This window comes from Paenibacillus liaoningensis (assembly GCF_059609455.1).
Window position 1 is genome coordinate 1 of sequence record NZ_JCAALU010000029.1, and the last position, 52,694, is coordinate 52,694.

At 47.6% G+C, this 52,694-nt stretch carries 76 protein-coding genes and 2 pseudogenes (1 of these 78 running past the window's edge); 64 read left to right on the forward strand and 14 right to left on the reverse strand.

Going from position 1 to position 52,694, the window contains the following annotated elements:
- Positions 1-116 precede the first annotated feature (116 nt).
- The 35 genes from AC6B99_RS31280 (at position 117) to AC6B99_RS31450 (ending at position 24,822) form a co-directional block, all read left to right on the forward strand.
- Positions 117-548 carry a MarR family transcriptional regulator gene (locus tag AC6B99_RS31280; RefSeq protein ID WP_496664981.1) on the forward strand — a complete coding sequence of 144 codons (432 nt, stop codon included), beginning with the start codon at positions 117-119 and terminating at the stop codon, positions 546-548.
- Between the two features lie 5 nt (positions 549-553).
- Positions 554-934, forward strand: coding sequence for a hypothetical protein (locus AC6B99_RS31285; RefSeq protein WP_496664982.1), 381 nt, complete (start codon positions 554-556; stop codon positions 932-934).
- A gap of 758 nt (positions 935-1,692) precedes the next feature.
- On the forward strand, positions 1,693-2,034 hold the full coding sequence (locus AC6B99_RS31290; RefSeq protein ID WP_496664983.1) for a YolD-like family protein: 342 nt from the start codon (positions 1,693-1,695) through the stop codon (positions 2,032-2,034).
- A gap of 68 nt (positions 2,035-2,102) precedes the next feature.
- On the forward strand, positions 2,103-2,357 hold the full coding sequence (locus AC6B99_RS31295; protein WP_496664984.1) for a hypothetical protein: 255 nt from the start codon (positions 2,103-2,105) through the stop codon (positions 2,355-2,357).
- A gap of 69 nt (positions 2,358-2,426) precedes the next feature.
- Positions 2,427-3,152, forward strand: coding sequence for a phage terminase small subunit (terS, locus tag AC6B99_RS31300; protein ID WP_496665046.1), 726 nt, complete (start codon positions 2,427-2,429; stop codon positions 3,150-3,152).
- Entirely contained in the window at positions 3,139-4,398 is a 1,260-nt protein-coding gene (locus tag AC6B99_RS31305) for a PBSX family phage terminase large subunit (RefSeq protein WP_496664985.1), read from the forward strand. The genes terS and AC6B99_RS31305 overlap by 14 nt, the downstream gene beginning before the upstream one ends.
- A gap of 15 nt (positions 4,399-4,413) precedes the next feature.
- Positions 4,414-5,898, forward strand: coding sequence for a phage portal protein (locus AC6B99_RS31310; RefSeq protein ID WP_496664986.1), 1,485 nt, complete (start codon positions 4,414-4,416; stop codon positions 5,896-5,898).
- Positions 5,895-7,709, forward strand: coding sequence for a minor capsid protein (locus AC6B99_RS31315; protein ID WP_496664987.1), 1,815 nt, complete (start codon positions 5,895-5,897; stop codon positions 7,707-7,709). The genes AC6B99_RS31310 and AC6B99_RS31315 overlap by 4 nt, the downstream gene beginning before the upstream one ends.
- Positions 7,706-7,873 carry a hypothetical protein gene (locus tag AC6B99_RS31320; protein ID WP_496664988.1) on the forward strand — a complete coding sequence of 56 codons (168 nt, stop codon included), beginning with the start codon at positions 7,706-7,708 and terminating at the stop codon, positions 7,871-7,873. Before AC6B99_RS31315 ends, AC6B99_RS31320 begins: the two co-directional genes overlap by 4 nt.
- 57 nt (positions 7,874-7,930) lie before the next feature.
- Positions 7,931-8,206, forward strand: a complete 276-nt coding sequence (locus AC6B99_RS31325; RefSeq protein WP_496664989.1) for a hypothetical protein — start codon at positions 7,931-7,933, stop codon at positions 8,204-8,206.
- 88 nt (positions 8,207-8,294) lie between these two features.
- Complete coding sequence (locus tag AC6B99_RS31330) at positions 8,295-8,936, forward strand: phage scaffolding protein (RefSeq protein ID WP_496664990.1); 642 nt, start codon at positions 8,295-8,297, stop codon at positions 8,934-8,936.
- A 16-nt stretch (positions 8,937-8,952) separates the two neighbouring features.
- Positions 8,953-9,318, forward strand: a complete 366-nt coding sequence (locus AC6B99_RS31335; protein ID WP_496664991.1) for a hypothetical protein — start codon at positions 8,953-8,955, stop codon at positions 9,316-9,318.
- Positions 9,319-9,342: 24 nt separating this feature from the next.
- On the forward strand, positions 9,343-10,395 hold the full coding sequence (locus tag AC6B99_RS31340; RefSeq protein ID WP_496664992.1) for a major capsid protein: 1,053 nt from the start codon (positions 9,343-9,345) through the stop codon (positions 10,393-10,395).
- A gap of 52 nt (positions 10,396-10,447) precedes the next feature.
- Positions 10,448-10,618: a hypothetical protein gene (locus tag AC6B99_RS31345; RefSeq protein WP_496664993.1), complete on the forward strand. Its 171-nt coding sequence runs from the start codon at positions 10,448-10,450 to the stop codon at positions 10,616-10,618.
- Between the two features lie 3 nt (positions 10,619-10,621).
- A complete protein-coding gene (locus AC6B99_RS31350) occupies positions 10,622-10,999 on the forward strand; it encodes a DNA-packaging protein (protein WP_496664994.1) in 378 nt (125 codons plus the stop codon).
- A gap of 1 nt (position 11,000) precedes the next feature.
- Complete coding sequence (locus AC6B99_RS31355; protein ID WP_496664995.1) at positions 11,001-11,378, forward strand: DUF6093 family protein; 378 nt, start codon at positions 11,001-11,003, stop codon at positions 11,376-11,378.
- Positions 11,378-11,716 carry a hypothetical protein gene (locus AC6B99_RS31360; protein WP_496664996.1) on the forward strand — a complete coding sequence of 113 codons (339 nt, stop codon included), beginning with the start codon at positions 11,378-11,380 and terminating at the stop codon, positions 11,714-11,716. Before AC6B99_RS31355 ends, AC6B99_RS31360 begins: the two co-directional genes overlap by 1 nt.
- Positions 11,703-12,251, forward strand: coding sequence for an HK97 gp10 family phage protein (locus AC6B99_RS31365; RefSeq protein WP_496665047.1), 549 nt, complete (start codon positions 11,703-11,705; stop codon positions 12,249-12,251). The genes AC6B99_RS31360 and AC6B99_RS31365 overlap by 14 nt, the downstream gene beginning before the upstream one ends.
- A 2-nt stretch (positions 12,252-12,253) precedes the next feature.
- Positions 12,254-12,682: a phage tail terminator family protein gene (locus tag AC6B99_RS31370; protein ID WP_496664997.1), complete on the forward strand. Its 429-nt coding sequence runs from the start codon at positions 12,254-12,256 to the stop codon at positions 12,680-12,682.
- Positions 12,679-12,891: a hypothetical protein gene (locus tag AC6B99_RS31375; protein WP_496664998.1), complete on the forward strand. Its 213-nt coding sequence runs from the start codon at positions 12,679-12,681 to the stop codon at positions 12,889-12,891. The genes AC6B99_RS31370 and AC6B99_RS31375 overlap by 4 nt, the downstream gene beginning before the upstream one ends.
- Positions 12,892-14,223: a phage tail sheath C-terminal domain-containing protein gene (locus AC6B99_RS31380; RefSeq protein WP_496664999.1), complete on the forward strand. Its 1,332-nt coding sequence runs from the start codon at positions 12,892-12,894 to the stop codon at positions 14,221-14,223.
- Position 14,224: 1 nt separating this feature from the next.
- On the forward strand, positions 14,225-14,689 hold the full coding sequence (locus AC6B99_RS31385; protein WP_496665000.1) for a phage tail tube protein: 465 nt from the start codon (positions 14,225-14,227) through the stop codon (positions 14,687-14,689).
- Between the two features lie 26 nt (positions 14,690-14,715).
- Positions 14,716-15,135, forward strand: coding sequence for a phage tail assembly chaperone (locus AC6B99_RS31390; protein ID WP_496665001.1), 420 nt, complete (start codon positions 14,716-14,718; stop codon positions 15,133-15,135).
- 256 nt (positions 15,136-15,391) lie between these two features.
- Positions 15,392-15,913, forward strand: coding sequence for a hypothetical protein (locus AC6B99_RS31395; protein ID WP_496665002.1), 522 nt, complete (start codon positions 15,392-15,394; stop codon positions 15,911-15,913).
- Positions 15,914-15,962: 49 nt separating this feature from the next.
- Entirely contained in the window at positions 15,963-18,728 is a 2,766-nt protein-coding gene (locus tag AC6B99_RS31400; protein ID WP_496665003.1) for a hypothetical protein, read from the forward strand.
- Positions 18,728-19,414: a LysM peptidoglycan-binding domain-containing protein gene (locus AC6B99_RS31405; protein WP_496665004.1), complete on the forward strand. Its 687-nt coding sequence runs from the start codon at positions 18,728-18,730 to the stop codon at positions 19,412-19,414. The genes AC6B99_RS31400 and AC6B99_RS31405 overlap by 1 nt, the downstream gene beginning before the upstream one ends.
- On the forward strand, positions 19,411-20,376 hold the full coding sequence (locus AC6B99_RS31410; RefSeq protein ID WP_496665005.1) for an XkdQ/YqbQ family protein: 966 nt from the start codon (positions 19,411-19,413) through the stop codon (positions 20,374-20,376). The genes AC6B99_RS31405 and AC6B99_RS31410 overlap by 4 nt, the downstream gene beginning before the upstream one ends.
- Positions 20,373-20,639 (forward strand): DUF2577 domain-containing protein, encoded by a 267-nt coding sequence (locus AC6B99_RS31415; protein ID WP_496665006.1) that lies wholly within the window; start codon positions 20,373-20,375, stop codon positions 20,637-20,639. Before AC6B99_RS31410 ends, AC6B99_RS31415 begins: the two co-directional genes overlap by 4 nt.
- Positions 20,636-21,037 carry a DUF2634 domain-containing protein gene (locus AC6B99_RS31420; RefSeq protein ID WP_496665007.1) on the forward strand — a complete coding sequence of 134 codons (402 nt, stop codon included), beginning with the start codon at positions 20,636-20,638 and terminating at the stop codon, positions 21,035-21,037. The genes AC6B99_RS31415 and AC6B99_RS31420 overlap by 4 nt, the downstream gene beginning before the upstream one ends.
- Positions 21,030-22,109: a baseplate J/gp47 family protein gene (locus AC6B99_RS31425; protein ID WP_496665008.1), complete on the forward strand. Its 1,080-nt coding sequence runs from the start codon at positions 21,030-21,032 to the stop codon at positions 22,107-22,109. Before AC6B99_RS31420 ends, AC6B99_RS31425 begins: the two co-directional genes overlap by 8 nt.
- On the forward strand, positions 22,102-22,689 hold the full coding sequence (locus AC6B99_RS31430) for a putative phage tail protein (protein ID WP_496665009.1): 588 nt from the start codon (positions 22,102-22,104) through the stop codon (positions 22,687-22,689). Before AC6B99_RS31425 ends, AC6B99_RS31430 begins: the two co-directional genes overlap by 8 nt.
- Positions 22,686-22,967, forward strand: coding sequence for a ketopantoate hydroxymethyltransferase (locus AC6B99_RS31435; RefSeq protein WP_496665010.1), 282 nt, complete (start codon positions 22,686-22,688; stop codon positions 22,965-22,967). Before AC6B99_RS31430 ends, AC6B99_RS31435 begins: the two co-directional genes overlap by 4 nt.
- A 3-nt stretch (positions 22,968-22,970) precedes the next feature.
- Positions 22,971-24,224 carry a pyocin knob domain-containing protein gene (locus AC6B99_RS31440; protein WP_496665011.1) on the forward strand — a complete coding sequence of 418 codons (1,254 nt, stop codon included), beginning with the start codon at positions 22,971-22,973 and terminating at the stop codon, positions 24,222-24,224.
- A 74-nt stretch (positions 24,225-24,298) separates the two neighbouring features.
- On the forward strand, positions 24,299-24,631 hold the full coding sequence (locus AC6B99_RS31445) for a hypothetical protein (RefSeq protein ID WP_496665012.1): 333 nt from the start codon (positions 24,299-24,301) through the stop codon (positions 24,629-24,631).
- Positions 24,632-24,684: 53 nt separating this feature from the next.
- Positions 24,685-24,822: a CD1375 family protein gene (locus AC6B99_RS31450; RefSeq protein WP_496665013.1), complete on the forward strand. Its 138-nt coding sequence runs from the start codon at positions 24,685-24,687 to the stop codon at positions 24,820-24,822.
- Positions 24,823-25,018: 196 nt separating this feature from the next.
- Here AC6B99_RS31450 and AC6B99_RS31455 read toward each other — a convergent pair whose 3' ends face one another.
- Positions 25,019-25,099, reverse strand: a complete 81-nt coding sequence (locus AC6B99_RS31455; protein ID WP_442952516.1) for a putative holin-like toxin — start codon at positions 25,097-25,099, stop codon at positions 25,019-25,021.
- Positions 25,100-25,249: 150 nt separating this feature from the next.
- On the opposite strand from AC6B99_RS31455, the gene AC6B99_RS31460 reads away from it, so the two are divergent.
- Genes AC6B99_RS31460 through AC6B99_RS31470 form a run of 3 tightly spaced genes read left to right on the forward strand, consistent with a single transcriptional unit; the run spans position 25,250 to position 26,641 of the window.
- Positions 25,250-25,477, forward strand: a complete 228-nt coding sequence (locus AC6B99_RS31460) for a hemolysin XhlA family protein (RefSeq protein ID WP_496665014.1) — start codon at positions 25,250-25,252, stop codon at positions 25,475-25,477.
- Positions 25,477-25,797, forward strand: a complete 321-nt coding sequence (locus tag AC6B99_RS31465; protein WP_496665015.1) for a hypothetical protein — start codon at positions 25,477-25,479, stop codon at positions 25,795-25,797. Before AC6B99_RS31460 ends, AC6B99_RS31465 begins: the two co-directional genes overlap by 1 nt.
- Positions 25,790-26,641: a C39 family peptidase gene (locus AC6B99_RS31470; protein ID WP_496665016.1), complete on the forward strand. Its 852-nt coding sequence runs from the start codon at positions 25,790-25,792 to the stop codon at positions 26,639-26,641. The genes AC6B99_RS31465 and AC6B99_RS31470 overlap by 8 nt, the downstream gene beginning before the upstream one ends.
- A 45-nt stretch (positions 26,642-26,686) precedes the next feature.
- Here AC6B99_RS31470 and AC6B99_RS31475 read toward each other — a convergent pair whose 3' ends face one another.
- From AC6B99_RS31475 to AC6B99_RS31490, 4 genes are all read right to left on the reverse strand, one after another.
- Complete coding sequence (locus AC6B99_RS31475) at positions 26,687-27,856, reverse strand: helix-turn-helix domain-containing protein (RefSeq protein ID WP_496665017.1); 1,170 nt, start codon at positions 27,854-27,856, stop codon at positions 26,687-26,689.
- The gene (locus AC6B99_RS31480; RefSeq protein ID WP_496665018.1) at positions 27,825-28,511 is read right to left on the reverse strand and encodes a hypothetical protein; all 687 of its coding nucleotides are present in this window, start codon (positions 28,509-28,511) and stop codon (positions 27,825-27,827) included. The genes AC6B99_RS31475 and AC6B99_RS31480 overlap by 32 nt, the downstream gene beginning before the upstream one ends.
- 286 nt (positions 28,512-28,797) lie before the next feature.
- Positions 28,798-29,088, reverse strand: coding sequence for a hypothetical protein (locus AC6B99_RS31485; RefSeq protein WP_496665019.1), 291 nt, complete (start codon positions 29,086-29,088; stop codon positions 28,798-28,800).
- Between the two features lie 78 nt (positions 29,089-29,166).
- Positions 29,167-29,460 (reverse strand): hypothetical protein, encoded by a 294-nt coding sequence (locus tag AC6B99_RS31490; RefSeq protein WP_496665020.1) that lies wholly within the window; start codon positions 29,458-29,460, stop codon positions 29,167-29,169.
- Positions 29,461-29,573: 113 nt separating this feature from the next.
- On the opposite strand from AC6B99_RS31490, the gene AC6B99_RS31495 reads away from it, so the two are divergent.
- A complete protein-coding gene (locus AC6B99_RS31495) occupies positions 29,574-29,783 on the forward strand; it encodes a helix-turn-helix domain-containing protein (RefSeq protein ID WP_496665021.1) in 210 nt (69 codons plus the stop codon).
- Positions 29,780-30,724 (forward strand): hypothetical protein, encoded by a 945-nt coding sequence (locus tag AC6B99_RS31500; RefSeq protein WP_496665022.1) that lies wholly within the window; start codon positions 29,780-29,782, stop codon positions 30,722-30,724. The genes AC6B99_RS31495 and AC6B99_RS31500 overlap by 4 nt, the downstream gene beginning before the upstream one ends.
- 35 nt (positions 30,725-30,759) lie before the next feature.
- On the opposite strand, the gene AC6B99_RS31505 is transcribed toward AC6B99_RS31500, so the two are convergent.
- The 6 genes and pseudogenes from AC6B99_RS31505 to AC6B99_RS31530 form a co-directional block, all read right to left on the reverse strand.
- Positions 30,760-30,957 carry an excalibur calcium-binding domain-containing protein gene (locus AC6B99_RS31505; RefSeq protein ID WP_496665048.1) on the reverse strand — a complete coding sequence of 66 codons (198 nt, stop codon included), beginning with the start codon at positions 30,955-30,957 and terminating at the stop codon, positions 30,760-30,762.
- A pseudogene (locus AC6B99_RS31510) lies at positions 30,946-31,440 on the reverse strand (hypothetical protein); the annotation flags it as partial. The gene AC6B99_RS31505 and the pseudogene AC6B99_RS31510, both read right to left, overlap by 12 nt.
- Before the next feature lie 106 nt (positions 31,441-31,546).
- On the reverse strand, positions 31,547-32,065 hold the full coding sequence (locus AC6B99_RS31515) for an SLOG family protein (protein ID WP_496665023.1): 519 nt from the start codon (positions 32,063-32,065) through the stop codon (positions 31,547-31,549).
- A gap of 112 nt (positions 32,066-32,177) precedes the next feature.
- Positions 32,178-32,363 carry a hypothetical protein gene (locus AC6B99_RS31520; RefSeq protein WP_496665024.1) on the reverse strand — a complete coding sequence of 62 codons (186 nt, stop codon included), beginning with the start codon at positions 32,361-32,363 and terminating at the stop codon, positions 32,178-32,180.
- A gap of 38 nt (positions 32,364-32,401) precedes the next feature.
- On the reverse strand, positions 32,402-32,710 hold the full coding sequence (locus AC6B99_RS31525; RefSeq protein WP_496665025.1) for a hypothetical protein: 309 nt from the start codon (positions 32,708-32,710) through the stop codon (positions 32,402-32,404).
- Positions 32,685-32,846: a hypothetical protein gene (locus AC6B99_RS31530; protein ID WP_496665026.1), complete on the reverse strand. Its 162-nt coding sequence runs from the start codon at positions 32,844-32,846 to the stop codon at positions 32,685-32,687. Before AC6B99_RS31530 ends, AC6B99_RS31525 begins: the two co-directional genes overlap by 26 nt.
- Positions 32,847-33,202: 356 nt before the next feature.
- Between AC6B99_RS31530 and AC6B99_RS31535 the strand changes: the two genes are divergently transcribed.
- Complete coding sequence (locus AC6B99_RS31535; protein WP_496665027.1) at positions 33,203-33,418, forward strand: helix-turn-helix domain-containing protein; 216 nt, start codon at positions 33,203-33,205, stop codon at positions 33,416-33,418.
- A gap of 16 nt (positions 33,419-33,434) precedes the next feature.
- Here the strand turns inward: AC6B99_RS31535 and AC6B99_RS31540 are convergent, their stop codons facing one another.
- The gene (locus AC6B99_RS31540) at positions 33,435-34,307 is read right to left on the reverse strand and encodes an ATP-dependent DNA ligase (RefSeq protein ID WP_496665028.1); all 873 of its coding nucleotides are present in this window, start codon (positions 34,305-34,307) and stop codon (positions 33,435-33,437) included.
- Between the two features lie 42 nt (positions 34,308-34,349).
- Between AC6B99_RS31540 and AC6B99_RS31545 the strand changes: the two genes are divergently transcribed.
- The 16 genes from AC6B99_RS31545 (at position 34,350) to AC6B99_RS31620 (ending at position 44,508) form a co-directional block, all read left to right on the forward strand.
- Positions 34,350-35,135 (forward strand): hypothetical protein, encoded by a 786-nt coding sequence (locus tag AC6B99_RS31545; protein WP_496665029.1) that lies wholly within the window; start codon positions 34,350-34,352, stop codon positions 35,133-35,135.
- Positions 35,128-35,631, forward strand: a complete 504-nt coding sequence (locus AC6B99_RS31550) for an accessory gene regulator B family protein (protein ID WP_496665030.1) — start codon at positions 35,128-35,130, stop codon at positions 35,629-35,631. The genes AC6B99_RS31545 and AC6B99_RS31550 overlap by 8 nt, the downstream gene beginning before the upstream one ends.
- Positions 35,609-35,734, forward strand: a complete 126-nt coding sequence (locus AC6B99_RS31555) for a hypothetical protein (RefSeq protein WP_496665031.1) — start codon at positions 35,609-35,611, stop codon at positions 35,732-35,734. The genes AC6B99_RS31550 and AC6B99_RS31555 overlap by 23 nt, the downstream gene beginning before the upstream one ends.
- Before the next feature lie 25 nt (positions 35,735-35,759).
- Positions 35,760-36,131 (forward strand): dipeptidyl aminopeptidase, encoded by a 372-nt coding sequence (locus tag AC6B99_RS31560; RefSeq protein ID WP_496665032.1) that lies wholly within the window; start codon positions 35,760-35,762, stop codon positions 36,129-36,131.
- A gap of 222 nt (positions 36,132-36,353) precedes the next feature.
- Positions 36,354-36,743: a hypothetical protein gene (locus tag AC6B99_RS31565; protein WP_496665033.1), complete on the forward strand. Its 390-nt coding sequence runs from the start codon at positions 36,354-36,356 to the stop codon at positions 36,741-36,743.
- A 459-nt stretch (positions 36,744-37,202) separates the two neighbouring features.
- Positions 37,203-37,349: a hypothetical protein gene (locus AC6B99_RS31570; protein ID WP_496665034.1), complete on the forward strand. Its 147-nt coding sequence runs from the start codon at positions 37,203-37,205 to the stop codon at positions 37,347-37,349.
- Positions 37,350-37,548: 199 nt separating this feature from the next.
- Positions 37,549-37,791: a hypothetical protein gene (locus tag AC6B99_RS31575; RefSeq protein ID WP_496665035.1), complete on the forward strand. Its 243-nt coding sequence runs from the start codon at positions 37,549-37,551 to the stop codon at positions 37,789-37,791.
- Positions 37,784-38,719 (forward strand): type II secretion system F family protein, encoded by a 936-nt coding sequence (locus tag AC6B99_RS31580; RefSeq protein WP_496665036.1) that lies wholly within the window; start codon positions 37,784-37,786, stop codon positions 38,717-38,719. The genes AC6B99_RS31575 and AC6B99_RS31580 overlap by 8 nt, the downstream gene beginning before the upstream one ends.
- Positions 38,720-38,767: 48 nt before the next feature.
- A complete protein-coding gene (locus AC6B99_RS31585) occupies positions 38,768-39,658 on the forward strand; it encodes a hypothetical protein (RefSeq protein ID WP_496665037.1) in 891 nt (296 codons plus the stop codon).
- A 40-nt stretch (positions 39,659-39,698) separates the two neighbouring features.
- Positions 39,699-39,848 (forward strand): hypothetical protein, encoded by a 150-nt coding sequence (locus AC6B99_RS31590; protein WP_200931697.1) that lies wholly within the window; start codon positions 39,699-39,701, stop codon positions 39,846-39,848.
- 41 nt (positions 39,849-39,889) lie between these two features.
- Positions 39,890-40,036 (forward strand): hypothetical protein, encoded by a 147-nt coding sequence (locus AC6B99_RS31595; protein WP_155973668.1) that lies wholly within the window; start codon positions 39,890-39,892, stop codon positions 40,034-40,036.
- A complete protein-coding gene (locus AC6B99_RS31600) occupies positions 40,033-40,458 on the forward strand; it encodes a hypothetical protein (RefSeq protein ID WP_496665038.1) in 426 nt (141 codons plus the stop codon). The genes AC6B99_RS31595 and AC6B99_RS31600 overlap by 4 nt, the downstream gene beginning before the upstream one ends.
- Positions 40,459-40,538: 80 nt before the next feature.
- A complete protein-coding gene (locus tag AC6B99_RS31605) occupies positions 40,539-41,027 on the forward strand; it encodes a hypothetical protein (RefSeq protein WP_496665039.1) in 489 nt (162 codons plus the stop codon).
- A 121-nt stretch (positions 41,028-41,148) separates the two neighbouring features.
- A complete protein-coding gene (locus AC6B99_RS31610; RefSeq protein ID WP_496665040.1) occupies positions 41,149-42,378 on the forward strand; it encodes a M24 family metallopeptidase in 1,230 nt (409 codons plus the stop codon).
- A gap of 11 nt (positions 42,379-42,389) precedes the next feature.
- Positions 42,390-42,869, forward strand: a complete 480-nt coding sequence (locus AC6B99_RS31615) for a PH domain-containing protein (RefSeq protein ID WP_494864283.1) — start codon at positions 42,390-42,392, stop codon at positions 42,867-42,869.
- Positions 42,862-44,508, forward strand: a complete 1,647-nt coding sequence (locus AC6B99_RS31620; RefSeq protein WP_496665041.1) for a PH domain-containing protein — start codon at positions 42,862-42,864, stop codon at positions 44,506-44,508. The genes AC6B99_RS31615 and AC6B99_RS31620 overlap by 8 nt, the downstream gene beginning before the upstream one ends.
- 52 nt (positions 44,509-44,560) lie before the next feature.
- On the opposite strand, the gene AC6B99_RS31625 is transcribed toward AC6B99_RS31620, so the two are convergent.
- Both AC6B99_RS31625 and AC6B99_RS31630 read right to left on the reverse strand, forming a co-directional pair.
- A complete protein-coding gene (locus tag AC6B99_RS31625) occupies positions 44,561-45,205 on the reverse strand; it encodes a GNAT family N-acetyltransferase (protein WP_496665042.1) in 645 nt (214 codons plus the stop codon).
- A 2-nt stretch (positions 45,206-45,207) separates the two neighbouring features.
- Positions 45,208-45,633 (reverse strand): annotated as a pseudogene (locus AC6B99_RS31630) (hypothetical protein); the annotation flags it as partial.
- Between the two features lie 15 nt (positions 45,634-45,648).
- Here AC6B99_RS31630 and AC6B99_RS31635 point away from each other — a divergent pair.
- From AC6B99_RS31635 to perR, 7 genes are all read left to right on the forward strand, one after another.
- Complete coding sequence (locus AC6B99_RS31635; RefSeq protein ID WP_496665043.1) at positions 45,649-45,894, forward strand: hypothetical protein; 246 nt, start codon at positions 45,649-45,651, stop codon at positions 45,892-45,894.
- Between the two features lie 168 nt (positions 45,895-46,062).
- The gene (locus AC6B99_RS31640; RefSeq protein ID WP_496665044.1) at positions 46,063-46,443 is read left to right on the forward strand and encodes an ATPase; all 381 of its coding nucleotides are present in this window, start codon (positions 46,063-46,065) and stop codon (positions 46,441-46,443) included.
- Positions 46,444-46,611: 168 nt separating this feature from the next.
- A complete protein-coding gene (gatC, locus tag AC6B99_RS31645) occupies positions 46,612-46,899 on the forward strand; it encodes an Asp-tRNA(Asn)/Glu-tRNA(Gln) amidotransferase subunit GatC (RefSeq protein ID WP_056043972.1) in 288 nt (95 codons plus the stop codon).
- Between the two features lie 67 nt (positions 46,900-46,966).
- On the forward strand, positions 46,967-48,424 hold the full coding sequence (gene gatA / locus AC6B99_RS31650; protein WP_496665045.1) for an Asp-tRNA(Asn)/Glu-tRNA(Gln) amidotransferase subunit GatA: 1,458 nt from the start codon (positions 46,967-46,969) through the stop codon (positions 48,422-48,424).
- Between the two features lie 362 nt (positions 48,425-48,786).
- The gene (gene gatB, locus AC6B99_RS31655; RefSeq protein ID WP_056043977.1) at positions 48,787-50,232 is read left to right on the forward strand and encodes an Asp-tRNA(Asn)/Glu-tRNA(Gln) amidotransferase subunit GatB; all 1,446 of its coding nucleotides are present in this window, start codon (positions 48,787-48,789) and stop codon (positions 50,230-50,232) included.
- A 173-nt stretch (positions 50,233-50,405) separates the two neighbouring features.
- Positions 50,406-52,325: a DUF6677 family protein gene (locus AC6B99_RS31660; RefSeq protein WP_494881326.1), complete on the forward strand. Its 1,920-nt coding sequence runs from the start codon at positions 50,406-50,408 to the stop codon at positions 52,323-52,325.
- Positions 52,326-52,396: 71 nt separating this feature from the next.
- On the forward strand, positions 52,397-52,694 hold the 5' portion of the coding sequence (perR, locus tag AC6B99_RS31665; RefSeq protein WP_056043983.1) for a peroxide-responsive transcriptional repressor PerR. The gene runs 131 nt beyond the window's last position; 298 of the gene's 429 nt are visible here — the first part of the coding sequence; its start codon is at positions 52,397-52,399; its stop codon lies off the right edge, out of view.

Here is a 52,694-nt window from a genome sequence, read left to right on the forward strand (position 1 = left end):
GCAGACGGATCGGCACGTGACGAATGGGACGGCACTACTGGTGGAAGCGGGCATGCATCATGTCGCAAGGTTGCTGCTAGTTTGTTAGCCCTATACGGGGGTAAGGGGGATGTGACATGAGCAGGCCAAAGTCAATAAAGATAACAACGCTGCAGGCCATTGTGGCGGAGTATATCCGAGATAATCCTGGATGCACTCGCAATAAGATTTTGGTAGCTACCGAATTGCAAGGTCCAACAGTCAATAGAGCTGTCAAAAAGATGGTTGACGATGGCCTAATACGACGTGAGAAGGCGCCAAACGGATTTTATCTGTATTTGACCGAAAAGCCGTATAAAGTCATCAAAAATAAGAAGTATGCCACAGGATTCAAGGTGCACGAGCCTGATCAGTTACTAGAGATGGCGCCCAAGATAAAACTTACGCCAGATCAGCAGCTATATGCTGACAATCATCGCCATATACCGCGCACAAGGCTGGCAAGGATATTAGGCATACCTAAAGTGTATTTGGTATTTGCACTTGATAAAGAGCTAAAAAGGAGCTGATAGATATGCTGACGGTAGTCGATGGACAGGCGGAGTGGCCGCCGCTAGCAACAAATCAAGAGGTTCGGAAGGCAAAGAGGCTGCTATCAGATTACAAGTTCAATAAACGACTGATAGCAGAGTATGAGCGCATGGGAGTGGAAACACTTGATGATAAAAAGCTAGAAGAATACAATAAAGCTATAAAGGATACTGATAACGCTGAGAGAGCCGTCCGCATGATATTGGAGGATGAGGTGCGCGAAACGATACACATGCGGTATATAGAGGGCAAGCGTAACAAACTGGTGTTAATCTACTATAGGCCGCTGGATGAGACGACAGTAAACGGTAGATTAAGGCGCGGCATTGATTGCGTAGCCAATACGCTGAAATATTTCCAGTAAAACGCAAGTAAAACACCAGTATGACGCAAGTCAATGTCCAGTAAATAAGGGATACAGTTAGATCACAATAGAGCTTCTGGCTCGGGTGACTCCTGCTGTATCCCTTATTATTTGCAGGACTCGGCTACGCGGTGGGTCATATGACCTTAGACATTAGTGTCGAGCGTGTGGTGTGAGGTGGGGTTTGATGCCCCATAACAAGGTTGACTTGTCCCTTGTTCAGTATGTCAGATAACCGTTTACCCCTTTACGGATCTGGCATACTGACGAGGGGACAACCCTCTATAAAACATGGTATCATCAATCCTTGGTTCCTAAGCTACGAGCCGTCCTTGGCTAGGACGGCTCGTTACGTCTACTTTTTGAAAATAGCAAAAACTGTAAGTATGATTATGGTAGCTGCTGTGGCTCCTTTCCAGATGCCGTTGTAATGACCTTTTCCATAAACTTTTTGTACCTTTGTCATTTTGATGTCCTCCTTTCAATGGAATAGGAAAATTATAACACGATTCGACTTAATTCGACAATATTCGACAAAATAAATTTTGAACGCCGTTTCTGGAGCTGCTGGCCTGACTAACCGCAGCTTTACCGCCCCCTCCGGCGCCGCGATCCCAGCGGCTAAGATACGGCTCGGGAGCGCATCCGACGAGCGTCAATAATCGTCGGACTTACATCAATGGTGCTGATTGTTCGGCGGCGCTGATGTGTGTTGATAAGAACAATTGTTCGTGTTATTATCTCTCTGAGGTGATAACGTGAAAGAAACCAAAATAACGCCAGGCGGCAATAAGATGTGGGAGGCCAGTCGCTTTATCATTCCTGAGCATGCCGCAGCTTACAGAGCATACCGAATTAAAGCTTCCCAAAAAGAACGGCCGGAGCTGGACGAACAAGAAAAGGACCGCATTCAGGTGGCGCTAAATGCCTCGTATAAGCATCGCTTCCCGATAAGCATCCAAATGTTCGATCCATATGAGGAAACACTTGTGGAAGGCGTGGTAAGCTTCATATCGACCCAACGTGGGGAGTTTTGCGTTGAGGATGATTGGTACCGTATTGAGGACATAATCGGAGTTGCTGATTTTGATGATTGGTAACCGCGAATTGTTTCTATAATTGCGGGATGAAGCTAATCGCTGTAAGCTTGTGCTCAGGAGGGGTTGCGATGGATTGGTTTAAATGGGGGATAGGTACAATTGGGTTGCTTGTGTCTCTTCGTGGTACATGGTTACTATATAAGGGTACTCCGCTAGATAGCACGGGACATACATCTAACATTGAGACCCGACATTATAAAGGGGAAACACCGGAAGATGTGGAGTATAACAAGAGGAAATCTTCCACGAGTAAAGGAATTGCGCTGATCTTAGTAGGCTTCGTAATTCAATTGGTATCACAAATTATGAATATCCCAATTTGAGCCGCTCACATGAGCGGTTTTTTGTTGTTTTCACAAAACCAACACAATGACGGGGGTGGTGATGATGTAGTGGCCGAAACGCGAGAGCTTGCCGAGCAGGATTACATGTCCGGCATGAAATATAAGGAGTTGGCCGAGAAATACGGGGTATCCCTCAATACCATAAAAAGTTGGAAGCAACGGTATGATTGGGAGCGCGAAAAGGGTGCACCCATTGAAAAAAGTGTGCACACAAAAAAAGTGGGTGCGCCCAAGGGTAATAAGAATGCAGTCGGGAACAGCGGAGGACCAGGCGGGCCGCCAAAGAACGACAAGGCCGTAACGCATGGATTCTTCCGAAAATACTTCCCTGCAGACACACTGGAGATTATGGAGCACCTTGAAACGCAGAGTCCTCTTGATATGTTATGGGAGAATATCCTTATACAGCGAGCTGCTATTATAAGGGCGCAGCAGATTATGCATGTCAAAGACAAAGACGACATCACGAAGGAAGTTAAGAAAACGGAGACGGTCGAGACAGATGCATATTCGAGCGAAAAGGAAGAATGGGAGATTCAATTTGCCTGGGACAAGCAGGCTGCCTTCCTTTCTGCTCAATCAAGAGCAATGGCCGAATTGCGCAGTTCCATTCGCCAGTATGAGGAAATGCTGCGCTCCGAGGAAGAAGACGAAGCGCGTAATCTGCGTTTGGAGTTATTAAAAGCAGAAGTGAAGCAGGTAACCGACGGGGCTGGCGCCGCTCCTGTACAGATCATAGACGATATCGGAAGTGGTCCATATGGAGCCGGTTAGGCTTTCGGATCTTGTTGTTCCGGCTTTCGTAGACTTCTGGCAGGCGTCAAACTCCCACCGCTTCTTGCGTCACGTCCTGTATGGCGGCAGGGGCTCAGGTAAGTCATCCCATGTAGCTATAAAGATCATAAAGGATATGATGCGTTACAAGGTGACTGCGCTAGTTATGCGGCGCGTTGCCAACACATTGAGTGAATCGGTATTTGAGCAGCTTAAAGAGGCAATCGAATTGCTTGGTGTTAATGATAAGTGGAAGGTGAAGCTTAGCCCGCTCCAGCTTATCTACAAGCCATGGGGCAATAAGATCATTTTCAGGGGTGCCGATGACCCGAACAAGGTCAAATCTATTAAAATCAGCAAATTCCCGATCGCTATCTTATGGATTGAGGAATTGGCCGAATTCAAGCTTGAAGACGATGTAACAAAAATTGAGAATTCCGTTTTGCGCGCTGAGCTGCAGGACGGTCTTTTTTATGCATTCTATTACACTTATAACCCGCCGAAGCGAAAGCAGGCATGGGTTAACAAGAAATACGATACTAAGATTGCTTTGAATCCTAACACCTACGTTCATCATTCAACTTATTTGGACAATCCCTTCATTTCCAAGGCGTTTAAGGAAGAAGCTGAGGAAGTCAAAAGGAAAAACCCGCTTAAGTACGATTGGGAGTACGGAGGTAAGGCGATCGGCAGCGGGGTGGTTCCTTTCGATAACTTGAAGTTCAGGGAGATAACGGAGGAAGAGATATATCATTTCGACAACATCCGGCAGGGCATTGACTGGGGCTACGGAACAGACCCGTTCTGTTTCCTGCGCATGCATTACGATAAGACACGTCGAAAGCTTTATATATTCGATGAGATTTACGGGGTAAAGATTTCGAATCGTAAAGCTGCCGAGTTAATTAAAGATAAAGGGTACCATGCGTGTTTAATCAGTGCGGACAGTGCCGAGCCGAAGTCCGTTGATGAAATGAAAACGCATGGGTTACGCATTAAGGGCGCCAAGAAGGGCCCGGGCTCCGTTGAGTACGGGGAAAAGTGGCTTGATGACTTGGAGGAAATAGTAATTGATCCCCAGCGCTGCCCGCATACAGCCAAAGAGTATGAAGATATCGATTACAAGGTTGATAAAGATGGAGATCCGCTGCCGGAGTTGGACGACAAAAACAATCACAGCATTGATGCAACACGCTATGCCTGTGAGGATGACATGAAGCGTCCAGGTGTTCAATTTACTGAGTAGAAAGGAGGGAACCACTTGTCATTATGGGACAATGGGGAACAGAAGAAGATTGAAAACATTATTATTCGCGGAGCGCGAACGGCGGCTACGATAGATCAGATCATCCAGCTTGAAATAGGAGACTGGAATAAGTCCGAAAAGCTTAAATGGATGGGTATTGGCGAGGATTATTACCGTAACAAGACAGCAATACTTAAACGGCAGCGAACGGCCATCGGCTCCAGCGGTGCTAAGGAGCCCGTGAATAATCTAGCTGATAATAAGCTGAATAACGCCTTTGTGCGCAAATTGGTTGATCAAAAGGTAGGGTATCTTCTCGGTAAACCAATGACCATTCAAACAGAGAAGGACGATTACCAGCAGTTATTGAGCGATGTTTTCGATAAGTCGATGCTGCGCCGCCTGCAGAATACTGGAAAGCGAGCTATCAATAATGGCGTTGCCTGGTGGCATCCCTATTATGATGAGGAAGGGACATTCTCGTTTAAACTCATGAATAGCTTGGAAATCATCCCGTTATGGCGTGATGAAGCTCATAGTGTTCTGGATGCGGTCATCCGGGTATATGAGGTTGAGGTCTACGAAGGCCTGCAACGTAAAACTGTCAAAAAGATAGAGTGGTGGGATACCAATGGTGTACGCCGCTATACGACAGGTGGTTCTGGACTTGTTCCGGACGTTGAAGCGGGAGCTGTAGGGACGCATTTCGTTGTAAGTGCAGAAGGCGAAGAGGATAAGGGGTACAATTGGGATCGCGTTCCCTTCATTTGTTGGAAGTATAACGAAGAGGAGCAGCCGCTTGTTGAGATCATAAAGTCGTTGGTTGACGATTACGACCGGAATAAGTCTGACAACAGCAACAATCTTGAGGATCTTCCGAACAGTATTTACGTGGTAGAGAACTACGGCGGCACCAATGCGGGCGAATTCCGGAAAAACATCAGCTTGTACCGAGTGGCATTTGTAAGCAGTGAGGGTGATGTGCGGACTATTCAACTGCAAATCGATACAGAAGCTTATAAGACTCATATGGAGCAGGGCCGCAAGGATATCTATGAGTTTGGTCGCGGCGTTGATACACAAGCAGCTGATTTTGGAAGTGCGCCATCAGGCGTTGCCTTGCGCTTCCTCTACTCGGATTTAGATTTGGATGCTAGTATGCTTGAGACGGAGTTTCAGGCATCGCTGGAGCAAGTGCTGTGGTTTATCGTCAAGCATCATTACAACACAACAGGCATCGATTTCAGCGACGAGAAGGTTGAATGTATCTTTAACCGCGATATGCCCGTTGACGAGGCTGCCATTATCACCGGCATTAAGGATAGCGTGAGCATCCTGTCAGACGAGACTCTCGTTGCGCAGCATCCATACGTAACGGACCCTCAAGCAGAAATGAAGCGGAAGGAAGCAGAGAGGGCTAAAATGCAAGAGAATGCTGATGTAGCAGCTGCAGGTGGTCTGCCTGCTGCAACGCCGATTAAGACAGACGGTGAAGCATGAGGTCGGCTGATTACTGGTCTCATCGTATGGATCAGCTGAACGAATCGATGCTTGACAAGGGCGAGGACTACATCAAGACGCAGAATGCCGAATATGACAAGGCAACGGCTCGAATCAAAAAGGAAACGGAAGCCTGGTATGGTCGGCTTGCTAAAAACAACGGTGTCAGCATGGCAGAGGCGAGGAAGTTGCTCACCAATAACGAGCTGAAAGAATTTCGTTGGTCGGTTGATGAGTATATCAAGGCTGGGCGGGAAAACGCTGTTGATCAGCGTTGGCTTAAGCAGCTAGAGAATGCCAGCGCGAAGGCTCACATTACCCGGCTAGAGGAGTTGCAGACAAAGCTGCAACAAGAAGTCGAGGTATTGGCTGGGAAGCGGCAGAAGGGTTCTGCGGGGGCATTGGGCGGTATTTACAAGGATGGCTATTACAAAGGCATCTATGAGGTGCAGCGTGGTGTAGGCAAAGGCGTACCATTTGCAGGTTTGGACTCGCGGCAGATTGATAAAGTATTGTCGAAGCCGTGGGCGCCAGATGGCAGCAACTTCTCGGCCCGTATCTGGAAGGACAGGGATAAGCTTGTTGCGGAGCTGCAGACGATCATGACGCAGGATTTAATCCGCGGTGAGCCCTCAGACAAGCTTATTAACGATTTTGCGCAACGGATGGGCGTCAGCAAGCGAGCAGCTGAGACGTTGATTCGGACGGAAGCTGCTTATTTTTCTGGACAATCCCGTTTGGATGGTTATCGGCAGACAGGCGTTGAGCGCTACCAGTTCATTGCAACGCTCGATAGCCGTACCTCGCAAGAGTGCCGCGGCATGGACAGCGAGATATTACCTGTTTCAGAGGCGCATGCTGGGCGCAACTATCCCCCGCTGCATGTGCGCTGCCGTTCAACAACCATTCCCTACTATGAAGACGGCGAGGATGGTGAGCGCGCAGCCCGCGGGAAAACGGATGGGGAAACTTATTCGGTGCCCGGCAACATGAGTTATAAGGATTGGGCAGCGCAGCATGCGCCGAAGGATGCAACGGAGCCGCCTAACACTGGCGATACGCAGCCGCAAGAACCGCCTGTAGTCATTCCAGCAGAGCCGCAGCAGGCACTTCAAACATTCGTGCCGGCTAAGACAGTGCGAGCGGCTGAACAGGCAGCCGTTAAGGATTACGGATTTGATACGGCTGACTATAGCGGTTTGGACTTGGAGAGCGTCAATTCTGTCAATAGGGCCATGCATACAGCAATGACTGAATTCCCTGCTATTAAGGGATTCGCAAAGCAGATCAAGGCTGTAGATACAGAGGACTTTGTCGCACAAGCCAGCCTCGCTTACACCGACGGCAAGGTTGCCGCTAGCCTGCAGGTGTCCTCACGCTACTATAAGTCTTCCGAGATTGATGATATAATCAAGGCATCGGTTGAGGTTAAGCATTGGCCTGTCGGCTCGACACGGGAGTCGCTATTTGTTCATGAGTTCGGGCACCTGCTCGAATACTCACATGCCATGAAGGTTATGGGGGCGTGGACTGGAGTTGCATTGTCGGTTGATGATGCACAGGTGATATGGTCCCGTGTTCAAAAAGGCGTTCTTTCACAGGCTATTATGCTGGAAGCGTTGAGCAACCTTGGCATCGCAAACCTGCCGAAGAACATCATGAATGAACTGAGTGGATACGCCAATAAGAACAGCAAGGAGTTTCTAGCCGAAGCATTTGCAGAGGTTATAGGGACCGAACGGCCCCGCCGCTTGTCGGTGGAGGCTATAAACATACTACGAAGAAAATTGAAGGAGGCCGGCTTATTATGATGCCGCTTATTCCGCCGAAACTGGCGCCATGGATTGAGTTCGGGAATAACACGGCCATTCTAAAGCCGGATGCTCCCGAAGAAGTGAAGCCGGATTTCGAGAAGTTGCTGCAGCAAATGCAGAAGGCTGATCGGGAAGAACTGAATGAATTACCTATAATCTGATTAAGACACTCATGCTGCGGCGAGGGTGTCTTTTTATTTTGCTGGGAGGTGTGTGGGATGTTACAGCGCCGCTATAGGAAAAGCTTATATGTCGATGCAATCGAATTTACAAATGAGCCTGATAACCCGCAGGCCATTAAGGACTTCACCGGCTTGCTTATACAGGTGGAATATCCCTCTGATGGTGTGCAGCTTCGAGTGGTCAGGGGTGCTTATAGTGTATTGATTGCCCAAAAGGGAGAATTCATTGTAAAGAACGCCGCTGGTGAACTCGACCTCATGACCAAGGAAGCTTTGGAAAGTGAATATGAAGTCGTGGAAACCGCCGAGTAGCGGTTTTTTTTATTGTCCTGTCATATGACGCTATAAACTGGACGTTTACCGGACACACCCGGGATACCAAGTGGAAGGATTGATATACATGGATTGGTTGAAGGATTTGCTTAAAGCGCAGGGGCTAACGGATGCGCAGATCACGGCGATTACTAGCGGCGTGGAAACGAATTATAAGGCTTGGGTACCTGAGCACCGTTTTAAGGAAGTGAACGATGCGAAGAAGCAAGCGGAGAAGGACTTGGGTGACCGCGACAAGCAGCTGGAGGATTTGAAGAAGAGCAGCGGCGACACCGCGGAGCTTACGAAGAAAATCGAGACGCTGCAGGCCGAGAACAAAACGAACAAAGAGCAGTATGAGGCTGACGCAAAGCAATTACGTGTCAGCACCGCTATTAAGTTGGCGCTTGCTGGTAAGGTGCATGATCTGGATATTGTAGCCGGTCAGCTCGACAGCAGTAAAATCGAGCTTGACGAAGCTGGCAACGTGAAGGGCGGTCTGGACGACCAAATCACAACGCTTCAAAAGGACAAAGGATTCTTGTTTGTTCCGGAAGACAAGGGCGGTAATGGAAGCTTTCAATTCAAAGGCGCTAAGCCGAATGAAGGCGGCGGAGCTGGTGGATCGGGTGGCGGCAAGGACGAAGCTGCAGAATTAGGCAAACGTGTAGCTGAGTTTGCAAAAACGAATGCTGCGGCTGCAGAAGGGCAAAAACTTTATTTTGGATAATGGAGGCGATTAGGAAATGAAGTTCACTTCACAAACCTATGGGAACACAAAAGAAATTCTCAAAACTCCGGATCATTACGTTGATATTCCGGTAACGGTGGATGACACCGGCATAACTGCGGTGGATGGTAAGAAGATTGTTCCTGCTGGGACGATCATTGGTAACGGCATGCTGGCCGATCCGACAAAGCTTGCGAAAAAAGCTGTGACTACAACAGGGGTCAGTAATGCAGAAGGAGTTCTGCATTATGACGTTGATGTGACGTATGGACCCGCGCCAGGCGCAATGATTCTTCACGGCTATATCGACAAAACCAAACTGCTTACTCAACCAACAGCGGAAGAGATTGCAGCACTTAAACAAATTACATTCATCGCCTAATAGGCGGGGAGGGGCATAATTCAAATGAAAACTATTTTTGATTATTTCAGTGCTAGGGCTATCGCTACCTTTATGGCAAATAACCCGAGTAATGCTGTTCCTTATCTGGGGGCGACGTTGTTCCCAGCTAAGAAAAAACTAGGATTGGACCTTGCTTGGATTAAGGGAGCGCGGGGATTGCCTGTATCACTACAGCCATCTGCATTTGATGCAAAAGCTACTCTGCGGGACCGCATTGGATTTGACAAGGTTGAAACAGAAATGCCGTTCTTCCGTGAAGCAATGCGGTTGGGTGAAAAGGATCGCCAAGAATTGCTCAAGCTTCAGGAGAATTCTAACGATGCTTACATCATGCCGCTGGTGAGCCAAATCTATAATGATGTTGCAACGTTGGTTAGTGGTGCGGATGTTATTCCGGAACGCCAAATCATGCAGCTTCTTTCTAGCGGAGAGATTAGAATTACATCCGCGGCAACGCGTCAAGATCAACGTTATGACTACCGCTTTAATCCTGACCACAAAGAGACCATTACGGACGTTTCGGAGCAATGGAGTTCTCCTACTGCCAATATTGCCGGCCATATTACGGGTTATCAGGATACAATCGAAGAAGACACCGGCGTTCGGCCTAAACGCGGGCTTTGCACGCGCAAGACGTGGGGCTACATCATGCGTAACCAAGGATTCCTGAAAGACATGAATCCTGTAGGATGGCAAAATGTTATCGTTACCGATGCAATGATGCGACAATATTTGTTGGATAAATTCGGGCTCACGATTGTTGTTTATAACAAAAAATATGCGCTGTTGGATGGCAGCACACATCTATTCTATCCTGACGATTACTTCACATTGTTCCCAGAGGGTAACTTGGGTACGACTTGGTATGGCACAACGCCAGAAGAAGCAGATTTAATGTCGGGTTCCACTGCTGCAGAGGTGCAAATCGTGAATACTGGTGTAGCGATTACAACCATCGTTGAACCGCACCCAGTCAATGTTAATACAATCGTATCTGAAATCGTGCTTCCGTCTTTCGAGACAATGGACACTATTTTCATTGCTAAAGTAGCTTAAGAGGGGCCACGGCCTCTCTTCTTTAATTTGAAAACAGAAAGGAGCATCCCACATGGCTGCTGCAAAAGACAAAGAAAATGAATTGCCTGAAACTGTAGAAATTATTTGGACGAAGAACGTTCGCGAGAACGGCCAACGTTACCGTAAGGATCAGCGAACAGAGATTAATGTAAGCGATCTGCCGAGGCTGCAGGATGCGGACGTTGTCCGTTTCCCAGAGTAGCCTATGATAACGGTCATTGACGTATGGCCCATCATCAAGGCGCGCATGCTGCTCCAGGACGATGCGTTGCAACCTCTCATCGAAACGTATATTGCGGAGATCGAGCATCGAATATTGCATTATTGCGGCATTGAGAGTCTGCCGCGGGGCTTGCTCTTTACATGGGCCTCCATGACGATCGATGCCGTCCGCGTCGATCTGCCAAACGTCGAAGAGGTAGAGGATACAGTTGGCGAAGCTGCTAACGTCAAGGTCGGGGACACCTCTGTATCTGCCGGCAGTGCAGCGGGCGGTGTGACCAACACGGGTAAAGCGATCATCGAAGAGGTTGTGCTTAATTACAAGCATGACCTCAATCGATACCGCAAGATGAGGTGGTAGCATGGCGGCTATTAACTACCGGAAGCACCGCCGGGCGATTGAAAAGATGTATGAGGACAGCTGCACGATCAGCCGACACGTAGATGTGAAAGACCCGGTAACCAAGGAAACCGAGCAGACGCTGCAGCCCGTTTACGAGGAGCAACGTTGTAAGCTGTCGCAGACCGGGCTTCCGCGCAACGGGCAGACGGTGGCCGAGAATAACGTCAAATATGATGCGAAGCTCTTTCTTGCTCCTGAGTTGGAAGTGTTGCAGGGTGACGTTATCGCCGTCACGCGGTTGTCGACCGGGCGGGTAGAGACGTTCAGTGCCGGCAAGCCGTTCCCGCCTTACTCATCGCATCAAGAAATCATGCTGGAAGCAAAGGAGTGGGCTTGATGCAGGATTTACAGGGCATGCCGCTCCCGGTGCAGGAAGAGATCGTCATTAGCATCCATACGACGGATGGCAGTACCTTTTATCAGCCGATGTCGGTTGATGATGCGGACGGTGTGCAAGCGTTCTTGGATTGGTTTCGGCAACCTGGACGCTGCAAAGTGTGGACGTGGCAAGTTCCTACGTCCGCCGCACTGCATGCGCTGAATCATGGCCATATCGTAGCAGTCGATGTTGAAGGGTATGTCGAGCCAGACGGGCGCAGATCCCGCTGGTATGAGCGGCTGCTGGACAAGTGGCAGGCAAGGTGGTGGTTGCGTGGCCGGCATGGGGACATTTGATTTTTCGGAATTTCAAAAGTTTCGCGACAACCTGGTTGCTATGGAACGGGCCATGCCTGCATTCATGCAGGATCTCGCAAACGAAGCAGGCAACCGCTTTTTAGCTAAAGTGGTCAGGAGGACGCCCGTAGGTAGCTACGATAGCGGGGGGTGGGTAAGCTTCACAGCTAACATCCCGGAGCGGCAGGTTAGTTTCGTCACCAGCGGCGGTAAACGCGTCAGTTTCACGGCCAAAGCCAGGACAGTGCAAGTTAGATTCCAAAGCAGTCACGGATCCAAAACGGGCGGCGCTTTACGCCGGGCGTGGACAATGCAGCAAAACAGCGCTGGAGCTGGCGGTGTGTACGAGGTCGAGGTATTCAACCCCACCTATTATTCAGCCTACGTTGAATATGGTCACAGAACGGCAAATCATAAGGGATGGGTAGAGGGGCAGTTTTTTATGACCAATTCCCACCTCGAATTAAAGCGCGAGCTGCCACCGATATTGGAACGAAAGCTTGAGCGCTTTCTGGCTCGATACCTGGGGGATTGACCATGCGGCAAGTAACCATAAATGATGTGCGGCACGGCGTCATACGAGCCCTTGACGCCAGCTTTCCGAGCATACCGATATCAGGCGAGGAGATCAAGCAAGAGCTTAATCCACCTCGCTTTTTTGTGCGCCTGCTTGACGTGGACCATACGCGGGAACTTGGCAGGCGGTACCGCCGCGAGCATCCATTTGTAGTGCATTATTTCGGTCCGGAGCGAGCCAATCATGAAGCTTATGACATGGCGGAGCAATTAACGGCTGCACTAAAATGGATAACGGTAGGTGGTCGGCTGGTGGCTGGACAAGACATGGATATACAGGTTGTAGACGATGTCCTGCTGTTCTCTGTCAGCTTCCACCTACTAGTTTGGGAAGCGCCGGCGGAAACGCCGACAATGGAAAAAATGAATTTGAAGGAGGAACTGCGATGAGTACAAAAGGAATTCCAAAGGACAGCGTGCAGGAAGTTCTAGAAGCTCCCGCTGCGCCTGCGTACACCAAAGAACAGTATTTGTCCTCGGTGCGGTTCACACCGCAGCAGCGGGACATTCTGGCTGCCGTACTGGAGGATAATCGCTCTTACACGGATGCGGAAGCGACAGCGGCTATTGAGTCATACTTGAGAAAGGACGTGAGTTAATTGGCTGGAGGTACATGGACCACACAAAACAAGGTGCGCCCAGGCGTATATATCAATTTTAAATCACAGGCTCAGGCGCTCGGTACGTTAGGAGAGCGGGGAGTCGCTGCGTTCCCAGCGCCGCTCCCGTGGGGCGACCCTGCAAACGTAATTACGCTTGAGGTTGCGGAGTACGCCGACAAGGCGCTGGAGCTTATCGGCTTTCGCGCAGAGGATGCGCGCATTAGGCACATCACTGCCGCCATGACCCACGCTTCCAGAGTGCTGTTGTACAGGCTTGGAGGCACGGGGGCGCTCAAAGCCAAGGTGACGGTTGGCGGGCTCACCGCAACAGCAAAATGGGGCGGCACACGCGGGAATGACTTGTCGCTTGTCGTACAGGCCAATATCGATAACGTTTCCGCGTTTGACGTCAAAACGCTGCTGGACGGAGAGGAGTTGGATGTTCAGACAGTTGAAGTAGTCGCCGATCTGCAGCCCAATGCTTTTATCGATTGGTCGGGTACCGGTCCGCTCACAGCTTCTGCAGGCGCGCCGTTGATTGGCGGCACGGACGGTACGACAAGCGGCGCGGACTTTTCGGCGGCGCTTACTGCTTTCGAGGGCAAGGATTATAACGTGCTAGGAGTGCCGCTAACGGATACAACAAGCAAGCAGCTTGCCGTAGCTTATGTCCGCCGCCAGAGGGAGGATGAAGGTAAGAAGGTTACGGCCGTGCTCGTATCATATCCTGCCGCTGACAATGAAGGCGTATCAAGCCTGAAAAACGGAGTCATTACGTCGGATGGCCTGCAGGTACCGCCAGAAATGCTTTTGTGGGAGGTTGCTGCTATGTCCGCAGCCGCAGAGGTTAATGAGTCGTTAACCTATCAAGCCATCCCTAACGCGGTTGACGCCTTCCCGCGGCTCACCAATACGGAGACGATTGCGGCTCTTAACAATGGAGAGTTGGTTATTTCGCCTGCTAATGGTCAAGCTGTCGTTGAGCAGGATATTAACACTTTTAAATCGCTGACCCCGAAAAAAGGGAAGGCATTCCGCAAGAACAGAGTTGTTCGGGTGATGGACAGCATTGCAAATGATATGAAGCGTATTTTCGAATCTTTTTACGTTGGAAAGATCGATAATAATGCATCTGGCCGTAATCTCCTTAAAGGGGAATTTATCACTTACCTGAACACGCTAACCGGTATCAATGCTATTCAAAACTTTGATAGCCAGACCGATTTAATTGTGGCAGCTGGTAATGATGCTGATGCTGTTGTCATTGATCTATACATCCAGCCGGTAGATAGCATCGAGAAAATCTATATGAACGTCGAGGTGAGATAATATGCTATTTCGGGAAATGGATGCAATTAGCGGCAAACAGGCGGTAGCCTATGCTAAAATTGCGGGTCGGATGGAAGAATTGTTTTATGCAAAATCGCTTGAGGCAAACATCGAAAAAAACAAGATCGACGTCCCGATTCTAGGGAAGACAAACACGGGGAAGCGTGCTGCAGGATGGACTGGAAGCGGAACAATGACCATCTACTATGTTACAAGCACGTTTCGCCAAATGATGATCGATTACGTCAAAACAGGTAAAGATAACTGGTTTGATCTAGTCATCGAAAATGAGGACCCGAGCTCCAGTGCGGGTAAACAAAGCATCTTGCTTAAGGATTGCAACATGGACAGCATCGTTATTGCTAAATTTGATGCAACCAGCGACGACATGCTGGAAGAAGATATTCCATTCACTTTTTCCGATGTCGATATGCTTGACCAATTTAACACAATCACAGGCGTCTAAACGCCTTATAAACGGAGGATTATACTATGAGTTTGAGCGCATTTTTTAAACAAAACGTTGTTTCGGATATTACTGTTGACTTCGTTGTATCTGATCGTATGAAGGACAAGGACGGCAAGTCTATCCCTTGGAAACTCAAGACGATGACCGAGGAAGATAATGAGAGGTTGCGGAAGGCGGCTACCAAACAAGTCAAAGGCAAAAACGGAGTAAAAACCAATGAAACAGACAGCGAAGCATATCTTGCAAAGCTTGTCGTAGCAAGCGTAATTTATCCCGATTTGCACAATGCGGAATTGCAGCAATCTTATAATATTATGGGAGCTGACGTCCTTCTAAAAAAAATGCTCCTCCCTGGAGAATTCGCCAGTCTTGTAGGAAAAGTTCAAGAACTCAACGGCTTTGACCGCGATCTTAACGAATTGGTCGAAGAGGTAAAAAACTAATTGAAGAGGGCGATCCGGAAGCAACCCTTGCTTACTACGCCCTCCATGAAATGAACATAATGCCTTGGGATTTCACCGAGCTTCCGCTGCTTAAGAAAGCATCATTAATAGCTTTTATTAAGGTGAGAGTGGAAGCTGAGAGTAAACAGCGTGCGAAGATCAAAAGCAAAAAATGATAGGATTTTACAAATTAAGCTAGACCGCCCTATTCTATTTTTGGTACTATATTCCTAAAAAGTGAAGGGCGGGAGCAATAATGGACAACAGAAGAGTTGCGAGAAGGAAATCGATGCAAATAGTTATTTTGATTCTCACCGCAATTTTTGGGCTATTTGCTATCATCATAGTATCGATACTTGGACCGAAGGATGCTGACGATAAGGTTGCTGCTAAAGCCCCTAAAACAGCGGAACAAATTTATGCGGAATCAGGTATACAAAAAGGCATGGTCGTTGATGATAATTATAAGAGCAAATATGCTTTTAAGATTATCAAATATACACCGAGCAGTAGGCATTATTCCGTTCAGCAATTAAAAGGAAAAGTGACTGCTGAGTCTGCCGACGAAATTGTTAAGGAACTGTACTCCTTAGAAGCATTCAAGGATGGTGGGGGAACTTTGGGCAATGTTGTAATTTACGACAACACAGTTAAACTGACTGTAGGTCAGAGCCCGGGAATGGATGCTGAGGAACAAGCGGAATACACCAAAAGAGAAAAGTTAATCTATCTCGGAGATAAAACATACCAGTTTGAAGTAGCCTTGAAAAAGCCGTGATTTAGCAGCCCTGATTTGGGGCTGCTTTTTTATTTCTCTGGAAAGGAGGTTGAAAATGCCTACAATATCAACTTACCTAAAAATGATGGATCAGTTCTCCTCGCCTTTGCGAAAAACAATTAATCAAGTTAATACCGCTATCGTCGCAATGGAGAGGCTGAGGCGCCTTGTCGAAGCACCAGCAGAGTTTAAGGTTAAGGTGAATGCTGCACAGGCAGTCTCGCAGGTGCAGCAGCTCGCGAATGCCGTTTCCTCTGCGGCAACAGATGTAGAAATCAATGTGACGTTATCTAGTCAGGGGATTTCTCAGCAAATGACGCAAATTGAGCAGCAGATCCGGTCTCATAGTCCTGCACTGGTTATTAATTCCTCAGTTAATTCGGCAGAAATAGCAGCACAAATGCAGCAACTTAGGCAGACGTTGTCCGCTTCGGGATCCGCTACGGTTATTGAGGTTGCTATTAACGCCGCGGATGTTACGCAAAAGATAGCAAATATCCAGAGTCAAATACGCAATGGTTTAACTGCTTCCGCGGTCCAGGTCACTTTGGATGGTACAGCAGCAGTGCAAGAGGCAGCGGCGCTGCGAGGGCGTATCGATGGAGCATTAACACCAATAAATATTACTCCTCAGATCCATGTAGATGCCGCTGCAGTCCGTAATCAATTGAGGATGCAGATAAGTGGCATAGGCGGGATCAACGCAAATGTACGCTTAGAGCCGCATATGCAGATCAATCTGGCCCAATTGCGTAATCAATTAAATTCGCAGTTGAGCGGGCTATCTTCGCATTCTCCTATAACAGTCCAAATTAGGCTTGATACTACCCGTGCTTTATTACAGGCAACAGCACTAAGGATGCAGATTTTGTCCCGCATAGGGACGATTATTGCAACAGTAAACTTGAGCTCAAATCTTACCACTCTGCTTCAGGAACTTATTCATTTGGTCAGAGAGCTAACTGCTGCCGTTCGTAACATTCCACCTCCTGGAGGCGGTGGCGGGGGTGGTGGGGGCGGCAGCGGAGGACGGGGCGGGCTTGGTGGTATGGCTGGTCAGCTTGGTGCTCTTGCTGGAGGATACTTGGGTTACCAAGGCGGTAAAGCGTTGATTGGCGCAACTATTGGTGGGGCTATGGAGCAGCAATCCATTATAGACACGTTCAGCGCTCGTATGAAAAGTGATGAATTAGGCGAAGCAACATACCAAAAAATTGTTCAGCAGGCTCTTGATTTGCGGCAGGATGTTGATCAGGCACTATCTGGCTCAATGTCTTTCTTGAGTAATACGCTGGACCCGGAGCAATTGGCTGAGTTGAATAAAATATCAATGCGGCTACTTAAACTAAATCCTACTGAAAATTTAGAAGGGGCAGCCTTCTCGATGAAAGAGTTGCTTTCCGGGGATTACACTTCGATTGTTGATAGGTTTAATATGAGCCGTGCCATGATTAAGGACAGCGATGCTTTAGCAGCGGGAAAAGCCGGAGATATGGAAGGCTTTATTAAGGGCATGGACAAATTACTCAATCAGCAGAACCTGTCGGAAGAGGCGTTTTTGAAAATGCTTGATTCCCCAGCTGCTAAATGGCAAGGGATCTTATCAAGATTCAAGTACCAATTAAAACAAACCGGTAAAGATGCTCTTAAAGCCTTGGAACCGTTGTTCGACATGATCGAAGAAGCTTTCAAGGCAGGGAAATTACAGCCGTTTTTTGACACAATCAAATTAGGGCTTGCTGGATTCGCAGCTGCCGCTAAAATTGTTCTGCCATTTATCATTGACCATGCTAAAACTTTGCAAAATATTTTATTGGCCATAGGAGTCGCTGCAGCAATCGTCGGGGCTATTATCTTGATCGATTGGGCAATAGCCGCATGGCCGGTCTTAGCACTGATAGCTGTACTGATAGGTGTCTTAGAGGTGTTAAACGCTCTTGGCTACTCTACTCCTGAAATTATAGCTAGCATCGCTGGATCGTTTAACATGTTAGGGGTGTACATCGCTAACGTATTTACGTATATCAAAAACTATTGGACCATCTTGGGGGATTTTCTTCATAACTTTATGATTGATCCTATTGCTGCAATTAAACTGTTATTTTTTAATATGGGTAGTAACTTATTGGGTTTCATGATTACTTGGGCAGAAGGAGCTGAGGAATTTGGAAGCTCATTTGTTAAGAGTGTCGGAGGTGCTATAAATAAGGTTTTGGGCTTCGTAGGAACTTTGGCAAACAAATTATCCGAACTGCCGGGGTTAGAGGGTCTTAAAGGATTTTCAACGATTACAGTGGATACTGATTCGCCAAACGGAGTCTCGAACTTTCTGAAAACATTAAAAAACAGGTACGACGGTGCTGCAGCTAAAATAGCAGAGGATAACCCTGCTTTGCGTCAAACAAAGCTGGATGAATATCGCAGTGGTGGAGAATACTACGATGCCTTTATGGAGGGCTACAATGCTGTAATGGCCGCTTTTGGAGATGCAGAAAACCTTGTTGGAGACGCTAAAGCGATTTACGACAAGATTAAGGGCCAACTTGAGAACGGCAATGGACCCAACAATATTGATAAGGTCGGAAAGGTCGGTAAAATTGAGGACTCCGTCGATATCACCAGCGAGGATCTCAAGACAATGCGGGAGCTGGCTGAGATGAAGAACATTCAGAATTTCGTGTCTCTCACCCCGACCATCCAAGTAACGGGAGATAATCATTTCAGCCAAGACGTCGATATGAGTGGGTTTATCACAAGGTTAGCTGGCCAACTTGAGAATGAAGTTGCCTCGTCGGCGAAGGGGGTATATGCATAATGGCATATGGACTTTGGCTCAGTTGGAACAACAAAGCGGATGAATTCCAATTGCCGATTAACCCCAGCAGCATAGAGGTGGGTGAGGGGAGCAATACCGCCACTTACGATATTGAGAAGCTTGGGGAGATATCAGTTATAAAAAGCCCCAAACTTACCTCATACAGCTGGGACGGGCTGTTCCCCGCCCGCAATTATCCGTTTTCATCAGCACCGGTGCTTCCGCCAATGACGCGCCGCGGCTTGAAGTTTAACCCATACGTCTATTTTCTGGAGAAGTGGCGGCGCTCGCGGAGGCCGATCCGCTTTGTTTTGGTGACTGATAGGTATGAGATCAACACAGCCTGCAGCATTGAGTCCTTCACATGGCAGGAATCGGGCGGCAGCGGTGGCGATTTAGAATATAGCATTACACTCAAGCGGTACTTTTTTTATGCGGCCACTCCCGTCGAGGTTAACCAGGATGCAACTAGCGGGGAGACCACAGTCACTAAGAAGGAGCCAGAGCGGGCAAACGAAAAGGTGCAGCCTAAGACATATACCGTTGTCAGTGGCGATACCTTATGGATTATCGCAAAGAAGCAGTTGGGAGACGGTAATCGCTGGAAGGAGATACAGAAGCTTAATAATATCTCTGACGCGGATCTCAAGCGGCTTCAGGTCGGAAAGGTGCTGAAGCTGCCATGATTGAGCTGATTTTAGACAACAAGGCTGGCCAACTTTGGGATATCGGGAATATTGCCACGGATATTACCTGGCAGACTACCCGTATCGGCAAGGCTGGCAGCCTGCAATTCACTTTGATTAAAGGGGGGCTCTATGAGAGCGCCTCTTTTTCTGTTTCATGCGGGGATATTGTTCGCTTCCGCTATGATGGCCTAAATGTTTTTTACGGCTATGTTTTTTCGGTCGATGGTGGCCGCGATGAAAAAGTGAGAATTACGGCATACGATCAGATTCGTTACCTGATGAGCACGGACACCTATGTGTTCACTGGTGTTTCCGCTGCGGAAGTGGTCGAGAAGATCGCAAAGGACGTTACCCTTAAGCTTGGCACCATCGATGCGCCGGCATACAAGATTCCGTCCATGGTAGCAGACGGAGAGAAGCTGCTCGATATCATCGACAAGGCGCTAGCGCTAACGCTGATTAATAGCGGCGCAAATTATATACTCTATGACGATTTCGGAGCACTCACGCTGCGCTTGGCAGACAACATGATGCTAGATTTTATGATTGGTGACGGCAGCCTCATGTATGATTACAGCCTTAAGCGCTCAATCGATCAGGACACATATAACAAGATTAAGTTAGTACGAGACAACAAGGAGACCGGCAAGCGTGATGTTTACATCGCCCAGGATAGCGCGAATATTGCGAAGTGGGGCTTATTGCAATACCACGAAAAAGTTAACGAGAAAATGAATGATGCTCAGATTAAGCAACTCCTTGATACGTTGGCCACTCTGAAAAATCGGGAAACCAAGTCTTTCACGATAACGGCGCTAGGCATGCTTGGCGTTCGAGCTGGCTGCTATTTACCGGTCGTCATTGAGGCATATGACATCAATCAGCCTTTTCTTATTAATTCATGCTCCCATCGGTTTAACGGCGATCATACAATGACGCTGGAGTTGATGGTTGTATGAGCATGGGGAATTTACTCCAATTAATCAAGCAGGCTGCGACTGACGCTGTTTCGGCGGGGAACCCGGTGACGATCATGTTCGGGGAGGTCGTTACGCCTTCGCCGCTTAGTGTGCGGGTTGATCAGCGATTTATTCTGACAGAAGAATTTTTCATTATAACGGAAACAGCCTCATCCAAAATAACGGATGGGGCTGTTCTTGTTCTGCTCCGCCTGCAGGGCGGACAGCAGTATCTCATTTTAGATAAGGTGGCGGACACATGATCCCGCAGGGTGGTAGCCTTACAAATGTCACAGTGCGGGAAGTGCAACAGCCTTCACTGACATGGGGCATTGATTTTACAACGGGGAGAATTAAGGGTAAGGTGGACGGCCTTGCAGCAGTGCGGCAGGCAGTGAGTAAGGCTCTCCAGACGGACCGCTTTTGGCATGCCGTATACACATTTAATTACGGCCACGAACTTAACACCCTATCCGGGCGCAGCCCGTTGTACGTTCAATCCGAGGCAGCGCGAATGATTAGCGAAGCGCTGCTGCAGGATGATCGCATAACGAGCGTGGATGACGTGCAGGCCGTTGTTCAGGGCGACGAAATGACTGTCTCATTCACGGTCGTTACAGATTTCGGGAGCTTTAGAGAGGAGTTGAATCGCGGTGTATGAGCATATGACTTTTGAGTTTATTCTGCAGCGCATGCTTGCCCGCGTTTCCGATGATGTGGACAAGCGTGAAGGAAGCATCATTTACGATGCGTGCTCACCTGCAGCTGCGGAGATGGCGCAAATGTATATCGAGATGGATCTTAACTACCAGCTCTCATTTGCGGATACGGCCAGCGGTGAATATCTTTCCCGCAAAACGGCAGAGTTCGGCGTCGTTCGTACAGAGGCGACGCCCGCTGAACGTAAAGGACTATTTTACAACCAGACTAACGAGCTTATTGACGTTCCTCTGGGCAGCCGTTATGGCCTTGGTGAATTGACGTTTGTTGTATCGGAGCGGATCAGCATCGGCACATTCAAAGTCGTTTGCGAGACAACGGGCAGTGCAGGCAATGAACAGTTTGGCGATATGTTGCCGATCGATTACGTCAACGGCCTGGCACGCGCCGTTCTTTCGGACGTTATTGCTCCTGGGGAAGAGGCTGAACCGGACGCAGCTTTGCGCGAACGGTTTTATGCTTCGGTCAATGAGCCTGCATTCGGCGGCAATATTGCTGATTACAAACAAAAGATCAATGCCATTCCTGGCGTCGGAGCTACCAAGGTATACCCGGTATGGGCTGGAGGCGGCACGGTTAAATGTAGCATCATCGCTTCTGACTGGAGCCCGCCATCGCCCGCTCTGGTCACCGAGGTTCAAACGCTGATTGATCCGACCGTTAATAGCGGGCATGGCATCGGCATGGCTCCTATCGGACATGTTGTAACGATCGTTGGCGTGACTGCCCTGGTCATAAATATTGATACGGCGCTTACGCTAGCTCCAGGAATGACGGTGGGACAAGTTCAAGCGGATATTGAAGGGGCCATTTCTACTTATCTGCTTGAGCTCCGCAAGGACTGGACCAATCAGCAGCAGCTCACTGTCCGAACGGCGCAAATTGAAGCGCGTATTCTGACCGTACCAGGCGTTGAAGACGTCGCTGGCACATTGATTAATGGCGGAGCTGGGAACCTCACGCTTGGAGCTGACACAGTGCCTACGTTGGGGATGGTGACGCTGCATGCCTGATCGGATACTCGTTCAGCTTCCGGAATATTACCGGGAGATTATTGATTTTGTGGAGCTGGATGCGACAGAATCGGTGGAGCTGGATTTGCTGCAGGCTGCTGCTGATCAACTCCTAAATGATCAATTTGTCGATGCAGCTGGGCTGCAGGCGATTAAGAGGCGCGAGCAGATGCTCGGCATTCAGGCGGACGCTGCGACAGAGACGCTCGAGTTCCGCCGAATCCGCATCCTAAACCGTTACCAGACCAAGCCGCCGTTCACGGTCCGCTACCTGCAGCAGCAGCTTGATATGCTCGTTGGTGTAGGCATGACGGTTGTGACGCTCGATACGGCTGCCTTTGTTCTGGTCGTTACGGCCAACATTGACGAGGCTGCTGTATTTAAAGAGGTATTGCGGACCGTCGAGACGATCAAGCCAGCAAATATTGTCTACCAGCAAAACACATCCCTTGAAAACACGATCGAGCTTGTGGAGAGCATCAAGCAGCAGTTTGTGACGTGGAACTATAAGCTGGACGGTTCTTGGCAGTTAGGGGCTAAACCATTCGCTACGCTAGGGCCGGAGGTGATTATCAAATGATTGAGCCGGCATTTCTGCACGATGTGGCCGCCTATATCGATGGCAGAGTCGCGAAAGTGGTCCTGAATGGGACGCATGTCATTACGGACTTTGAGGTCAAGCAAGTGAGCGGCAGCACTCTTGCCCTTAATTATCTGGTCCCGTCTTCATCGGTATCTTTAATCACCTTAATTGAGGTCAAGGACGCCGCAGACCAGGTGCTCTCCTCGACAGCGGTTAACGTTCCCATTCTGGCCGACCATTTAATGCTTCAAACGATTCTAGTAAAGGAGGGATAATTCGTGGCAAAAACAGATTGGAGCATGGGCGACACGGTCCAGCCTTCCGACCTTAATCAGTTGGGGCAGGAAATCAACGATAATACAACCAAAACGCAGTCAATATCTGGAGGAAACCTGGACACGTTTAAAACTAACGGGACTTTTTACGTCAATAATCCCGCGAATGGACCGACAGCTAATTTTTATGGATATCTGCAAGTCATGAACATAGGAGTTGACTCACATGTCATGCAGTTGGCCCATTCCCTTTCTAATCCTCCGCGGATGTGGATGCGGAGATGCACAGTAGGAACGTGGTGGGCATGGGATGAAGTTGCCCGAATGAGCACCATGCAAAACTTGGGGTATGGGGTAACAACGGGGACGAGTACCGCCTATTTGGTTACAATCGCATCAGTTACTGCTCTCATTGATGGATTGCGCATCACAGCTAAGCTGCATGTGACAAATGGCGCAAATCCAACAGTAAATGTTAATGGGCTTGGAGCAAGGGCCATTATCAAGCCAAACGGATCTGCACCGAGTGCAGGAACTTTAAAGGCCACGGTCTACACTCTCGTATTGAGTGGCACAAATTTTATCTTACAGGGTGAAGGAGGTGAGTATGGAACGGCTGTAGTGTCCGAGGTATTGGCTGGGAAAACAATAGGAACCGAAGCGGGTCCAGCTGCGGGAACCATGCCGAATTACTCAAGGGCGGCGCTCGGTGAGGGATATACTGGAGCGCAATCGGTCAAAGTTGATTCAATGGGAAATTTGGTTATAGAGCCGAAAACGGGTTATTACACGACGGGGCTTAATAGCGCGGGATTTGGAACGGTTTTAATCTATGATCCTGATTTTATCGCAGCAAATTTTCGTGCGGGCAAGGAAGCTTTCGGTCTGATAGGCACTATGCCAGAGGGTTATCGAATGGTGACTGGGTCGGTGACGAGTAGCGCTACTACCAGTGCTTTCCCGTTTCCACCAGCCAACAACAGTTCGAAGTATACCCTTGAGATTACTGGATTCAATATGTCCGAGGTTGTCGCCATCATTTGTCAGGGACCGAACGGCACAATCTCGATTTATTCCCCTTATAGCACACGAGTGGTTGGCTATGACTACTATTGTGCTGCTCCGAGCTTCAATCCAGGAAACCAAATTTCGACCAAGGCTGCGATTTTGCCTGACAGACCAATTACATCAAATTACGCCTGCCTACCTTGTTACAATCCTAACGAGGCGTACAGTTACATTATCGTTGGTAAATAGGAGGTATTTATGAATAGCTTTGGCAAACGAATTTATTACGACAGCAGCGGCGCGGTCATCCTTAGACCAACGAAATGCGTGGTGACGGCGTTGTAAGGCCAACGGCGGAGGAAGATACAGAACGATATATCGCCTTACAGGAGCGCGTGACAGGCAGCTATGCGTACATGGAGCTTGATTATGGGCAATACGCACAGGACTTTGCGGAGTGTAGCAGTTTTCGAGTGGATGTCACTGGCGAGCCGACGCTGCTGTTTTCCTACCCTGACCCTTCACAGCCAGGCACGAGCATCGAGCAGCCGAAGCCGTTAACGCAGCAAATGGCTGATTTACAGGCATCTAACTTGACCTTGATGGAGGTCGTCGCCGATCTATACGAGACAGTATTAGGAGCTGGGCAAGCGTGATTCTTAACACGTTGCTGCGGCTTCTTTTTACTTGGGGAGGGGGTGAATACAGGATGGCTATTGTGACGGTATATGTGACGCTTATTATCGCGGGGAGACGGACGTTTCCACAGGTTCCGATGACGCTACAGCCTGCCGTTGGCGCTGAGCTTACGGAGCTCGGCTTAGGCAATGACGGCAAGCCTGTTTAATTGCTAGCAATTTGCTAGCAAATTGCTAGCAGATTTTTTTACTGCTGTGTTATAATACAGACAAGTTAGGCATAAAATGCAAAGAGAGCCGTGCTAGTAACACGACTCCCAGCGCAATAGCCGCTTTTAAGGGCGGTAGGCTCCGCAATTGAAGGATAATACGAAATAGACCGCATACCTTTGCTGAGGGGGCGGTCTATTTCCGTTTATTGGACAGCAGCGCTACGATAAGCGTACCAAAGGTAAGCATAAGCATGAGTGCTTCGAAAACTGTCACGGGGCATCCCTCCCTTCTATAAGGAGGTAGCCGACCGACCCTTTAAGCCTAATCTATTGCCCAATCAGTATAGCATAATCCGTGCTGGTAATATATTCATTTTGTAAAGCTCCGCTGCGGCGGGGCTATTTTTATTGGGGAGTGGTAGGCGTGCCAGATGAAACAAATGAAATCCTTCAACGTTTGACCCGTTTGGAGACAAAGCTCGATTTAATGGGGGCTGCAAAAGATGTTGCAAATGAAGCGCTGCAGAGTTCAAAATCTGCTCATCATCGACTTACATCAATGGAAGATAGTCAAAAATGGTTGTGGCGTACTGTCATCGGTGCTGTCATAGCCGGAGGCATTAGCTTGTTATGGAAAGGGATGGGATCATAATGCAAACCGAACAATTGTTTTCTTGGGAAGCTCTCTCCGCAATGGGGGGAGCTTCTTTGCTTACCTTCTTCATTGTTCAGTACAGCAAAAATTTAATTGATAGATTTGCCGCATGGCTGCCGACTGATTTATATGCGGTTTTTGTTGCATGGGTGATTCTTACGCTGGCCCAGTTGGCTTTAGGCACAACAGCAACTGATTGGCGGGTGTATGCCTTGTCATTTGCTAATGCCTTTTTAATAGCAGCTGCAGCTGGACAGATGCAAAACAAGGCTATTAATACACCTGGAGCCGCGAAGGGAGGCGGCAGCATTGACTAACCCTGTTTATTACAGCCAAGAGGATGTCCGATGGCGAAACGTTATGTACTCCAGTCACGGAGATGCTAAGCAGACCATAGGCACGTCGGCTTGCGGCCCAACAAGCGCAGCTATGGCAATCAGCTCGCTCACAGGCAAGGCGTTGTTGCCGCCTGCTGCAGCTGCTTATGCGGTCAGCAATGGTTACAGGACATACAACGATGGGACGGCATGGTCTTATTTTGGCGCTATCGCCAAGACATACGGCATTGAATGCAAGCAGACTGGCAGCCTTGATGCGGCTAAAACGGCGCTGGCCGAGGGTGCGCTTGTCGTTGCGTCCATGCGACCGGGGCATTTTACCGGAGGCGGACACTATATTTTGCTCGTCAGCTGCCGCCAGAAAAACGGCGTGACGTGGATAGATGTTTTTGATCCTAACCACGACAACACTAAATATGGCTCTGATGGCCTAGTGGATCAAGGCATTCGCAATGATGGTAAGGTATCCGCTAAAGAATCGGTATTCAAAACAGAAGCACGTCAATATTGGGTATTTTCAAAAAAAATTGAGGAGGCTGAATTGGAAATGACAGAAGCAGAGAAGAAGGCAATGGAGGATTTACAGGAGACGGTGAAGAAACAAACGGAGGCGATTGAAGCCATGGAGAAGCGGTTGAACATGTCCGGCAAAGAAACGTATGCCTCCGGCTATGATGATGCAATTAAAGCTGCTAAGCAGGCAGGTGTGATAAAAACAAGTGCAGACAAGTCGAAGATGGAGCTTAACGTTATCCAGATGCTATATAATGCCGGCCTATGCGACAAGGACATATTGTCGGCAATCCAAAAATTAAAAGTATAATATTTACAAAGCCCTGCTCACCATTAGGTCGGCAGGGCTTCGTACTCATTTAACTCTTTTAAGAAATGACTTTTGATCTTGTGTGTTAGATTTAGGTGTGATTTTTCCCTGGACATGTAAAAAAGTACTGAATGAGATTATCTCTTCTTCTGTAACCCCTGTTTCAAAAGCTATTTGTGATATAGGGATATTGAGTTTTTCTGTAATATACCGTAATGCGTGAGCAAGTAATCTTGGAGTTTCAAACGGTATTTCATCATCGAATGGCTCATTTAACCTCCACTTATTTCTGCTAATTGTTTGCCTTAAGTAGAGTGAATATTCAGGAGTAAATATTTCGAGTTGCTCAGCACGGTATACAATAGCTTGTACAGAAACTTTCCAATGTTTCTTTAGAATCAACAAATAATCCATTCCTAGAGATGATAAGTCTTTTGATATCCCACTTTCAGGCATTAGAATAGCTGCAGCAATTCGGTTAGCTTCATACTCAATTCTTTTCGAATTTATTGTCTTATTTAGTTCCTTTTTTGAATACTTAGAGTGGAGCAAAATATGACCCAATTCATGAGCTATGTTAAACCTAGCTCTAACTGCTGAAGTTATGTTGCTATTTAATACAATGTAAGGGACATCTTCTACGTTGACCGTACATGCATCAATTCCTTGGTGATTAAGGTCCAGATAGAAGATGTGTATCCCAATTTTTTCGCACAGAGCAGTAATATTGCTTATTGGCCCGTCGCCCAAATTAAACTTATCACGTAAATTAGAAGCAATTTCTTCGATTTCCTCGTCGTTTGTTGGCTTAAAATTATCTTCCGCTGGAGTTTTTACTAAATTCCAATCAAAAGTAGGTAAAATAACTTTGCCTTTAATATTTTCAACGATACGATCAATCAATCCAATCATATATTCCGTTTGTTCGATATACTTCTTCGCTACGCTCGCTTTACTTCGATAAATGAAACTACTCTCAAAGAATTTTTCATTTATTTCGTTGTTAAAAAAATATGTTGGCTCGAATCCTAGTAATTGTGAAAAAGCCTTTATGGTTTCAATGCTTGGAATAGCTTTGCTTTTCTCGTATTTGGAAATAGTCTGATGTGTTACGTTTAGATGACTTGCAACATCTTCTAACGTGAAATTTCTAATTTTGCGAGCCTCTTCGAGCTTTTTTCCGTTAAATGGCCTGTGAAGGTCGGCGCTCCTCATTTCTATTAACCTCGCCTTCAGCAAACTGTTCGAATTCCTCAAAACTCATGTCTTCAATGCTTGTAATCGTTGATTTAGGGAAAAAGCCTTCAATAGCATTGAACTCCTCCAATAAAGGTATGGAAGCTTCAAGTTTACCTACACTATTAGGAATACCTAGGGTAACAAATGATGGCGTTTTTGTTTGGTATCCATGATTTAATTGGAAGTACAGCTTATCGCCAGTATCAATATGTGTTTCGAATCCATCAAAATCGAAATAACTTGCAACGGGTTTGATATGTCGATCTCTGCAGTACGCCTTTCTTCCACAAGCGTGCTTGCTCTTGACTTGATTAAAGTGGACTAAGGTATTTGAATCATATAACTCTAGAAAAGGATGGGAATAATTAGAGTTAAAATTTATCCTGAATTGATAAGGTAACTCTTTGTTCTTAACTGCCTGTATCATGAAAAACTCTACCGCAATGTTTTTGATTTCAGGGAGTAATCTTTTTTTACCGCGAATTGTTTTAAAAATTGCGTTGTTCTCTAATATCATATCCGACCACTTATATGCATTAACAACTACTTGAGATAGTACAGCTCTGTGATTTCGGATGATATGTTGATCAATAAGTTCTCTAGGGTCTGATTTAATGATAGTTTCCAACATAAATTACCCCTTTCTATGCTTTTGCACCTATTTTACAAAAAAGCATCGTTTTTTGCAACCGGGTAATTGAGCACGTGCCTATGGTCTTGATTTGCATAGAGCACTCTAGGAGTCTCCGGGATGGATATTTTTCATTAGCAATAGAAGTAGTATGAAGAAATACCCGTATGGGAAAGCAATCCTGCGGCTCCTCGTATTAATTTCGAAGCCCTGCCGACCTAATGGTTAGCAGGGCTTTTTTGCGTTTAAAGCATATTATAAGGATTTGAAATACAATCCAATAACTTTATTTTTCTGCCCACTCTTCCAGCGAATTGACTAAATCGTCTATCGCTGTATCGTCCTCTGCCCACTTCTTCAACTTGGGAATTAGGATGGAATCGTTCACCCTATAGCCAACCCTTGTCATGAAGTCCATGGAAAGTTGATTGAGCATACCGCCCAATATGACATGTTTCCGTTCCAACACTTCAAGCTCTTTCTCATTTTCCTCCAGCTCTTTTGACTCCTCCAACGAGTCAACGATCTTGACCAAAGCTTTCCGCAAATCCGGCAAGTGCTTTTTGGCAACTAGCAATGCGTCCAACCTCCCCATTAGTGAAGTTACTTTCTCACCAGCAAAGCCGCCAGCCCTGAACGGGCTCGCGGCATAAAATTAGTTTTCACCCTCGCGCACCCTAGAAGCATTTGCCTTAATTATCTTTCCAGACTCATCATAGATGGTCTTCATGAATGAGTTAATATGATCTATTTCTTGCAATGCTTCCTGGTACTTCTCTTCGCCACCCGGAAGCTCGCGGCCTGTGAAAAGTCCCTCGTCGTTAAATTCCGCTATACCGTCTAAATCTTGAATTATAAGCTCCTGTTTCCTACGCGCATCCAACATAGCCGAGTATACTACGCGAAACTGATCGAGAGACATTTCAACCATAAATGTTTTTATTGACATTTTTTCCAACTCCTTTAATTTGTTAATCTAAATATATGCGATCGTGAATATAATGTCAATATCTTCTTGTAAATAAATATGCGATCGTATATATTTGATTTGAGGTGATCACAATGATTTCATTCGCGCCGTTTCATGCCTGGTACAATTCAACAGGCAAAAAAAAGAATGACATACTTATTGATTGTGGTTTTGCTCCAGCAACTTCCGCGAAGATTTGGAAGGACAAAATGCCATTCCGCTCGGACGTATTAGACACGATTTGTCGAGTCTACGATCTGAAAGTCGAGCAAGTAATTGAGTGGAAGGAGAATGTAGAATGATTGAGATGTTCGATCCGAGGAAGGGATTCGTGGCAAGCCCCCAGGAACGTGCGTTGTATGGCCGCGGCGGGAATGGGGCTTTAAACGGAGTTGTTTATTTTCCTGTCGCTGCTGGAAATATCCCTGCAGAGTGGGGAGTAATGAAGCCTACAAAGATAGAAGGCCAGGACGCATATGCCGTTCCGGAGCTTCGGTTATTTGTCGGAACGACGAAGGACAGCAAACTGCTGCAGCGTAACAAAGTACAGATGCACTTATTGGCCCATAACGTCCAGGGCGTATACCTAGTTCATTGGCTGCTTTGTATACGGGACCAGTGGCCGCAGCCGTTTATTGTTGAGATTACGCTTAACCCGTCCATTCATTTTGATACGCTGCAGGCGCTGGCCGATTCCCCTGTCATTTTGATAAACGTGTATAATCGGTGCGAGTACGTCGAGACACGATACATCGACAACCCAATCCGTGCGCAGGCTCGATCAGCAGTTGAGCATTGTAAAGATGCTCCGTTTCAAGACGGCGCGGCCTTCATGCAGGCCAAGGCTGCTTTCGAATCATTCATACACTTGGAACATCGGAATTTCGATTTTTCTGATATTCAACAGGCTGAGCGTGTTAATTTCACCTCGGGTAAATCGGAGGAAAAGAAACTTCGCCCGAGCCTGCAGGACATCGAGCACGGCGTTTCCATCCGACCATACCCAGGACTGCCGGCGGAACTGGAACCATACCACTTTTATATTAGCGAGTCTGGCCACTCCATAATGTGCGTGCTTGAAGAGCACTGGCCTACTTCAGAACCTGACGATCGGGAGATCCCTGTGCCGGTGAGGTATGTGCTGGAAAAGGGATGGAGAAGTGAGGATGGGTACATAATTGTGGATGCTCCATACGATAGCACTTTTGGAGTCGACATTCCCGAAGAATACGAAGAGTTCTAGCAAAACAAGCCCCGGCCAAATGGCTAGGGCTTGTTTTATTCGCAGGATATGCCGTCCCCGTCCCGGTCCAGCTTGGTACTATAACCAGGCTCGCCCTTATGCAGCGGGGCGGCTCCTGCGGCGCGCACAGCTGCGCAGTTTTTGTATGTAACGTTTGCTTCTGGCGTTGTTGTCGGCTCCTCAGACGGGGCAGGGGACGCACTAGCAGCTGCTTTGCCATCGACCAAAAACATAACCCTTGTACCGTCTGGATAATCCTCCAACTGATTGCCGATCCACGAACCAGCTCCACGATTGTCCTTGGGTGTCACGTAGGCAATATCAGCGCCTTCGCCGCCTTCCCGACACATCGCCATCGGCCATTCGTCGCGATCATAGCCCTTTTTGGTTTCGATGCCTTGAAGGGATGCTGCGCGGTTGTCCTCGGCTCCATCGCGATCTATCGTGCAGATAGGAGAATGACCGGCTGCTATCGCTGCTGCAATGTGAGTCCTCGTTTCGGGATAGCGATCTGCAGGCAGGATCAGCAGTTCATCGTACTCCGTGCTGGCTGCTACAGGCTCGGGGCTAGCGGTAGGAGCAACGCTAGTCGTAGGCTCAACAGACGCCACAGGGCTGCTTGTAGCGCTCGCTACTGGTTTATCTACCGTTGCAGCGGAACATCCGGAGAGCAGCAGGGAGAGCGTCAAACTTGCGAAGAGTAATGCTTTAATCATGGGAGTGCTCCTTTATAAGTAGATTAGGAATAAATGTACTACAAAAGTCGAGATATGGCGATATGTGGAAAAGAAAGAGCCCGCTGTCTGCGCGGGCTTGAATACGTTACAATGCCGGATTGATTTGTATAATGCGAGGGTGATGCGCAACCTCGCTCCCGTAATCAATACATTTTCTAGTTTCGCCTTCCGACCCGTCCCACACGGCGATGATGCTGGCTGAATGGTCAACCATCCATTCATTACGGCGCTGCATCTTCCACGAGGCGAATCCAAGCTCACTGATGTATTGAACGGAGTCGCAGCGGGCCAGAATGCCTGTAAAGCGCTCCTGTGAAGCTTGCGGCCATTGACGGTGCTGTCCAGCAAAGGCAATAGCTGCCACGAGCTTGATATGCGGGTGAGACGATTCGCGCAGCTGCAGCACGATCTCGGCGGCGTCCGTGTCGATACCGAGCGCCAGGCTGGAAATAAAGGTATCATAGCCGGCTGCAATGGCTTCAAGAATAGCGGAGCGCAGACGCTGTTTAATTCGTCTACGCTGCGGGTTTCGCTCGTTGTAGCCGCCTATCTCCCTTGGATGGGGTCCGAAGAAGCAGGCGGTCGTTTCGCGGTTATGCGTCATTTTCTAGTAGTCCTTATGAGAGCTGCCAGGCTTATTACCAGAGCAGCTACGCCGATGATTAATGTTGCTGTTTCCATAAGAGTTCCTCCTTAGAAGCCCCGAAGGGCCTGTATTATTCCTCTATCTCAACAACAAAATCAACTGTGAACGAATTGTCAACGTAGGTCATCTCTTCTGGCAAGCTTTCAATTGACTCATTCCAACGTTGCGCTAATTCTGTTGCTTCGGCCTCGCTATTCGCCTCAATCTCAATCATGCATGATACTTTGCAGGCAACAAATACTTCAAATTTCGCCATCCCGATTACCTCCCTGCGTAAGCTCGCCAGCAGTTTATTTATGACAATCGCTTTGTAATGTCGTCGCACATGGCGAGCACTTCCAAGCCTGCATCAGAGGTCACCAACTCGCCCGCGCTGTAGTGCTGACAGCGTCTCTGTACGTAATCAAGCAGCTGGAGGCGGATGTAGATGAGGTCGCCACGCTTGACCTCGAATTTAGCTCCATAATACTCCTCAGCATCGCCTTGCGCCTGCTCCAGCTTGGCGTCGCCCTCGATCATGCAGTACACCATATGTTGGAGCGCGTCCTTCTTATCGAAAGGGGCCGTAGCCCCCTGATTAACCAATGCGCTTGATGCCGTCATAGCAGTATCCGGCTGGAATGTCAGCCTTTAGAAAAGCATCGTCCTCATTTCTTGCTGTCACCGTTTGACTGCGCGTACTATTTCCAAAGTGCTTCTTGATCGTAATTTCGTATACCCGTTGTCCGTCTTTCCTCATCTTCATTACCTCCCGTTTATTTTATCCTTGCCTTATGCTAAGATTGGGAGGAGGGAGCCGTTAACTCCCTCCGAGGGAACCTATTTACGTTTGCCGCGGTGGCTGCGTTTGGTTCCTTTTTTCTTTTCCTTTCCCGCTAACCGAAACAGCATGGTCGCTGTTACCAGTTGGATTACTGCGGTTAGGAGCCCAACCCAATCTTTCAATTCGTTCACCTCTTTCGGAAGCTTGTTTATCTCACTTCCTGAATATAATATATCATATGTGAGATATAAAAGCAATACTTCTGAGATAATATATTTACTTTGTGAGATATAATGTTTATAATGTGGGAAAAGATGAATGGAGATGAAAGCATGGCTATATCGTATAAACCGTTATGGAGGCTGTTAACTGAAAAGGAGATGACGAAGACACAGTTCCGCGAGGCTTTAGGCATGGGGACAACGCAGCTTGCCAAGATGGGGAAGAACGAATATGTAGCGCTGGAGCTTATACTTAAGATTTGCGCGCATTTCGATGTTCAGCCTGGAGACATTATTGAATACGTAAAAGAGCCGAAGGAGGGTTAACTCACTTCGGCTCTATTTATTCAGCGCCATAGCCAAGAAGTTTAGGCTGACGCAGTAATCCAGAATCAGTAAATTCAAGCGCAGTTATACGAGCTGGGAAGGGTACTGCGAGCCAAACAACATCGGTCCATTTCTTTTTTCCACCAAACGGATTTTCTCCCGAATGCTGCTCCATGAATTTCTGCAGCACCTGCTTAGAAGCATTGTCCAATCCCGATACATGTCCTATGTAACGACCCTCATAGCGAAGCACCAAGCTGGATACGTAACCCCCATTAAGTTTGATTCCCACCACGTCCGCGACAATACGAACCTCTTTACGCTTTTTAAGCCAATACCCCTTATGGCGCTTGCCATCCACATAAGGGCTGCTAAGCTGCTTACTTATGATGCCTTCCCATTCTCGGCCGTTAAGCCATTCCCAGAGAGCTGGACCGTCCGAGAGTAGGTCTGAGACCAATAGGCGAGGATTACCCTTTGGCATGGCACTGACAAGCCGATTGTAGCGCTCTTGAAACGGCAGAAGCCGGATGTCCTGTCCACGATCATAGAGCATATCAAACGCCACAAACATAAGTGATTCGTCATATTTCTTCTTGTTGACAGAGGTCAGCACTTTTGAGAAATTCGGACGGGAGCCATCAAAATAAACAATTTCACCGTCAAGCATACAGGGGCCAATCCTCAGAGATTGAAGCAGCTTGCTGATTTCAGGGAAGCGGGCGTCTTTAGGTTCAAGCCTGCGGCTGAATATCTCTACGCCACCCTTACCGTCCAGCCTTACAAGCGTCCTTACACCGTCCCATTTGATCTGATAGCCCCACTCGGGGCCGGTCGGTATGTCCGGCGAGGTGATGGGAGCCATAGGCACGGTAGGGAGATTCATCATAATTTCACGCTCCTTTTTTAGCTAAGGTGCGCTGTTCTTGGAATGATATTCATTTTTCATAAATCTGTATTGCCAATTTATATGCCATCATGCAATGATGAAATTGTAAAATATTTTTGCGGCTTTAAAAATTCGTATGAAGACGGTGGCGGCATGAATACAGTTTTTTTTCTTTTATTGAGCATGTTCGACGCACTGGCTGTCGTTGTTCTGATGTTCAAAATATACCGACAAAGCCTGTGGGAGCATAAGTATCTAATCGCGCTATTATGTGCATTCTCCTCGTGTACATCTTACCTGATAAGGGTTGTACTCGGCTTCTCGCCAGTGCTGGACATAATGGCGCAAATTATACTTTTCTTATTGTCCAGTCGGTACCTGTTAAAGTTGAAATACTTTTATGCTTCGCTGATGGTAGCAGCGGGCTTTGGAGTTTTTGTGGCGGTGCAATTACCAGTGTATTACGGGGTAACGCTGTTTGGGGTAGATGAATCCGTAGCAGCTCGAACAGGCGGTTCGGGCGTGGAGATCATTCAAATATTAACTGACAGTACAGCTTTGATTATTGGAGCATTCCTCAAGCTTTATAATTTTGGTTTTGGTTTTGTTGTCATTCCGCCTCACGACTTTGATATAAGAGAAAAATTTCTAAGCGGAACAAACAGGATGATTATCGTAACAACAGTATCCGTTGCTCTTATTGTTACAGCGTCCCTGTATGTTACCGTTCATTTCAATGCCGTTATGTATACTTATCCGTTGGTAATATTGGCATTGCTCATACTATACTATTTATCAGGCAGGAGGCAGCGCGAAGACGATGATTGAATACATCTCTAGGAAAATAGCGTTGTCTTTAAAGAGGGCCGATCCGGAAAGCGAAGTGTCCGTCAATGTAATGGCCTATCAGCTCGGATTTTGGGTAAATCATGCACTTATAACCTCAGTCACCTTATTCGTAGGGTGGGCGACAGGCGCGTTTCTCGCAACGTTGCTGGGCATGCTTGCCTTTTGTGTCCTGAGACATTATACAGGTGGGCTCCATCTTTCCTTGACCAGCTGCTTTGTTGTTTCGACAGCCCTTCTCTCAATAATTCCGCATATTGTCCTTAATAGTGCAGCCGTGATAGTATTAACCTTATTAAGTGCATTCGCATTACTGATTTTCCAGAGAGGGAGTTTTATCCCCTTGGTGCTAATTTTGTTAAATATATTGTTGCAATCAGATGTAGTTGCGCTGGCATTTTTGGCGCAGATGGCATTGGTTGCTATTAACCATCAGATTGGGGGTGCAAAAGAGAATGAAACAAAAACTAGCGCGTAAACTTTCCGATTTGCTTGCTAAAGAAGCGAAGAAATCAGCAGAGGACAAAAACTTTAAAATTTTCATCGGCAGCCAAGCAGCGCCGAAGGAATTGTTAAAGTAGTGTGAAGCTTATGGACACTGTGAACTTGGAAACGGTAGTTTTGGGGCAACGAGTATGGGAAGATAATGAGCTCCGGGAAGGTGATCAATTTGACACCTTCAAATTAGGGGATATTTTAAAAATCGACGTATTTAAGCCTAAGAAAAATTATGGCGTGCCGCGCTTTCATACAGCAAAGGGCACTTTTACAGTTATCCTAACACTGGATGCCTGCAAGCAAATTTTTATGCCCCTTGGCTTTAAGATGTTGGATAGCAACATTCTTGTAAATATCCGCCATATTGAATTTGTAAAGGTTGAAAGGTTTGGAAACACAGCTTTTTTTGAAAACGGAGTTACTGCGAATGTAATAAATAGCAAACTCCATTTGGTAGAACATTTGATAAAAAAGGACTGATTCCCTATAAAAGGGGGTCGGTCTTTTTTTTGAGCAGATAATTATACAATTGTCCTATATACAAGTCAAGAAATTCCTTGACTAGTCTCGAAATATAGGAGCCGTTCGACACCAAACGACAATAAGGTAGTAACTCCCTATGCTATATTAAAAATGTAAAACGAAGGGAAACAAAATACACATATAGAGATAGATAATATAAAAGGATGACATTATGGCATCATGAGAATTTCAGATTTTGAATCCGTAGCAAGCACCCACTTTGCAGCTATGAAACGAAAGTGGTCAGGCAGAGGGCCGGATGAGACAATTCTAAAAGTTCGCGGTAAAAAGGTTACATTGGTTTACATCGCCAGTTTCACTAATTTTGAATTGTATTTCCTTCATCGAGAAGTGAGGCGTGGCAGTTATGACGATTTCCTTAACGACATGATTGATTTTATGCGGGGAGATTTTAAGACGTATTTTGAGTCCTTACACATGGGGCTGGAAATCATCGACATGGATACGTTAGTGACAGGGCAAGACTTCCGTACGCAAACAACGTCGATTGTGCTTAATATGGATCTGCGCCGGATGGTGATGGATGACCGGATCAAAATTCCATCGTAAATTGCATATTGTGGGTTGGGAAGCCGAATGGAGAGACGCCGGAGCGGATACCAGCGCGAAACATTACTGATGACTTGTTTATCAGGTGTGCTTTGTGCTGGTTTTTTTACGAATAAATATGTAATACCCGTGTATTACTTTTTCCCATGGGAGAGTAGAAAATCTACTCTGTCCGCCCGCCTCTTATGGTGTAAAAATACAGTTCGTCGGATCGACACTCTAGCATGTGGGCTACGATCAAGCTTTGCTGATAGGAAAAGAACCGCTCTTTCTTTAGTATCTGCTGAATGAATTGACGGTCTGCTCCTATCGCTCTTGCCAGTGCAGCTTGTGACATTTTTACCCGCTTCAAGTGTTCGCGCAGGCGGCTTTCCCCCAATTCAAGGGAAGCCACGGGACCAGGCTCCTTTCAAATGAAATTCTTTAAACTAAATTATACCATCATGGGAGGTTGCGGCAATGATAGAGATAGAGATAAAGTTTTTAGTAGATGAAGAGTATTTAGGAACCGTTATGAAAGCAGCAGTAATAGAAAGAGGGATTAAACTGCCTGTAAAGGTCAAAGCTACTACCCCAAATCTAACGAAAATAATAAATATAGAATAAAAGAAAGCCTCCAGCGTTCAACACTGGAGGCTTTTAATTACCCACATCATACCCACAAAACAGTTCGAATCATAACGATTCTTGGCGATCTTAAACGACCTCATAAAACGCCGGAAATACTGATGCATCAACCTTTGTCGCCTGCAAAAAACCTATAGCGACCTCTAAAACCGATATGTGCATGCTGGATGGGCGCGGCATGAACCCGGAACGACTGACGAAACGGATAGCCGAATATGTGGTGGAGATTGGAATTGAAATGCGCAACATCAGAGGGCGGCGCGTCGTATCGCGCCTTGCTGAAATAGGCTGGGCGGACAACGAGGTGAAAGTACGGGATTGGGCCGTTTATGATGAAGCGCTGGAGCAGTGGCAATATCCGCAGCGGCCTTCGCAGCGAGCTATGAAGAAGCTGGCGAGGGGAGGTTTGTTTTTTGACTAGGCTGTATGTGCTTGGAGGCGGTGCACTGCTATTTTTGTTCCTGTTTATTATGGTTGCTGCTTTGCTTATCTTGTGGATGGAGAGGCATGAGCGGTTAGCTAGACTAGCCTATCGGCAGCGAGGGCGCTTCCGCCACCTTCTGGAGCAGCGACTGCAGCGGATGGACAAGCTCTATCGTCCGCTTGCCGATTTATTAGAGGCGCTCCAGATCAAGCTGCAGCCATTGGCATTTTTATGCTTATCGGGCCTGCTGCTGCTGATTGGGCTGGCCGCTGGCGGATTGTTTTTTCAGACGATAAAAGGCACCCTGCTGTTCGGGGTTGTACTGGGCTGTTTGCCATATACGGTGCTGCGGGCGCTGCTCGTCCAGCGTCAAATGCAGACACAGGTCGAATTTTTACCTGCCATTGAGCTGTTTTATCAGTGTTATTTAGTGAACGGCGGGGTACAGGTGAGGGCAGCGCTGCAGCGAACGGTTGATGAAAGAAGGCTGCTCGGCCCGATGAAAGCCGTTTTTGAGCAACTATATCGCAATTTGTCTGTCCGCGGTGATGATGAAGCGAGTTTGCGGATTTTTGCTGCATCGCTTGGGCATACGTGGGCGGATTACTTCGCTAATATTTTGCGCGTTGCGCTTGCTGAAGGCGTGCCGATGGCAGATGGCCTCAAAGATTTGCTGACGGATATGCGCAAAGCACGGCGAGCGAATGAGCAGGAGCGGAATCGGCTGCTGGAAATCCGCATTGCCAATTTTACGCCGATGTTGTTTTTGGCTTTATTTATTGGCATCAATATGCATTATAACGAGCAGAATGCCTACTATTATTATGTTCTGGACGCGAAGGGCAGAGATATGCTTTTAAATGCGCTGCTGCTCATTTTTGGCTCCTTTTTAATGGGACTATGGCTATCTCGAAAAAAAATGTAAGCTGCTGTGCATTACGTATGTGCAGGCAGGAAAGGAGACAAGGCTGCGATGCATCATTGGGTCGAAATCGGCGCGCGTATAGGAGCAATTGCGGCCCAGTTTATATTTGGATTTATTGCAGTGGCCGCTATACTCAGGCTGCTGCCGCAGAAGAAGCCTCGCTGGCTGCATCTCACTGGAATCAAATGGCGGTCAAGAAAAATACCGGATGGATGGCTTAGCAAGCTTAAGCTCTCAAGGGAACAACAGTCATATGTCGACCGGGAAATGCTGCTCGCAGGATGCGGAGTGGAAGTAGACCCCGGTTGGTACGTAGCTGCTCGCAAATTGCTGCTTATTGTAGGGCTAATAATTATTTCTATCTGTGTACCTGTAAGTGCGGGTCAGGGTCAGGACAGCATTATGGCCTATTTAACCGCATTGCTCGTTTTTTGCTGGATTTTGCTGCTTTGGGATTTGCCATGGCTTCGGATGCTGCGCAAGCTTCGATCGGAGCGCATGACCAAGGAAATTTATGTAATGAGCAATCAATTGCTTTATTTGGCTGATTCGTCACTGCATATTCATACGAAGCTGACACGCTGCATCCCGTATACGAGAACGCTTCGCGGCGATTTGGAGCGGCTGCTCGGAGAATGGTATCACGATGCCGAACAGGCATTGCGCCAATTCAAGTTTAGAATGGGAACGGATGACGGCATGAGCTTTGTAGAGACCATTGATTCGCTTCGCATTGATGACAGCCAGGAGTATTATATGCTTTTGCGTGACCGTATTCAGGAGTACAAGGAGAAGCTGGAGCTTGCCAAAGACAGCCGCAAGGAGACAGCGTCGTATTTGCTCTTTATGCTTGCGGGAGTTCCTATTTTATATACGTTTCAAGTTTTTATTTATCCATGGGTGATGGAGGGACAGAAGCTGTTTGCATCATTGGGCTGAGGAGGATGAAACGCCCGCATAACAAGGAGGTGAATTCGCAATGCGCAATATTTTAATGACCGTCATGCTGCTAGTTGTCGTTATTTTGCTTTTCAACGGCATTATTGCTAAGGATACGACTGGCACCAGCAGCCAAATCCAATCGCAAGGAGACGCTGCCAATGAAAAAATCAGCAAGCTGCTGCAGTAGGGTTTATGGCCAGTGTTAGCGGCAAGGAGAGGGGGAAGGCGATGAGGAGCCTGCTGGCAGCCATTTTGCTGCTTGTGACGATTGTTATGATTTACTCTGGAGCTGCAGAAGGGGATCAAGGAATGAAAAAACAGCTCGAACGCTCCGGTGATGCCACAAGCAGCTATATAAGGACGATGAGCCCATGAAGAGCATTTTGGTATTTGTGCTATTCTCAACGATTTTATGCTGGCTGATGTTCTCGCCTATTTATAAACATGTGCTGATTGTACGGCAGGCTGTACTGCAGCAGGAGGTTGATTATTTGCTGGAAATCGGGGCGAGCGGCAAGTATGGCTACATCAGTACAGAGATGCTTGAGCAGTCGCGGCAGCGTCTGGCGAAGTTCGGAATGAAGCCGGAAGCGCTGATTTTTGAGGTAGCGGCCGATAATGGCGAGCAGGCAACGAATTTTGCTATGCCCTTGCTGCGAGGAACAGGATTGATCGTTCAGCTTAGCTATCCCTATGAGGGACTGTTTCAATTGGATCGCTTAATCGGCGTGGAGCCGCCTCATGAAAATGGCAGGCTTCGCGCTACAGGCATCAAAATGAGCGAATATGTACCTTGAAAAAAGGCAATTAAAGCCCTATTAGGGCGCTTGTAAAGCTGAATGACTAAATGGGTGAACAGGCGACAGGGAGTTATGCTATGTATAAGCTGACAATCATTGTGCTGATGATGACAATCTGGCTCATGCTGCACGTTATGCAGACAGATGAGGAAATTGCGATGAAGACGCTTTTCCAGGGCAAGCATGCGTTGAACCGTGCCGTTCATGCGGCTGCACAGCAGATCGATAAAACTGCGCTAGGAGACGGTATCGTCCGCATAGATCCAGTGGCAGCCGAAGCGGCAGCAAGCCGTTATTTGCAAGGCAATCTGCAGCTTGATGCAGCAGGGAAGCCGCTCGGCAGCTCCTTCCTGCACGATCCGGTTAAAGTTTTAGTTTTCGAGGTCATTAACGGTGAGCATGCTTTTCCTTATCAATACGTAAATTCGCAATACAGCTATGAAGCTACGCTGCGCCGACCAGGTGTTGTCATGATCATTAAGGTTATGAACCCAAGGGTGTTCACAGCGCTTGAGCCAATTGAATGGACAATTAAAAGCGTGTCCGAGCTGACTTTTGATTTTTAACCGTATAAAGGAGATGTTGATCATAAAAATGCTTGCGGCAGCTGCCTTGCAGTTGACTGCCATTTGTAAAATTGTTCTAATGAAGGGGAGGGATAAATGATTTCGGGAGTTGAGCACAACGATGGATAAGACGACGATAACGAGAGACATACCGGATGACTTGGTTCAGGAGCGGATAAGCAAGCTTCAGCTGGAGATGGGCAAGAAGGCGATTGACGGCATGCTGCTCACACAAAATATAGATTTGTATTATTACACAGGCTCGATGCAAAATGGTTACGCTTTTGTTCCAGCCGAAGGCGCGCCCGTATTTTTCGTCAAACGCAGCCTGGAGCGTGCAAGACTGGAGACGCTGTTTGCTGTAGAGCCATTAGGCTCATTCCGCCAATTCGGACAAACGCTTGCGGAGCGGTTTCCGCAATTGTTTAAGGCGGGCGCTTCTGCTACTGTGGCTGTGGATCTTGATGTACTTCCAGCACAAACCTATATAAAGCTTAACCAGCTGCTGCAATCGGCTGGGGCAGGCGAACTAGTGGATGGTTCTGCCCTTATTAGAGGACAGAGGATGATTAAATCGCCTTGGGAAATCAAGCGAATAGAAGCTGCGGCGCAGGCTGTAGATGAGGCATTAGGCGAAGCTTTGAATGTGTTGAAAGAGGGCATTACAGAGCTGGCCTGGATAGCCAGAGTGGAATATGAGCTTCGGCTCCGCGGGCATATCGGCTTGATGCGCATGCGCGGCTACAATCAGGAGGTAGCGACAGGGATGGTGACGTCAGGAGCTGCTGCAGCGGTACCTACTTATTTTGACGGTCCGGCAGGCGGTCTTGGTTTAGGGGCTGCTTCTCCGCAAAGCGTCAGCCGCAAAGTCATCGGACGCAATGAGCCGATACTTATTGATGTGGGCTGCTGTATTGACGGCTACATTATTGATCAGACGCGTACTGCGGTTATTGGAGAGCTTTCAGAGCAGCTTGCTCATGCTTACCGAACGTCGGAGGAAATGATGCGCGCAGCGGAAAAAGGGATGGTTTCCGGGACGCCATGCTCAGGGCTTTATATCGCTTCGCTTGATCAAGCGGCCGCTGCGGGGCTTTCTGCGCATTATATGGGTTATGGCCTTGATCAAGCAAAGTTTCTTGGACATGGCATTGGCCTTGAAATAGACGAATGGCCTGTACTGGCCCGCGGCTTCGATCTGCCGCTTGCTCCCGGAATGGTGCTTGCAGTTGAGCCGAAATTTACTTTTCCCGGCCAGGGAGTTGTTGGAGTAGAGAACAGCTATGTCATTACAGATGGAGCTCCTCGCCAGCTTACACGAACGAAAGAACAGCTAATTGTATTGCCATAGGGGGACTAGAAATGAATCGGGCTTTAACGCAGAGGGTCGATAAGGATTACGTAAAATTAATCCGGATTGAGGCGGCAATTGCAGCGGCAATTGGTTTCTTAATCGTATTTGGTTATGGGATATTGGCTCTATCGAAAGAGTGGACGCTTATTCCGTTATGGATCGGACTTGGGGTCGTTACGGTTTATAGCATGTTGGATATTTGGGTAGTGCCAAGCCTTCGCTACCGTCGATTCCAATACGAACTGTTTGCGGAAGAGCTTGAGCTGCAATACGGGCTAATCATTATTAAAAATGTGCTCGTTCCCATGGTTCGTGTCCAGCATGTAGAGCTTGAAAGCGGACCGCTTATGCGAAAGTTTAAGCTGGCGAGCGTAGCAGTTGTAACGGCAGCCACGATTCATCGCATTAAAGGGCTCAAGCTGGAGAAAGCCGAGGAGTTGAAACGCAAAATCGGACAGCTTGCGAAAGTGGATGATCAGCATGAATAATCCGCGAAGACTGCACAAAGTATTTGTTATTTTTACGCTGTTCCAGTTTGTTAAAGGACTATTGCCGCTTATTATTATTACGCTGCTTAGAAAATCGGGATTTCTTGGGCTGGAGTGGTATTGGTATGCAGGAGCCGTGGGATTAATTGTCCTCGCTTTGTTTTTTGGCTTTCTAGAATGGCGAACCTTCACCTACACACCAGAAGCAGACCGCATTGTCATTCGAAAAGGCGTATTATTCAAGGATGAGAAGACGATTTATTATGCACGCATACACTCGGTCAATGTGGAGCAGCCATTCCTGCAGAGGATTCTTGGTGTTGCGGAGCTCAAAATTGAAACGCCAGGTGGAGGAAAAAAAGCAGATGGCATATTGCCAGCGCTCACTGTACGAGATGCAGAGCAGCTTCGCCAGCAACTGCTGTCCCGTCAGCACGAAACGGTAGAAAGGGCTGCTCATCAGGCAGACGATAGCAAGCGCATAATCAGGCTGGATAAAGACGTCGACACCTCGAAGCATGGAGCTAGCGCAGTTCCGATAGAAGGTGCCCATGGCGTTTCAGCCAATAGCGAGTTAGGCGGCTTGAACTATAGCGCAAACGGCCTTTCGGAACTAGAAACGGGAGCAAGGCAAGCTTTTAACCATCATTCCAGCTCTGGCAAGCAATCATCTAAATCGGGAGATAGCGCGTATTTTCGCCTGACTATCGGACAGCTGCTGCTGGCAGCAGCCACTTCTATGAATTTAGGTCTTGCGCTCGCTTTTATTGCGGGTATTTATTCTTTTGCTGATGATTTTCTGGAGAAATTTGCTCCTATGCGAATATTTGAAATGCTGTATGCGGAATCGAAAAGCTTGGTGCCCGGCTATGTCATCATCGGCATTGCTGTCGCCGCAATTTGCGCATTGGCAGCGGCTTGGGCGCTATCAATTATTTTGTACATTATTAAATACAGCGGATTCGCCGTTCATCGTGAAGGTAAGCGAATATCGGTATCATACGGTATGCTGGACAAAAAAGCTTATCTATTTGATCCGAACAAGGTACAATCCGTCCTCATTGAGGAGGGCATCTTCCGGCAAATGATAGGTTATGCCCAAATTAAGCTTCAAGTTGTCTCGTCTGACAAAAACGAACAGCTCATGCTTCATCCTTTTGTGCCAGTAAAGGAGCTGGAGCATGTGATTAGCCATTTTGTGCCCCAGATGAAGCTAATGGAGATAAACGCACACGCCCCTAAGCGGGCCTTGCTTTATTATATGCGCATCGAGCTTGCGGTCGCTCTTCTCCTCTGCGGCGCCGCATTCGGATTCTGGGGTACAGCCGCCCTATGGTCGCTGATGCTTATCCCGATTGTTTACTTATGGAGACGGGCCTGCCATAAAGCTGCTGGAGTAAGACTGGAAAACGGCCAATTAACAATGCGCCGGCGTAATTTGGCAAGAATCACCTACCTGGTACGCCGGCCGCAAATTGTCGCCATGAAGGTGAAACGCAGCTGGGGGCAGCAGCGAAAAGGTTTAGTATCTTTAGGTGTGCGCACGATGGGAAATGCGAGTGATTACAGTGTAGCTGTTCTTGACCATAACGATGTAGAGCCCGTATGGAACTGGTTCAGCAGGGGAAAACAGCAATAATGTGGTGGCAAATAAGTCTATCATGGCAATGATTCTGGCTTAATATGTCCGCTCAGATTCGCTGTCCTTTTTGATAAAACATGCAATAGACAGGCAAATGACCGATTTGTAATTTCTGGCTTAATGCAAAGGCAAAACGGCGATATAAATTTACATTATCGACGTTTTCTGTATCCAAAGCTACGCCATGCGAATAATCGTCCGCGAGCGCTGTTTCTAATACATGCAGCAGCAGAGCTTTCCCAATTCCTGTACCTTGAGCATCGGGCTTTACGCCAATCATAATAAGGTAGTGATGCGGCAGGGCTGGTGCAGCGGTGCGGGTGACTCGCATATAGGCATTAAGCTGGCCCAGCGATTTACGTGATATACGTGTTAATAAAGGAAGCAGCCTTCCTAACAGCAGCAATCCGCCATTTATTTGTTGAAGCTTGCTTTTGTGCGGCGTCTCAATGACGTATGCGCCAAGCAAGCTTTCTTTTTTGTATATACCCCATATTTCTTCATTTAGAAGGAAGCTTTTATCAAATATAAAAGACAAGAAGGCCTGTATGCTTTTATTTGCTCGATTATTGAGCTTTGGATTACCAAATATATAGATAAATAATGGGTCTTCTGTAAAGGCACTGCCCATGACAGAAAGGAAGGATTCCTTATCTGACTTGGCAAGTCTGACAACATGGTAGGAATGACTCATGATTAGCTACCCGAATGCTGCAAGGCTTTGCCATAATGGTCGACAGCGAAGCTAAACAGCACCTTCAGCATGAACAGCAAAAAAATAATGAGCATATAGGGCTCTAAGTGTGGCAGCATAGGCATAACGCCTATCCCTATAGATAATAGCAGGCCTGCAACGAACAGCTGTGTATGCTTGCCAATTAGAGCATTTACAATGAATGCGCCTACGATTGTGTAGAGCCAAACGCTGACAGCATAAACGACTGCCGTGTCCAGCAACAGCGAAACTGCCACAATATGAACATGGGTGGCTATAAATACAGCTCGATTGATTTTCCGCTTTGCATAAAAATTGCTTGTTGAAGCGGTGAAATTAGCAAGACAGCCTGAAAAAATATCGAAAACCAACAATAATGCCAAAACACTGCGCCAAAATGGCAAGCTGAATTCGTAAGTTTAATGGACCGGTATAATGAACGGAAGGTCGTGCCTTTTTTTAAGCGTTTTGTTGCGATGGGCAAGCAGGAGGGCTATATTCATTCTGATATTAGCGAAGAGATGATGATGCTTTATTTTACAATGTTTAAAAATGAGCTCAGTCGGCATTGGGAAGCCTCGGATCAAGTAGGTGGAAACATGCTGAGCCTGGAGCAGCTCGTGGAATTTTTTTTCTACGGACTATCCAGACAAGGGCAAACACCGTAAACACCGTAATCACCGTAATTTGAATCGAAATGAGTGACGCTTCTTCACTCGCTGTTTTTGTTGGCTCGCAGCTGGCAAGGGACACTTTCAATCCCTATTGGACACCGCTACTATTTTTTAGTAGGATAATAGTTATAGGTTAGCGTCCGATAGACAGGAGTGAAGACGATGCTTAGTTTGGGAGCTAAGGTAATTATTATATCTGATCATTTTGAGCAAAATCTTCCCATAGGGGAATATGGTTATATAATTGCTTACGATCGCAATGCCGACAACGTATTTGACTACGTGGTACGCGTTCCGGCCGCCAATCGCAATTTTTTGCTGCCAGATGAAGATGTAGAGCTGGAGGATGTTTTGCTTCAGGAAGAGGTTGACCGCATTGAACGCGAATCGCTGATCGACTTTGCGCTGGCTACTCATAATGAAGAGCTGTTTATGCGTATAATGAGAGGCGAGGAGTCTGCCCCGGAAGTTGAGCCAGCTGCCGCTGAAGGCCAAAGCCAGAAGGATTTTATAAGGCAGGTTAATTTGAAAGCGTGGATCTAATAAGCTTCTGCGAGATGACCCTTCCGCCAGGTGCGGGAGGGTCGTCTGCTGTTAATGGGCATTGCAGAACAGAAGCGCGCAAGCCCTCGTTTGCGCACTTTGTCAAAATGTGATTCTAGGCTATAATAGAAAGAATGATTGCAGGCTTAAGAAGGGGGAGGAACATTCATGAGCATTACGATTAAAGATGTCGAGCATGTTGCGAATTTGGCTCGCCTTGAGCTGTCTGACGAGGAGAAGGATAAATTCACCGAGCAGCTTAATGCGATTTTAAAATATGCAGAAAAGCTGAACTCGCTTGATACGGAAAACGTCGAGCCGACCAGCCATGTGCTGCCGATTACGAATGTGACGCGCGAGGATGTAACGCATGAATCGCTGCCGATCGAGAAGGTGCTGCTCAACGCACCTGATGAAGAAGACGGCCAAATTAAAGTGCCAGCTGTATTGGAATAGTCCGCATGATCTAGCGCGATAGCCATAAATGCTTGCTGCGCTTTTATATTGAAGGGAGGAACATGTTTTGTCACTGTTTGATTTGCGTCTTCAGGATGTACATAACAAGCTGAGCCAAAAGGAGCTTTCCGTCACTGAACTGGTTGATGAATCCTTTGCTCGTATTAAAGCAACAGAAGCTTCCATTCAAGCGTTCCTTACGCTTAATGAAGAGGGAGCTCGCCAGCATGCAGCGGAGCTGGACAAGCAGCTTCAAGCAGGTGCTGAACGAGGCTTGCTTTTCGGCCTTCCGGCTGGAATTAAAGATAATATCGTTACCGAAGGCTTGCGCACAACATGTGCCAGCCAGTTTCTAGACAACTACAATCCGATTTATGATGGAACGGTTGTCAGCAAGCTGAAATCGGCTCAATCCATCACGATCGGCAAGCTGAACATGGATGAGTTCGCGATGGGCGGCTCCAATGAAAATTCCAGCTATTATCCGACTCGCAATCCGTGGAATACGGAATATGTGCCGGGCGGCTCCAGCGGTGCTTCCGCAGCTTCCGTTGCGGCAGGCCAAGTCTACTTCTCGCTTGGCTCCGATACGGGCGGTTCGATCCGTCAGCCAGCAGCTTATTGCGGCATTGTCGGTCTTAAGCCAACGTATGGCCTTGTTTCCCGTTTTGGTCTAGTTGCTTTCGCTTCATCGCTTGACCAAATCGGTCCTTTGACTAAAAATGTTGAGGATTCCGCATTTGTGCTGCAAGCCATTGCTGGCTATGATGCAAAAGATTCGACTTCTGCGAACGTAAGCATTCCTGACTATTCGTCTGCCTTGACCGGAGATGTCAAAGGTTTGCGCATTGCGGTACCGAAGGAATATTTGGGAGAAGGCGTCGATCCAAAGGTTAAGGAAGCGGTTTTGAATGCACTGAAAGTATATGAGAGCCTTGGCGCAACATGGGAAGAGGTTTCGCTGCCGCATACCGAATATGCTATTGCGGCTTATTATTTGCTTGCGTCTTCTGAAGCTTCATCCAACCTGGCTCGTTTCGACGGCGTTCGTTACGGCGTCCGTGCAGACAACCCGGCGAACCTGATTGATTTGTACCGCAAATCGCGCAGCGAAGGCTTCGGTCCAGAAGTTAAGCGCCGTATTATGCTGGGAACGTATGCGCTTAGCTCCGGCTACTATGATGCGTATTATTTGAAAGCGCAAAAAGTGCGCACGCTCATTAAACAGGATTTTGACCAAGTATTTGAAAAATACGATGTCGTCATTGGACCAACTGCCCCAACAGCAGCGTTCAAGCTCGGCGAGCAGGTCGGCGACCCGCTGACGATGTATTTGAACGATATTTGCACGATTCCGGTCAGCCTTGCAGGCGTTCCGGCGATCAGCATTCCTTGCGGCCAAGCGGAAGGCTTGCCAATCGGATTGCAAATTATCGGCAAAGCCTTCGACGAGTCGACGGTTCTGCGCGCGGCCCATGCCTTCGAGCAAAATACCGAATTCCATAAGCTGCGTCCGCAGCTCTAATATATTCAACCTTGCGACGCGATATTTACTTTTTTGCTGTCATAGAAGCTAGATGAAAAAGGCAAGCGGAGTGAAAAGGTTGAACTGTAGAAGCGCAAGCGTTCGTCTTGCCCAATCATATTACCGCTGAGCGGGATTGATCAAGCGTAAACGGCTGTCGCCGTCCTCTGGCGGCAAAGCTACCGTTTCGAGGGTGGAATATAGAGAAAGGATGGAAAAATAATATCCTTTCCTATATTTTCAGAAAAAGATTGGGCAACAGCGATCGAAAGTCAACCTTTTCACGCAGCGCAGCATCTTTTTCATCATGCTTTATGCCACCGAAGTAACCTCGCCCAGCAAAATTCTAAGGAGGATTAACGATGTCTGAAGCGACTCAATATGAAACGGTAGTCGGGCTGGAGGTGCACGTTGAGCTGCACACCAACAGCAAGATTTTTTGCGGCTGCTCCACCGCTTTCGGAGCTCCGCCTAATACGCATACCTGCCCGGTCTGCCTCGGTCATCCCGGCGTGCTGCCGGTGCTGAACAAGCAGGCGGTTGAATACGCAATGAAGGCGGCGATGGCGCTCAATTGCACAATTGCTGATGTCAGCAAATTTGACCGTAAAAACTATTTTTATCCCGATTCACCTAAAGCTTATCAGATTTCGCAATTTGATCAGCCTATCGGCGAGCACGGCTGGATTGATATTGAAGTAAACGGCGTTACGAAACGAATTGGCATTACCCGTCTGCACTTGGAAGAGGATGCAGGCAAGCTGACTCACGTTGATGGAGGTTATGCCTCGCTCGTTGACTTTAACCGTGTCGGCACGCCGCTCGTTGAAATTGTTTCCGAGCCAGACATTCGTACACCTGAGGAAGCGAAAGCTTATTTAGAGAAGCTGAAAGCGATTATGCTTTACTGCGAAGTATCGGATGTGAAAATGGAAGAGGGCAGCTTGCGCTGCGACGCAAACATCAGCCTTCGTCCTTATGGACAAGAGAAGCTTGGCACGCGCGCTGAGCTGAAAAACATGAACTCCTTCCGCGGTGTTCAGCGTGGTCTTGAATATGAGCAATGGCGTCAGGCCGAAGTGCTGGACGGCGGCAATAAGGTTGTTCAAGAAACTCGCCGCTGGGATGAGGCGCAGGGCAAAACGATTTCAATGCGCGGCAAGGAAGAGTCGCATGACTATCGTTATTTCCCGGATCCTGACTTGGTTCGCCTCTATATCGACGAAGAGTGGAAAGAACGCGTCAAAGCGTCGATTCCTGAGCTTCCGGATGCACGTAAAGCCCGCTATACAAGCGATTACGGCTTGCCTTCCTATGATGCTGATGTTATTACGGCATCTAAGAAAATGGCAGACTTTTTCGAAGCAAGCTTATCCTATACGAAGGATGCGAAAGCTGTATCCAACTGGATTATGGGCGATTTGCTCGGTTATTTGAACTCGAACAGCCTGGAGCTGTCCGATGTGAAAATTACCGGACAAGGGCTTGGAGAAATGATCGGGTTGCTGGAGAAAGGCACGATCAGCAGTAAAATCGCCAAAACCGTCTTTAAGGAAATGCTGGAATCCGGCAAGCTGCCGCAGCAAATCGTAGAAGAGCAGGGCCTTGTACAAATTAGCGATGAGGGTGCAATCATTGCCATCGTCGATAAAGTTATTGAATCGAACCCGCAATCGGTCGAGGATTTCCGTGCAGGCAAGGAGAAGGCGATCGGCTTCCTGGTCGGCCAAATTATGAAAGAGACAAAAGGCAAGGCGAATCCGGCAATGGTTAACAAAATGCTGCTGGAGCGTCTGCAGCAAGCTTAAATAAGCATAATCAACATGGAAGTTGATTGATGCCAACCAAGTAAGAGCTGTCCATAAGCTGGACGGCTCTTTTTTTACATTTTCAAGCAAAAGTCTTGTCAGGCGGGCATCTATGGTACAATAATAAGCAATAAACTTGCACATACGGAGGACATGTTTTGCAGGAGCAAGGGATGAAAACGGGACGTAGGAAAAGTCGACTGCTTACGGTGCTGCTGGCCTTTCTATGGCCGGGAGCGGGACATCTATATACAGGAGAATATACGAGAGGGCTGCTGCTAGCCGCTGGTATTTTGCTTGATGGCGGGACCATTGTCCGTCTGGCGGATGCCGATGGCGCGAAGCATTTACTGCTTATTGTTTACTTAGGGCTTGCGCTGCCTGTATTTTATTTTATTAGCGTCTACGATGCACTGCAAAGTTTGGATCGGCGAACGGAAACGCAGCCCGGTTTAAAGCTTAGGGATGGCATACTCATTATGGTGGCAGGCATTTTGCTTATGCTGCTGCTGATGCTTAGGCAGCCGACCACGCTGTTCACTTGGTTTGACGAAGCGGCGAATTATGCGGTAGGCCCTGTTCTAGGTCTGCTTGCGGTAGGCTTAGTTTTGCGTCAACGGCTGGCAGCGGTGTTTCGGCTAGGAAGCTTCACCGCTGCATTATTTATTGCAGCTGCAGGTGGATTGCTGTTGTGGGATGAAATACACAGCAGCAATGTTTTTGCGCTCATGCGTTATTGGTGGCCTGCGCTGTTTATATGTCTGGGAGGAGAGCTCGTTGCCTACAGCCTATTGCAGCGGCGGACGCGAAAGCAATTGCGGCTTGATTTTATCGGAAGCATGGCAGCGGTTGTCATTGCGGGCTTTGGTTTCTTGGTAACGCAATATGCAGATTTGCCTTTTCGCTGGATTGATCAATATGTCGATCTGAATGGCGCACAGGATTACGGCGAGGAAAAAGGCTTTCATTATCAGAAAGAAGTGCTGGTCGTTCCGATGGAAGAAAAGACGACAGCTATTCAGATTTACAATGTGAATGGAACAGTGACGCTTCAAAGCGGGAATAATGATTATATCAGTATAGATACCGAGGTATGGGTTGATATCGATGATCAAGCTGAGGCTGATAAAATGGCCGACAAAGCGAAGATTGAGGCGTCATCAAGTGGTGAGAAAATTACCTTGCAGGCCAAAAGCAGCAGCTACGGCGACAATGGAACGCGCAAACCGCGTATCAATATTACCGTAACCGTGCCGCGTTTGCCGAATGTTCAAGTAGAGGAAATTGCCGAGCCTGATCTCGATCTTGAGTCGGACGATCCAGCTGCACAGGAGAGCAGTACGCCAGATCCAAGCTCGTCTAATTCGTCTAATAACGTGGAGCAAGTCTCTGCTTCAAACACGACATCAATAACTCCTACTCCCGAGCAGTCGCCAGAACAAGTGGAGGAGCAGAAGGATGAACAGCCGATGAGACAGCTTTCTGTACTCGTGCATACCGATAATGGGCCGATTAAAATTAAAAACCTCGATGCTCCCGGAGGTGTGGAGCTCTCCAGCGATACAGGAGAAATTTTAGCAGAAGGAATAAATGGCAGCATTCAGGCAAAAGCAAATAATGGTACGATTACGCTTCGTCATATAACGGGTGATGCGAGTATAACCTTATTAAATGGGGCTGTTACCGCAGCATCTATTACAGGTAATGTTTTTGCAGAAGCGACCAATGGGGCTTTGAAGATGACAAGCATTTCAGGAGATATAGAAGCCGATACGAAAAATGGGAAAATCAACATTAATGAAGCGAGCGGCTCCGTTAAGGCTGCAACCTTAAATGGCGGCATCGAGCTGGCGAGCTCGGTAGTCGGGGGTGACTGGGATGTCGATAGCTCCGTAGGGGAAATTAAGCTGACTGTCCCGCAGTATGGCAGCTACACGGTGTATGGATCAGTCACTTTTGGCGCGATTACGACGAATTTGCCGCTCGAAGTGAGCAAAAAAACAGTACGGGGTAAGGTTGGAGACGGGCAATACCGTTTACAAATTAATGCTAATAACAGTATTGCCATACAGTATGCCGGTGCGGAGCAATAACCACATTCATTGACAAATCATTTTGATAACACGTACAATAGCTTTAACTACTAACGAAAGGCGTGAGGGGAATGGGAGCCGTTAATGCAGCATTGCAGCAATTAAAAATGAATGGTGTCCGTATGACCCCGCAGCGTCATGCCATTTTAAGCTTTTTAATGGAATCGATGACTCATCCGACAGCCGATGAAATTTATAAATCACTGTCGCCTAATTTTCCAAGCATGAGCGTGGCGACCATATATAATAACCTACGGTTATTTGTAGAAGCGGGGCTTGTTAAGGAATTGACATATGGGGATGACTCCAGCCGCTTTGATGCGGATACATCGGAGCATTATCATGCCATATGCAATGACTGTGGCCAAA

Excerpts from the sequence above, each read along its gene's own strand:
- AC6B99_RS31280 (WP_496664981.1), top strand. The coding sequence starts at position 117 with ATGAGCAGGCCAAAGTCAATAAAGATAACAACGCTGCAGGCCATTGTG.
- AC6B99_RS31285 (WP_496664982.1), top strand. The coding sequence starts at position 554 with ATGCTGACGGTAGTCGATGGACAGGCGGAGTGGCCGCCGCTAGCAACA.
- AC6B99_RS31295 (WP_496664984.1), top strand. The coding sequence starts at position 2,103 with ATGGATTGGTTTAAATGGGGGATAGGTACAATTGGGTTGCTTGTGTCT.
- AC6B99_RS31305 (WP_496664985.1), top strand. The coding sequence starts at position 3,139 with ATGGAGCCGGTTAGGCTTTCGGATCTTGTTGTTCCGGCTTTCGTAGAC.
- AC6B99_RS31315 (WP_496664987.1), top strand. The coding sequence starts at position 5,895 with ATGAGGTCGGCTGATTACTGGTCTCATCGTATGGATCAGCTGAACGAA.
- AC6B99_RS31320 (WP_496664988.1), top strand. The coding sequence starts at position 7,706 with ATGATGCCGCTTATTCCGCCGAAACTGGCGCCATGGATTGAGTTCGGG.
- AC6B99_RS31325 (WP_496664989.1), top strand. The coding sequence starts at position 7,931 with ATGTTACAGCGCCGCTATAGGAAAAGCTTATATGTCGATGCAATCGAA.
- AC6B99_RS31330 (WP_496664990.1), top strand. The coding sequence starts at position 8,295 with ATGGATTGGTTGAAGGATTTGCTTAAAGCGCAGGGGCTAACGGATGCG.
- AC6B99_RS31335 (WP_496664991.1), top strand. The coding sequence starts at position 8,953 with ATGAAGTTCACTTCACAAACCTATGGGAACACAAAAGAAATTCTCAAA.
- AC6B99_RS31340 (WP_496664992.1), top strand. The coding sequence starts at position 9,343 with ATGAAAACTATTTTTGATTATTTCAGTGCTAGGGCTATCGCTACCTTT.
- AC6B99_RS31345 (WP_496664993.1), top strand. The coding sequence starts at position 10,448 with ATGGCTGCTGCAAAAGACAAAGAAAATGAATTGCCTGAAACTGTAGAA.
- AC6B99_RS31350 (WP_496664994.1), top strand. The coding sequence starts at position 10,622 with ATGATAACGGTCATTGACGTATGGCCCATCATCAAGGCGCGCATGCTG.
- AC6B99_RS31355 (WP_496664995.1), top strand. The coding sequence starts at position 11,001 with ATGGCGGCTATTAACTACCGGAAGCACCGCCGGGCGATTGAAAAGATG.
- AC6B99_RS31360 (WP_496664996.1), top strand. The coding sequence starts at position 11,378 with ATGCAGGATTTACAGGGCATGCCGCTCCCGGTGCAGGAAGAGATCGTC.
- AC6B99_RS31365 (WP_496665047.1), top strand. The coding sequence starts at position 11,703 with ATGGGGACATTTGATTTTTCGGAATTTCAAAAGTTTCGCGACAACCTG.
- AC6B99_RS31370 (WP_496664997.1), top strand. The coding sequence starts at position 12,254 with ATGCGGCAAGTAACCATAAATGATGTGCGGCACGGCGTCATACGAGCC.
- AC6B99_RS31375 (WP_496664998.1), top strand. The coding sequence starts at position 12,679 with ATGAGTACAAAAGGAATTCCAAAGGACAGCGTGCAGGAAGTTCTAGAA.
- AC6B99_RS31385 (WP_496665000.1), top strand. The coding sequence starts at position 14,225 with ATGCTATTTCGGGAAATGGATGCAATTAGCGGCAAACAGGCGGTAGCC.
- AC6B99_RS31390 (WP_496665001.1), top strand. The coding sequence starts at position 14,716 with ATGAGTTTGAGCGCATTTTTTAAACAAAACGTTGTTTCGGATATTACT.
- AC6B99_RS31395 (WP_496665002.1), top strand. The coding sequence starts at position 15,392 with ATGGACAACAGAAGAGTTGCGAGAAGGAAATCGATGCAAATAGTTATT.
- AC6B99_RS31405 (WP_496665004.1), top strand. The coding sequence starts at position 18,728 with ATGGCATATGGACTTTGGCTCAGTTGGAACAACAAAGCGGATGAATTC.
- AC6B99_RS31410 (WP_496665005.1), top strand. The coding sequence starts at position 19,411 with ATGATTGAGCTGATTTTAGACAACAAGGCTGGCCAACTTTGGGATATC.
- AC6B99_RS31415 (WP_496665006.1), top strand. The coding sequence starts at position 20,373 with ATGAGCATGGGGAATTTACTCCAATTAATCAAGCAGGCTGCGACTGAC.
- AC6B99_RS31420 (WP_496665007.1), top strand. The coding sequence starts at position 20,636 with ATGATCCCGCAGGGTGGTAGCCTTACAAATGTCACAGTGCGGGAAGTG.
- AC6B99_RS31430 (WP_496665009.1), top strand. The coding sequence starts at position 22,102 with ATGCCTGATCGGATACTCGTTCAGCTTCCGGAATATTACCGGGAGATT.
- AC6B99_RS31435 (WP_496665010.1), top strand. The coding sequence starts at position 22,686 with ATGATTGAGCCGGCATTTCTGCACGATGTGGCCGCCTATATCGATGGC.
- AC6B99_RS31445 (WP_496665012.1), top strand. The coding sequence starts at position 24,299 with ATGCGTGGTGACGGCGTTGTAAGGCCAACGGCGGAGGAAGATACAGAA.
- AC6B99_RS31450 (WP_496665013.1), top strand. The coding sequence starts at position 24,685 with ATGGCTATTGTGACGGTATATGTGACGCTTATTATCGCGGGGAGACGG.
- AC6B99_RS31465 (WP_496665015.1), top strand. The coding sequence starts at position 25,477 with ATGCAAACCGAACAATTGTTTTCTTGGGAAGCTCTCTCCGCAATGGGG.
- AC6B99_RS31475 (WP_496665017.1), bottom strand. The coding sequence starts at position 27,856 with ATGAGGAGCGCCGACCTTCACAGGCCATTTAACGGAAAAAAGCTCGAA.
- AC6B99_RS31480 (WP_496665018.1), bottom strand. The coding sequence starts at position 28,511 with ATGTTGGAAACTATCATTAAATCAGACCCTAGAGAACTTATTGATCAA.
- AC6B99_RS31490 (WP_496665020.1), bottom strand. The coding sequence starts at position 29,460 with ATGTCAATAAAAACATTTATGGTTGAAATGTCTCTCGATCAGTTTCGC.
- AC6B99_RS31495 (WP_496665021.1), top strand. The coding sequence starts at position 29,574 with ATGATTTCATTCGCGCCGTTTCATGCCTGGTACAATTCAACAGGCAAA.
- AC6B99_RS31500 (WP_496665022.1), top strand. The coding sequence starts at position 29,780 with ATGATTGAGATGTTCGATCCGAGGAAGGGATTCGTGGCAAGCCCCCAG.
- AC6B99_RS31505 (WP_496665048.1), bottom strand. The coding sequence starts at position 30,957 with ATGTTTTTGGTCGATGGCAAAGCAGCTGCTAGTGCGTCCCCTGCCCCG.
- AC6B99_RS31515 (WP_496665023.1), bottom strand. The coding sequence starts at position 32,065 with ATGACGCATAACCGCGAAACGACCGCCTGCTTCTTCGGACCCCATCCA.
- AC6B99_RS31520 (WP_496665024.1), bottom strand. The coding sequence starts at position 32,363 with ATGGCGAAATTTGAAGTATTTGTTGCCTGCAAAGTATCATGCATGATT.
- AC6B99_RS31525 (WP_496665025.1), bottom strand. The coding sequence starts at position 32,710 with ATGACGGCATCAAGCGCATTGGTTAATCAGGGGGCTACGGCCCCTTTC.
- AC6B99_RS31530 (WP_496665026.1), bottom strand. The coding sequence starts at position 32,846 with ATGAGGAAAGACGGACAACGGGTATACGAAATTACGATCAAGAAGCAC.
- AC6B99_RS31535 (WP_496665027.1), top strand. The coding sequence starts at position 33,203 with ATGGCTATATCGTATAAACCGTTATGGAGGCTGTTAACTGAAAAGGAG.
- AC6B99_RS31540 (WP_496665028.1), bottom strand. The coding sequence starts at position 34,307 with ATGATGAATCTCCCTACCGTGCCTATGGCTCCCATCACCTCGCCGGAC.
- AC6B99_RS31545 (WP_496665029.1), top strand. The coding sequence starts at position 34,350 with ATGATATTCATTTTTCATAAATCTGTATTGCCAATTTATATGCCATCA.
- AC6B99_RS31550 (WP_496665030.1), top strand. The coding sequence starts at position 35,128 with ATGATTGAATACATCTCTAGGAAAATAGCGTTGTCTTTAAAGAGGGCC.
- AC6B99_RS31555 (WP_496665031.1), top strand. The coding sequence starts at position 35,609 with ATGAAACAAAAACTAGCGCGTAAACTTTCCGATTTGCTTGCTAAAGAA.
- AC6B99_RS31565 (WP_496665033.1), top strand. The coding sequence starts at position 36,354 with ATGAGAATTTCAGATTTTGAATCCGTAGCAAGCACCCACTTTGCAGCT.
- AC6B99_RS31570 (WP_496665034.1), top strand. The coding sequence starts at position 37,203 with ATGATAGAGATAGAGATAAAGTTTTTAGTAGATGAAGAGTATTTAGGA.
- AC6B99_RS31575 (WP_496665035.1), top strand. The coding sequence starts at position 37,549 with ATGAACCCGGAACGACTGACGAAACGGATAGCCGAATATGTGGTGGAG.
- AC6B99_RS31585 (WP_496665037.1), top strand. The coding sequence starts at position 38,768 with ATGCATCATTGGGTCGAAATCGGCGCGCGTATAGGAGCAATTGCGGCC.
- AC6B99_RS31590 (WP_200931697.1), top strand. The coding sequence starts at position 39,699 with ATGCGCAATATTTTAATGACCGTCATGCTGCTAGTTGTCGTTATTTTG.
- AC6B99_RS31595 (WP_155973668.1), top strand. The coding sequence starts at position 39,890 with ATGAGGAGCCTGCTGGCAGCCATTTTGCTGCTTGTGACGATTGTTATG.
- AC6B99_RS31600 (WP_496665038.1), top strand. The coding sequence starts at position 40,033 with ATGAAGAGCATTTTGGTATTTGTGCTATTCTCAACGATTTTATGCTGG.
- AC6B99_RS31605 (WP_496665039.1), top strand. The coding sequence starts at position 40,539 with ATGTATAAGCTGACAATCATTGTGCTGATGATGACAATCTGGCTCATG.
- AC6B99_RS31610 (WP_496665040.1), top strand. The coding sequence starts at position 41,149 with ATGGATAAGACGACGATAACGAGAGACATACCGGATGACTTGGTTCAG.
- AC6B99_RS31615 (WP_494864283.1), top strand. The coding sequence starts at position 42,390 with ATGAATCGGGCTTTAACGCAGAGGGTCGATAAGGATTACGTAAAATTA.
- AC6B99_RS31620 (WP_496665041.1), top strand. The coding sequence starts at position 42,862 with ATGAATAATCCGCGAAGACTGCACAAAGTATTTGTTATTTTTACGCTG.
- AC6B99_RS31625 (WP_496665042.1), bottom strand. The coding sequence starts at position 45,205 with ATGAGTCATTCCTACCATGTTGTCAGACTTGCCAAGTCAGATAAGGAA.
- AC6B99_RS31635 (WP_496665043.1), top strand. The coding sequence starts at position 45,649 with ATGGACCGGTATAATGAACGGAAGGTCGTGCCTTTTTTTAAGCGTTTT.
- AC6B99_RS31640 (WP_496665044.1), top strand. The coding sequence starts at position 46,063 with ATGCTTAGTTTGGGAGCTAAGGTAATTATTATATCTGATCATTTTGAG.
- gatC (WP_056043972.1), top strand. The coding sequence starts at position 46,612 with ATGAGCATTACGATTAAAGATGTCGAGCATGTTGCGAATTTGGCTCGC.
- gatB (WP_056043977.1), top strand. The coding sequence starts at position 48,787 with ATGTCTGAAGCGACTCAATATGAAACGGTAGTCGGGCTGGAGGTGCAC.
- AC6B99_RS31660 (WP_494881326.1), top strand. The coding sequence starts at position 50,406 with ATGAAAACGGGACGTAGGAAAAGTCGACTGCTTACGGTGCTGCTGGCC.